Raw genomic sequence first — 57,671 nt, 5'->3', positions numbered from 1 at the left:
ATCGGCGTGTTCACAGTCCTCGACCTCCTTCCACAGCAGCGGCGTCGAGACCGTCGGCCGCTCCCTGGCCCGCAGCGAGTACGGCGCCACGGTGGTCTTGGCCGGATTGTTCTGGCTCCAGTCGATGAACACCTTGCCCGGCCTGGCCTTCCTGGCCATGACGCTGACGATCTCCTTCGGGTGCTCCTTCTCCAGAGCCTGGGCCAGCCTCTTGGCGTACGCGGAGGGCTCCTCGCGGCAGTCCCAGTCGGCGTAGAGCTGCATGCCCTTGTTCCCGCTGGTCTTGGGCCTGGCGTCGAGCCCTTCGTCCTTCAGCACCTCGCGCAGTGTGAGCGCCACCCGGCAGCACTCCACGATGGTCGCCGGCGCGCCCGGGTCCAGGTCGAACACGAGCGTGTCGGGCGGCAGCGCCGCGCCGTCGTCGTCCACGCACCACTGAGGCACGTGCAGCTCCAGCGCGGCCAGGTTGGCGTAGTAGACGAGCGTCGGCAGGTCCTCGATGACGGCGAAGTCGATGCTCTCGCGGTTCTTGGTGCTGCCGGGGGCGGGCAGGTTGACCCTCCTGACCCAGTCGGGCGTGTGCTCGGGCGCGTTCTTCTCGAAGAAGAACTGGCCGGTGACGCCGTTGGGGTACCGCTTGACGGTCAGGGGCCGGCCGGCGAGGTGCGGCAGCAGGACGGGGGCCACGCGGCTGTAGTAGTCGATCACCTCGGCCTTGGTGAAGCCGATCTCCGGGTAGAGCACCTTGTCCAGGTTGCTCAGCGTCAGCTCGCGCCCGTCCACCCTGACCGGCACCTTCTTCACAGCGTCACCTCCGAGGGGAGCGTGTCGGCGCGCAGCCCGCGCCACACCGGATGTCTCAGCCGCAGCTCGTCGGTCCACATCGTGTAGCCCACCTCCCCGACGAGATCGGGCCTAACCCACCGATTTCTCCACGGGACCGCGTTCGTGAACGGGCTGCGCGGGATCTCCAGAGGTCGGAGCGCCTGGTGGAGGTCGTCCAGGATGGCGTCGGTGAACCCGGTTCCCACGTGGCCGACGTACGTCAGCCCTTCACCGGTGAAGACGCCCATGACCAGCGAGCCGATCCCGCCGGCTCTGCGGCCCTTGCCGGGTTTCCAGCCGCCGATCACGACGTCCCGCGTGCTGAGGTGCTTGACCTTGATCCACCATGGCGAGCGCACGCCCGGCCGGTAAGGGGAGTCGAGTCGCTTGGCCACCACACCCTCCAGGCCCTGTTCGCGCGTGGCGGCCAGCAGGTCGGAGTCCCCGGGGAAGTACGGGGGCGCGCCGACGTCCAGCTCGTCGAGGAGCGCGCGGCGGTCGCGGTAGGCCAGGTCGAACAGCGGCCGGCCGTCCAGGCAGAGCAGGTCGAAGGGCATGTACGTGACGGGGTAGAGGTCCAGCACGGACGGTTCCGGGTCGGTCAGGTGCATACGGTGCTGGAGCCGGACGAAACTGGGCCTGCCGCGCCGGTCCAGCGCCACGACCTCGCCGTCGAGCACGGCGTTCTTGACCGCGAACCCCGAGATCTCGGGGTATCGCCGGGTGTACTCCACGCCGTGCCGTCCCGTCACCCTCAGGACGCCGTCGAGGTGCACGAGCGCCCGGATGCCGTCCCACTTGACCTCCAGGCCGTACCGGTCGCGATCGGAGGGTAGTTCCCCAGGTACGGCCAGCATTGGTTCAATCGGGTATGGCATTGGTTGCCCCATGACGGGTATGTGCCCATATGGTGAGCCCGCTACTGCTGAGGAGTGCCCATGCGCAGCATCTGGAAAGGTGCGATCTCCTTCGGGCTGGTCACCATCCCCGTGAAGCTCTACTCGGCGACCGAGCAGAAAGACGTCAGCTTCCACCAGGTCCACCGGGACGACGGCGGCCGGATCCGCTACAAACGCGTGTGCACGGTCGACGGCGAGGAGGTCCCGTACGCGGACATCGCCAAGGGGTACGAACTGGCCACGGGCGAGATGGTGGTGCTCACCGACGAGGACTTCGAGGACCTGCCGCTGAGCACGTCGCGCAGGATCGACGTCCTGCAGTTCACCCCGGCTGAGCAGATCGACCCCATCTACTTCGCCAAGTCGTACTACCTGGAGCCCGACGCGCAGGGCGCGAAGCCGTACGTGCTGTTGCGCGACGCCCTGGAGAGCTCGGGACAGGTGGCCGTGGTCAAGGTGGCGCTGCGGCAGCGGGAGTCGCTGGCCACCCTGCGCGTACGGGACGGGGTGTTCGTCCTGGAGACCATGTTGTGGCCGGACGAGATCCGCGCCCCCGACTTCGAGTTCCTGGAGGAGGACATCGAGGTCCGGGCCCAGGAGCTCAAGATGGCCGAGTCCCTGATCACCACCATGGAGTCGGACTTCGACCCGAGCGAGTACCACGACACGTACCGCGAGGCGTTGCAGCAGGTGATCGAGGCGAAGGTGGCGGGCAAGGAGGTCGTCGCGGCGCCGGAGGAGGAAGAGGCGGGGCCGGCGGTGGACCTCATGGCCGCCCTGCGCGCCAGCGTCGAGGCCGCGAAACGGGAGCGGACCGGGGAACCGGCCAAACCGAAGAAGGCGGCGGGCGGCGGCAAGTCCGCCAAGGCGTCGAAGGGGGCGGAGGAGGCCGAGGAGGAGGAGAAGGCCCCGCCGAAGCGCAAGGCCCGCAAGTCCGCCTGACCTCTTCCACCACGGCGGCCCGTACGACGACGCCCCCAGCACGTACGAACCGGGACGCCTTGGTGAAGACCTGTGTCCGCCGGACCCGTCTGACCACCCCTCCGCCGGTCTGGCGACAGTACGCCCTGTAGCGCGGTCGCAACCGCCGGGGATGCCGCTGACCGGAGACGGTGAGCAGACCTGGTCGCCCACGGCGGTCAGGGTGGCGATCGGCAGGCCGGTCCAAGACTGCGTACCCGGCGAGCGTCGTGTGCCGGCCGGCGAGGGCTGTCCGTCGTGATGCCGACGGCCATCCCCACGCTCAGGCCCGGCCTCACCCAGGGTGGACGCCTTCGCCCTGGCGACAGACCGACCGGCCGGCGTAGATGGGCAAGTGAGGCGAGCCGTTCTGCCGATATGGATCCCCATGGCGAAGTAGGCCACCACCACGGCCCCGGTGACGCGAAAGGGCTGGGGGCGGCGCCGAGGTGCGTGCAGGGGCCGCGAAGGCGGCCGTTGCGGTGGTGGAGAGGGCGACGAGCCGCGATCCCGGCCCGGTGATCCCGTTGCGAGGCTTGACCGCTTCCTGATCCAGGAGACCGATCAGTCCGCGTACGGCACCTGGCGGGCCAACCAGGCGCGCCGGCGTGAGGTGATCACCGCGCGGGAGTTGGCGAGGCGGTTGGTCGGGTGAGACGTCCAACGTCAGGTTCGTGCCCGACAGCCGGGCGGAGCAGGGGGCGAGTGGTGGCCGCGCGCCCGACCGGGCGGTGCAGGGGGCTGGGCGGGTGGTGACCGCGCGTCCGATTAAGCGGAGCAGCAGGCTGGGCGGGTGTGGCTGCCCGCCCGACCGGGCGGGAGGTCGGGCAGGGCGTGCTCATGGCGGTGGATGCCCTTTCCCGGGGCCGACGTGCTGGGGTGGCTGAGCGTATGCACCTGCGTGTGCGGGCCGTCGGGCGGGCTCGGTGTCGCGTGGCAGGGGGTGCGCTGCCTGCTCGGACCGAGGGGGCACAGAAGGTGTGGCTCTCGTGATGCGCCGAGGGCGGCCGTCCGCGTCCAGGCTGACATAACGACCATTAGCCATAAAGCGGATATTGTCTTCAAATCACAATAAGACGCACCAATTGCCCCGGCTAAATCGGTCGATCACCGACACCCGACGCCGGACGAGGGGCGGCGCTCAGGATTCCAAGCCCGCCCATCCTTGTCGGACACCCCCGCCCGGCGATCATGATAGATTCGGACATATCATGGCATATCAGTCAATAAATGTTTAATGCAAGCAATAAGGCTGTTAATGCATAGCAAAAAGGCGGCGGTTCTGTGTTGCCATGCCTGCGTCCAGGAAATGACATTTCACGGATGGCTCATCACTGGTCGTCCAAGGGCAGTTCCCTGACAACCGGGGAGCGTTGAGAACGGGGCAACCAATCCTTTAGGGGGAAACGCAATGCCCAAGCTCAAGAGTATTCTCGCAGGCCTCGCCGTCAGCACGGCCATGGGCGGCGGTGTCGTAGCGCTCGGTGCGGCGACCACCGCGACCAGCGCCGACGCCGCCACCAGCGCCGGTGTCGTCACGTCCACCAGCTTCCAGGCCGGCTGCTTCCGCAGGTCCCGGTGCGGTGGCTGGGGATGGGGCAACAACTGGGGCGGCTGGGGCGGCGGCTGGGGCTGGCGCCGTCACGGCAACCGCGTGGGCAAGGTGAAGGTCACCATCCACAACCGCAACTTCAACCGCAACCGGGTGACGGACAACGAAACCCTGCGCCCGACGGTCCGTGACCGCGACCACGACCGCGACCACGACCGCGACTGGCGCTGACGACGGACGGAACCGTCATCCTCATGAAGGCGGCGCCGCGCTGAATTCGACCGCCGGGTACCGGGCTCGGACAACGGCCTGAATCACGGCTCGGCGCGCCGGAGGGTTCATTCTCTCCGCGCCTTCGGAAATTCTGGTGAGGGCTTCACCGGCATCGGCCGGGGAGCCCTCACTTGCGTTTGTGCGCGAGTCGCCATACGAATCTGTGCCTACCGGCAAAAGTGGACAATTGCGGTTTGCTGGCTATTCATAGGGATATATCAAGGTCATGGATGGCAGGCATGGCAAGCCATACCGTCCACGTCGTTTCCTGGGAATCCGGAAGCGTCGAGAAACGGGGCATCCAAACCTTTAGGAGGAAACGCAATGCCCAAGCTCAAGAGTATTGTCGCAGGGCTCGCCATGAGCACGGCCCTGAGCGGCGGAGTGATCGCCCTCGGCGCGGCGACCACGACCACCAGCGCCGAAGCCGCCACCAACGTCACCACCGGGGCGACCACCACCACTCTGTCCGGCTGCTTCCGCCGCTCGTGGTGCGGCGGCGGCGGCTGGGGCTGGCGCAACAACTGGCGTCGCCACCGGCTCCCCAGGATCAAGATCATCATCGTCAACCGGAACCGGAACCGCGACGCGATCGCGCATGACGTCCGCCAGCGCCTCCGCACTGACGACGCCGATCGTGACTGGAGCTGACCGCAGGTTCTGAACCCGGGGCGCGCACCGTGATCGCGCGACCGAGTGCCCGCATCCCACCGGACCTTCGTTCTCGTCGAGAACGAACTCCTGGCAGGGAATGCGGGCACTCACTCGTTTCACCTTCTTGTCCGTACGGTCTTGGCACCGGATGACGATCCCTGTGCGGCACGGGCCGGCTCGGGAAGGACGCGGGACACGTCGAGTGCCCGCATCCGGGAGGCGATCCTCGCTCTCCGTCGAGAGAGCGGGTCGACCGGATGCGGGCACTCCTTCTACGTCGGCGTGGTCTCACTTCTCAGGTGGGCTCTCGCTGGGCGGGCCGTCCCCGGGTGAGACCGCCGCCTAGTCGTCGTCGTGGTGCTCGCGCTCGTCGTGCCGCTGCACGTTGAGGTTGTTGTGGTTGCTGTTGTGGTTGGAGTTGTGGATGACGACGCGGACCCGGGGGGCGTTGTTACGCCGCCAGCCCCAGCCGCCGCCGCGACCCCAGCCCCAGCCGGCCCCGCGGCCCCAGCCCCAGCCGCCGCCGCAGCGGCGGTGGCAGCCGCCGCCCCAGCGGTTGCCCCAGCTGCGGCCCCAGCCGCCCCAGCCGCACCGGACTTCCCGGAAGCAGCCGGCGAGGGTGGCCGCGGTGGCCGAGCCGGTGACGCTGGCGGCGCTCGCGCCGGTGACGGTGGTCGCCGCGCCCGCGCTGACCACACCGCCGGTCAGCGCGGTGCCCATGGCGAGCCCTGCGATAACACTTTTGAGCTTGGGCATTGTGTTTCCCCCTAAAAGGATTGATTGCCCCGTACTCGCCGCTCCGCTTAATCCGAGCCTTCCGGATTTCTGTGGAGCGGCGTGGATGCCCGCTAGCGAACATCCATGCCAGGGATATATCCGGCCGAATGCCTAACAAACGGACATTGTCCTCTCTTATCCGACACTATGCCGCATCATGGTGCATAATCGGACATTTCGGACTACTGGGCCGTGGGGTCGGCATCAGGGGAAGGGCATTCAAGGGAGAACGCAGTGAGGGCTCCACTGGCAGAATGCCAGTGGAGCCCTCACCGGGAATTGCCGCGGTGACAGAGGAGAATGGATTCTCAGGCAGGACAGCAAGGTCCGGGTGCGGTCACTTCCTGAGAGCCCAGTACTCGCCGGTCGGATTCACTTCGCCGTGAAGAGCGACCATCCATGGATTACGGGCACCATTCCCGCACGATCAGTCGTCGCGGTCGACGCGCGCCCGACGGTCGTCGCGCAGCTCGTTGCTGGTCCTCGTCTCGGTGTTGTCGTTCGTGTTCTCGTTGAAGATCTTGACGCAGACGCCGCCGCCGCGGTGCCGGCGCCAGCCGCCACCCCAGCCGCCGCCCCAGCCCCAGCCGCCGCCGCCCCAGCCGCCGCCCCAGCCGTGGCGGTTCCTGTTGCAGCGGTGGTGGCGACGGTGCCACCAGCCGTGACCGTCCCCATCGCCCCAGCTGAGGGTCGTCGGGCTGGTGACGTTGTTGGCGGTGCTGGCGTTGGCGGTGGTCGTCGCGCCCAGGCTGACCACGCCGCCGGTCAGCGCGGTGCTGACGGCCAGACCTGCGATAACACTTTTGAGCTTGGGCATTGCGTTTTCCCCCTAAAGGATTGGTTGCCCCGTTCTCGACGTTCCCGAGAGGCCGGGAACCAGGTCTTGAACGACTAGCTGATGAGCCATCCGTGAAATGTCATTTCCGAGACAGAGCTACAGCAAACAGGAGTGGCCCTATTTTGCTATGCATTAGCAATCTTATTGCTTGCATTACAGCTCTATCGAATGAAATGCCATGATATGTCCGATTATGCGCATATGACGGAGTGCTCATCACATCGGGTTCCGACAGCGCCGGCCGTGCTTTTCTCGTGAAATGACGGCATGGCCATACGCGCCGGAAGGCGGCGGCCATGCGGGTATTTACCGGCGCGCCGACAAATGCGCGCCGGCGCACCTGTGCGCCAGGCATGAGAAATGCTGGACGATGCTGTCGTCGGGATCGTTCGGGAAATGCCGTTACGCTTTCCCGATGGATTTCCGGTGACCACGACTTCCCGATCGCTAACCAAGAGTGTCCGGTAGGTCGCGCACCGTATCCGTTCCTGATGGTTACCCGTCTCGAACCTGGTAAACGGGGACAGACAGCTTTTGCCGCACACTTAAGCCGCCAAGAGATCGATTAGACATCTATGAGCGGAAATTTCGGGCCTATCCCATGTCCGCCCGCGGACGGCGAACGATCCAGCCCCTGCCCCGCCGCGACGCCCCCGACGCGGGCCGGCCGGCGCGACCCCTGCGCGTCCCGTATGTCCGGTGCTGCTCTGATAGGTCAGCGAAGTCGGCGTCTGTACGGAATGCAGACCCCGCCTGAGCGCGCTGGTTATCGTGGAAGAGCGACAAGGAGGACGTATGACAGCGGTGGAGCCGGTCCCTCACTGGCCGGGACGCATGATCGGCCCGGTGCACGTGCGATCCACCCCCGACGGCGGCCCGGCCGAGCAGGCCGTGTTCGTCCACGGGCTGGCGGGCTCGGCCACCAACTGGACCGACCTCATGGACGAGCTCAAGGACACCGTCACCGGCCACGCCCTCGACCTGCCCGGCGCGGGCTTCTCCCCGGCGCCGCGGGACGGCGACTACACGGTGGCCGGCCACGCCGCGGCGGTGATCGGCCTGATGGAGCACACCGGCCCGGCCCACCTGTTCGGCAACTCGCTGGGCGGCGCGGTCGCGGTGCGGGTCGCCGCGGCCAGGCCCGACCTGGTCCGCTCGCTCACGCTCGTCTCGCCCGCCCTGCCCGACCTGCTCCCCAGGTACGGCCCGGTCCGCGTGGCCGCCGCCGCCGTGCCCAGGGTGGGCGAGTGGTTCGCGGACAAGCTGCGCCTGCTCCCCGCCGAGCAGCGCATCAACGCCTCCTTCGCCATGGTCTGGGCGAACATGAACGCCGTCCACCCGGTGCGCCTGGCCGACGCGGTGGAGGAACTGCGCCGGCGCGACGACGTCCCGTACGCGGGAGAGGCCATGATCGGCTCGGCGAGGGGCATCGTGGCCGAGTACTTCCGGCGGGGCGAGGACAACCTGTGGCGCCAGGCCGCCAAGGTCGAGGCCCCGACGCTCATCGTCCACGGCCGGCACGACCGTCTGGTGCGCCCGGCCATGGCGGCGAAGGCAGCCCGTACGTTCCGGCAGGTCAGGCTCGTGCTGCTGCCGACGGCGGGGCACGTGGCGATGATGGAGATGCCCCGCGTGGTGGCGGCGGAGGCGCGCCGTCTGATCGGTGAGACGAGATTGGGGAATGCCCCACTCGCCGAGTAGGTTTCAGCTAGAGATGTGACCCCCTGAAACGGGAGCGTAGAACGTGTCGTTGCCACCGCTGGTCGAGCCGGCCACAGAGCTGACCGTAGACGAAGTGCGCCGCTACTCGCGCCACCTGATCATCCCCGATGTCGGGATGGCCGGGCAGAAGCGGCTGAAGAACGCCAAGGTGCTGTGCGTGGGCGCCGGCGGCCTGGGCTCGCCCGCCCTGATGTACCTGGCCGCGGCGGGCGTCGGCACCCTCGGCATCATCGACTTCGACGTCGTCGATGAGTCCAACCTGCAGCGCCAGATCATCCACGGCCAGTCCGACGTGGGCAGGCTGAAGGCCGAGAGCGCCGCGGCGTCGGTCCGCGAGATCAACCCGCTGGTCGAGGTCGTCGTCCACAACGCGGCCCTGACCACCGAGAACGTCATGGAGATCTTCTCCGGCTACGACCTCATCGTCGACGGCACGGACAACTTCGCCACCCGCTACATGGTGAACGACGCCGCGGTGCTGCTCGGCAAGCCGTACGTCTGGGGTTCGATCTACCGCTTCGACGGCCAGGCGAGCGTGTTCTGGGCCGAGCACGGGCCCTGCTACCGCTGCCTCTACCCCGAGCCCCCGCCTCCCGGCATGGTGCCGTCGTGCGCCGAGGGCGGCGTGCTCGGCGTGCTGTGCGCGTCGATCGGCTCGATCCAGGTCAACGAGGCCATCAAGCTGCTGACGGGCATCGGCGACCCGCTCGTCGGCCGGCTGATGATCTACGACGCCCTGGAGATGAAGTACCGGGACGTCAAGGTCCGCAAGGACCCCGAGTGCGTGCTGTGCGGCAAGAACCCGACGGTCACCGAGCTGCTGGAGGACTACGAGGCGTTCTGCGGCGCGATCTCCGACGAGGCCGCGCAGGCCGCCAGCGGCTCCACGATCACCGCGCAGGAGCTCAAGTCCATGATGGACAAGGGCGAGAACATCTACGTGGTCGACGTCCGCGAGATCAACGAGTACGAGATCGTCTCCATCCCGGGCGCCACGCTGATCCCCAAGGGCGAGTTCCTCAACGGCTCGGCCCTGGAGAAGCTGCCCCAGGACAAGCGCATCGTGCTCCACTGCAAGTCGGGCGCGCGTTCGGCCGAGGCGCTCGCGATCGTCAAGAACGCGGGCTTCGCCGACGCGGTGCACGTCGGCGGCGGCGTGCTGAGCTGGGTCAAGACGGTCGACCCCAGCCTGCCCAGCTACTGAGGCGTTTTCCGGGGAACCTCCCGCCGAGGCGCTTAAGGTCGGTGTCGTGAACCACGCCCGCCCCTGGCCCACCCTGGTGGTGTCCTCCGCGCTGACCCTGGTCTGCGCGGTGGCCGCCGGGGTGGCCGGGAGCGCGGCGGGCACCGAGCTGACCCGCGGCCCGAGCGCGTCCGAGCTGCGTGCCGCCGCCACGCGCGAGGTCGCCGAACGCTGGCGCGCCTGGCCCGCCGGGCGCGTCTTCCCCGCGGCTCTGCCGTACGCGGCCGAGCAGGGCGGGCAGGAGCGGGCCGAGCGCATCGGCATCTCGCCGCACACCGGCTGCGGCGCCGAGTCCGTCGACGCGAAGGCGGTCAGGACGTTGCGCGAGGCGGGCTGCAGGGGCGTGCTGCGGGCCACCTACATCGACGCGCTGCGCGGCGTGCTCGTCACCGTGGGCGTGGTGGCGCTGCCCGACGAGGCACGCGCGGTCCGGGCCAGGAGCGCGTTCGCCGACAACGGCAAGCCCGTGCCGGGGCTGCGGCCGCTGAGCTTCACGGGCACGGTCGCCGAACGGTTCACCCCCTCCATGCGGCAGGCCGGGACGGTGCGCCAGGCGGGGCCGTACGTCGTGCTGACCACGGCGGGCCAGGTGGACGGGCGGCCCGCGACCACGTCCGGCGAGTCGCGTCCGGCGATCTTCGCCTTCGCCGCCGAGCTGTCCGAACGCGTGCTGCTCGACCTCAGCACGCCCCGCATGCCCGACTGCGCGGCCGAGGGATGGCGGTGCTGAGCCGGCGCGCCGCGAAGGCGCTGTCCGCCGCTCCCGCGGTCCTGCTCGCGGTTCTTCCCGCGGCCCTGCCCGCCCACGCCCATGCCGACGACGTGCGCGGCGGCCAGCGGGCCGTGATCGAGACGCTCGACCTGCCCGCGGCCTGGCGCGTCACCAGGGGCTCGGGGGTCACGGTGGCCGTGCTCGACTCCGGGGTCGATCCGGACCACCGCGACCTGGCCGGCTCGGTGACCGTGGGCCGCGACTTCACCGCGGGCGCGAACCCGCCGGGCGTCGTGCCGCCGCGGCTGCACGGCACGTACATGGCCTCCCTGATCGCCGGGCACGGCCACGGGCCGGGCGGAAGGAAGGGCGTCATCGGCGTCGCGCCCGAGGCCGGCGTCCTGTCGGTACGGGTCATCCTGGAGGACGAGGAGCCGGGGTTCGGCGCGTTCAACTCGGCCGAGCGCTTCGAGGACGTCGTGGCCAGGGGCATCCGCTACGCGGTCGACCAGGGCGCGGACGTCGTCAACATGTCGATCTCCAAGGAGCTCGCGACCCGGGAGGAGCGGGCGGCCATCCGGTACGCCATCTCCAGGGGCGTCGTGCTGGTGGCCGCGGCCGGCAACGACGGCGACAGGAAGACCGCCGGCGACTTCGCGCCCTACTCCTACCCGGCGTCCTTCCCCGGCGTGGTCTCGGTGGGGGCGACCGACCGGCGGCTGCGCCGGGCCACGTTCTCCAACTGGAACTCCTCGGTGCTGGTGGCCGCGCCGGGCGTGGACATCATGGGCGCGGGCCCCGGCGACGAGTACTGGGTCGGCCGGGGCACCTCGCAGGCGACCGCGCTCGTCTCGGGGGTCGCCGCCCTCATCAAGGCAAAATATCCGCAAATGTCGCCGCCGCTGGTCGTCCAGGCGCTCGCCGACAGCGCCGACGACCGCCCGCCCGGTGGCTACGACACCGGCACCGGCTTCGGCGTCGTCGACGCCCGCAGGGCCCTGGCCGAGGCCGCCCGCCTGGCCACCCACACCGAGACCGCGACCGGCCCGCAGGCCCAGGACCCCGCCCGGCCCCTGGCGGGCGGCCCGTCCGGGCCCATCAGGGTCACCACGAGGGACCACCGGCGCGTGACGATCTACGCGGCCGTCGCCGCGGGCGCCGCGGGCGGCGCGCTCGCGTCGCTGGCGGTCATCTTCTTCCTGGTCAGACGCGTACGACGCGACCACGGCGCACACGACGCATGATCCGCCTGCTAACGGGGACGAAATAGACACCGACCAACCGCGGGAACGAGGCCAGGGTGGTGAAGGCACGTAGGTCGACCTCAGGGCTACCGCGCGCCGGCGAGGCCACATCGGGACGCAGCAACCCGCTCGGGGCGTCGACCGGCCGCCGGGCCCGCGTGCGCGCCTGGCCGGCGGCGAACTCCCGCACGCGCACCGTGGCCAGAGAACGCGCCGAGCTGGCGGCCCTCCAGCAGGGCGTGCGCTTTCGGCGCATCTTCGTCGTGCTGGTCGGCGCGATCGTAGCCGTGTCGGCCCTCGTGGTGCTGCTGGGCACGATCGGGCTGCTCAACGAGACGCGCTCGCGCCCGCTGACCCCGTCCGAGCAGAACCAGTACAAGCAGGAGGAGATCGCCCGGCGCTGGCAGGCGTGGCCGGCCACGGGCGTCTTCCCCGAGGAGGTCAAGTACCTCGGCCTCGACCGCGCCCAGCAGTACGCCAGGCGGGTCGGCATCGCCCCGGAGACCGAGTGCGGCAAGGGCGTGGACGCCTCCGTCGCCGCTGTCCTCGACAGCCACGGGTGCGTCACGCTGCTGCGCGCCACGTACGTCGACCAGACCTCCACCTTCGTCATCACCGTCGGCGTGGCCGTGCTGAAGGACGAGGAGTCCAGGGTGTCGGCGGGCGAGCAACTGGGCCAGGACGACCGGGTGGGCGTGCTGCCCGTGGCCTTCCCCGGCACCGTGACCGAACGGTTCGGCACCGAGCAGCGCCAGCGCACCGGCTGGGTGGGCGCCGGGCCGTACATCGTCTTCTCCACCGCCGGGTACGCCGACGGGCGCACCAGGGCCGCCATCCCCCCGGAGGAGATCCTGCACAGCGAGCTCTGGCCGGCGGCCAAGTCGGTCGGCAACCAGATCGCCTACTTCCTGGCGGATCCTCCCAAGGTCCCGCCGTGCACCCAGGGGAACGTGTGCTGACCGCCGTACGGGCGCTCGCGGCCACGTTGCTCGTCCTCCTCGGGCCCACCGCCGCCCCCGTCAGGGACCAGCAGCAATGGGTGCTGGACGCGCTCAACGTCGAGCAGGCGTGGAACGTGACCAAGGGCGAGGGCGTCACGGTCGCCGTCGTGGACAGCGCGGTGGACGCCGGGATCAAGGAGCTGAAGGGCCGCGTCACGACCGGGCCGGACATGAGCTCGGGCGCGGTGGCCCGCGAGGTGCAGCCGGGGCGGCACGGCACCGCCATGGCCGCGCTGATCGCCGGTTCCGGCGCCGGCGACGGGCTGATCGGCGTCGCGCCCGGGGCGCGCATCCTGTCGCTGCCGCTGGCCACCGACGACGAGCCGGCGTTCGACCTGCTGCCGCCCACGGACCTGCAGTCGCCCGAGAGCTCGCTGGCCCGCGCCCTGCGCTACGCCGCCAACCACGGCGCCCAGGTCGTCAGCATGTCGATCGGCTCCTACGGGCCGATCAGATCCGAGCGGGAGGCGGTGTCGTACGCGCTGAGCAAGGGCGTGGTGCTGGTGGCCGCCGTCGGCAACGACGGCCAGACGCCCTACGCCAAGGAGAAGGGCACCTCGTTCTGGAGTTTCCCGGCCGGCTACCCGGGCGTGATCGGCGTCGGCGCGACCGACAAGCAGGGCAGGAAGGCGACGTTCAGCAGCGACAACCTGTCGGTCCTCGTCGGCGCGCCGGGCGTGCAGGTGCCCGTGGTCAAGCGGCCCAGCGGGTACGAGCTGTCCGACGGCACCAGCTCGGCCGCCGCGCTCGTGGCCGGCGTGGCCGCGCTGGTCAAGTCGCGCTTTCCCGGCCTGCCGCCCGAGCAGGTGGCCCAGGCGCTGGCCGCCAGCGCGCGGGGCCGTCCGGCCGCGGGCTACGACGACAACACCGGGTTCGGCGTGGTGGACGCCGGGGCCGCGCTCAACGCCGCCGAGCGCCTGGCCGGTCAGCGGCGCAGCGTGACCGCGCCCGGAAAGGACCACTTCGGCCGGGGCGAGGACTCCCCGGTGCCGACCCGTCCGGGGGCCGATCCGTGGCGGTTGTGGCTGTACGGAGGGGGTGTGCTGGTCGCGCTGGTGACGTTCTGCGGGGCGATCATCGTTCTCAATCAGCGCAAGCAGTGATGAACCGCTCGTACTTCGCCCGCGTGGACGGTAAAGATCCGCTATGGTCGCGCGTCATGGGATACGAGCTGCGGGTGGTGCGCGAGTCGCCACTCGCCTTCGCGGAGCTCGCGAAGGCCATCGCGCCGGCCGGTTTCGAGCTGCGCGGATCTGAGGAGATCGTGGCCGGCCACGACGGCGGCCGGCACGCGGTGGCGCGCTGGCAGGGCCAGGTCGTGGGCGAGCCCGGCTCCGACTGGCAGGTGGCCCAGCTCCTGCGGCTGTCGGCCGCACTCGGCGCCCGCCTGGTGGGCGAGGACGGCGAGCTCTACGCGCTGCGCGACGGCGTGATCGAGGTCCTGTCCGGCGGGACGGTGATGGAGATCGGCAAGTTCGACGAGATCATCGACGCGGGCCCGGCCGCATGGACCCCCTGAACCCCTTCGCCGAGCGGGTGCTCGACCTGGTCGAACGCATCCCGCCCGGCAAGGTCATGGCCTACGGCGACATCGCCGAATACCTCGGCGAGGGCGGCCCCCGCCAGGTGGGCAAGGTGATGTCCACCTTGGGCGGCGGCGTCCCGTGGTGGCGGGTCGTGCACGCAGACGGCAGCGGCGCCGCCCCCGACCACCTGCGACGATGCCTGGCCCACTGGCGCGAGGAGGGCACCCCGCTGCGCGGCGAACGGGTGGACATGAGGAAGGCGCGCTGGGACGGGCGTTCAGCCGATTTTCAGTAAGGGTCCTGACCTGCGGTTTCGCCGTTGAGGCGATTCTGTGACATGTGACTCCCATTACCATGGGCTGAACACTGACAGGCCCGAAAGGCGGTGCCTCCACGATGGCCACCGGCGTCACAGCCCAGCGCCACAGCGGCGACACGCTCGCCGACCGCCTCAAGGCTGTCCAGGATCTCTGCGATCGTGGCGAGCCTCTTGAGGCGGTCATGCGTGCCGTCGGGCCCGGCGGCCGCGACGCGGCGTTCGACACCGAGGTGCTCAGCGGGCCTCTGGGGTCGCGCATCGACCTCGCGGTCAAACGCGGCCCGGCCCGGCGCCGCGAGCTGCTCACCCTGATCCGCCCCTACCTGGCCGGCGTCGCCGCGGAGGTCAAGCGCGACCTGCCCGTCGCCCGCCGGGTGATCTGCCACCTGATCGAGCACCGTCCCGACGAGGAGCTGGTCGACGGCGAGACGCTGGTCAAGGTCGTCACCGCGGCGGCCGAGCCGTCCAAGCGCATCCGCAAGGGCCTGAGCTGGTACGCCGACCTGCCCTTCCGCGACGAGCTGCCGCCCGGCCTCTACCGGCTGCGCCGCGCCGACATGGTGCCGGTGACCCACATCGACGACATCGTGTGGGTCGACGGCAGGCTGCGTGTCACCGGCTTCGCCTACCTCGCCGGGTTGTCGGTCCGCAGCCGCAGGTTCAACTGGGCGACCGTGGTGCTGCGCGGGCCGCGCTGGCTGCCGCCGATCCGCATGCGCACCAAGCGGGTGCTCGCCCCCGAGGCCACCCACGGCGCGCGCGAGCCCGGCTGCAACTACGACTGGTCCGGCTTCACCGCCGAGCTGAGCCCGTGGCCGCTGCGCTGGCGCGGGGCCGTGCGCGGCATGGTGCACGCCGTGCGGCGGCGGTTGCGTCACCGTCCGGGGGTGCCCGACGCGACGACGTGGCGGGCCGAGATCGTCTTCTGGAGCCGTGGCGCGCGGGCGACCGGCCTGCTGCGCGGCTCGGCCATCGGCCGGCCCGAGCGCCCGGCCGGCCTCAAGCTGAAGCCCGGCTGGTGGGTGCGTCCGGTCTGGACGTCCGACCGCGCGCTGCAGGTCGTGCTCCAGCCCAACAGGGCCGAGCTGACCGGCGTGTCCGTCCAGGACGAACGACTCGAACTCAAGATCTTCCTGCCCGGCCGCAGCGTGACCAAGGGCCACGCCAGGCTGGGCGGCCACCGCATCGCCGCCGACTTCACGCCGTCCGGCGGCGGCACCGAGGTGCTGATCGGGCTCGCCGTGCCCGCGCTGCTCCAGGAGAAGGACGGCCGGCGGCTGTGGGTCGAGCCCAAGGGCGACCCGGCGGCCTCCGTCATGCTCGGCGACCTGGTCGAGACGCGCACTCCGGTGGGCGACCGGGAGATCACCGTGCTCGGCGACCGGCGCGACCGCGTCGTGGTCTCCGCCCACCGCATCCGCCCGGTGATCACCTCCGCCGTCTGGGAGGGCTCCACGCTGGTCCTGCGCGGCGACTACCCCGACGCGCCCGGCTCCCGCGTGCTGACGTTGCGCCACCGGTCGGGGCTGTCGTACTCGCTGCCCATGGAGCGGTCGGGCGACGACTTCTCCGTCCGCGTGACGCCCTCGTCCATGGACCGCTTCGGCGAGTCCGTGCCGCTGGCCTCGGGCACCTGGAACATGTCCTTCCGGCACCCGTCGGGCGAGATCGTGCCGTTCCGGATGGACCACGCCGCCCTGCCGGGGCTCGACGAGGAGCCGCGCACGGTCGACAGCCGGGCGTACCGGATGATCTCCACCCGGTTCGACGTGCCGGTGATCACGGTCGAGGAGGGGCGTCCCAACGACGAGCGGGGCGTGGCCGGTACCCACGTGCTGCGCCGCGTCTTCTACCCGGCCCAGCGCACCGAGCCGCTGCACGACGCGACCGTCTACGTCGTCAACGACGGCCGGCTCTACGCCGACAGCGTGCGCGCCATCTACGAGGAGCGGCTGCGCAGGGGCGACGACCGCGAGCACATCTGGATCGTCAAGGACGCCGCGTTCGTGCCGCCGGGCGGCGCGCGGGCGGTGCGGGCGGGCAGCCGCGAGCACCACGCCGCGCTGGCCCGCTCCAGCCACATCGTCACCAACTCGTTCCTGCCCGCCTGGTTCCGCGCCCGCGAGGACCAGGTCGTGCTCCAGACCTGGCACGGCACCCCGGCCAAGCGCATCGGCAACGACCAGCCGCACATGGCCCGCGACCCCCGTCCGCCGATCTGGTACCGGCAGGCGGCCGAGGTGCGCGGCTGGGACCTGCTGCTGTCGCAGTCGCCGTGGGCCACCACGGTGCTGCGCCGGGCCTTCGGCTACAAGGGCGAGATCCTGGAGAGCGGCCTGCCCAGGAACGACGTGCTCAACTCGGCCGAGCGCGAGGTCAGGGCCGCCGCCGTCCGCGAGCGGCTCGGGCTGGCCGAGGGCAAGCGGGTGGTGCTCTACGCGCCGACCTGGCGCGACTACGACCGCAAGAACGCCATGGTCAAGCTCGACCTGGCCAAGGCCCGCGAGGCCCTGGGCGCCGACCACGAGATCCTGGTACGCGCCCATCCGATGCAGGCCATGCCCGCCGTCCCCGACATCGCCCACGACGTCACGACTTATCCGGACATGGCGGATCTGCTGCTGGTCACCGACGTCCTCGTGACCGACTACTCCTCGGTCATGTTCGACTTCGCCGCCACCGGCCGGCCCATCGTCTTCTACGGCTACGACCTGGCGAAGTACTCCGCCAAGCGGGGGCTCTACCTCGACCTGGCCGAGCAGGCGCCCGGCCCGGTGCTGCCGACGTCGGCCGAGGTGATCGACGCGCTGCGCTCGATCGACGAGGTGGCCGCCGCGCACGCCGACCGCTACGAGGCCTTCCGGGCCACGTACGCGCCCAAGGACGACGGCAAGGCGACGGCCCGCGTGGTCGACCACCTGTTCTCCTGAGGGCGCGGCCTCAGAGGTCGATCGGCAGGTCGGAGAGCATGAACGGCTTGCCGGGCTCGTACCCGAGTGGACGCGGCGCGGCCGGAAGGCGCTCGACGAGCAGGTAGAGCAGCGCCGACAGGGTCGTGGCGCACACGATCTCGCCGGCCTCGACCAGGCGCCGGACGCTCGACAGGGGCACCCACTCGATGCGCTCGGCCTCCCAGGGGTCGCTGGGCGGGCCGATGTGGGTGGCCCCGTCGGCCCGGTAGATGTGGTTGAGGCTGTCGGTGAAGCCGTTGGTGGGCTGGACCGACATCAGCGGACGCAGCGGCCCCGGACGCCACCCGGTCTCCTCCTCGACCTCGCGGGCGGCCGCGGCCATCGGCATCTCGCCCTCGTCGACCTGGCCGAGCGGGACCTCCCAGCCCCAGCTGTCGGTGATGAAGCGGTGGCGCCAGATCAGCAACACCCGGTCCTGGTCGTCGGTGACGACCGCGCCCGCGGCCGGCGCGGTGCGGACCAGCCGGTGATCGAGATGGCGCCCGTCGGGCAGCTCCACATCCGCGATCCGGATGTCCAGCCACTGGTCGGCGTAGAGCGACGTTTCGGAGTGGACCTGCCAGCGCATGTGACCAACCCCCTAGCAGAGGCGCGGGTATCAACCCAACGTTACAAGAGACAACGCTGCGTGTGTGGGGCAATCGTGCGGATCGTCGCATCGCCCCAGGCAGCGCGACGCTCACGGCGAAACCGCGGCCTCGGCGTGTCGCACGATATTCGGATATTTGCCTCGATACGGTAGGCGGATCGCGCGGGAGACCGGGTAAGTCGGCACGATCTGTCCGTGTGGTCTGGTGGAATCTAGTGCTGTGAGTGGTCAGACCTGGCGGTTGGTGCGGCGTGGCAGCGGAGGCCCTGTTGAGCCTCCTGTGCTGGATGAACACCAGCGTGCCGTGGTCGAGCACCGGAGCGGCCCGCTCCTCGTCCTCGCGGGGCCCGGCACGGGCAAGACGACGACGATCGTCGAGAGCGTGGTCGAGCGTATCGAACGGCGCGGGGCCGACCCCGAACGGGTGCTCATCCTCACCTTCAGCCGCAAGGCCGCCGAGGAGCTGCGTCAGCGCGTCACCGGGCGGCTGCGGCGCACCACCCGCTCGCCCCTGGCGCTGACCTTCCACTCCTACGCCTACGCGCTCCTGCGCCGCGAGTCCGTGCTGGAGGGCAAGGCGCCGCCGCGCCTGCTGACCGGCCCCGAGCAGCTTCTGGAGATCCGCCGGCTGCTCCACGGCGAGCTGGAGAACGGCGCGCTCGACTGGCCGCCGTCGCTGCGCGAGGCGCTCAAGACCCGCGGCTTCGCCGAGGAGGTGCGCGACTTCCTGTCCAGGGCCGCCGAGCGCGGCCTCGACGGCGAGCGGCTGGTCGCGCTCGGCCGGCTGCACGGCAGGAGCGACTGGATCGCCACCGGCCGGTTCTACGAGCGCTACCAGGACCGCTTCGACCTCGACCCCGAGGAGACCTACGACTACGCCGAGCTGATCGGGGCCGCCTCGGCGCTGCTGACCAGGCCCGAGGTGCGCGAGCGCGAGCGGGCCGCCCACGACGTGGTGTTCGTCGACGAGTACCAGGACACCGACCCGGCCCAGGAGTACCTGCTCGACCAGCTCGCCGGCGACGGGCGCGACCTCGTCGCGGTGGGCGACCCCGACCAGTCGATCTACGGGTTCCGGGGCGCCGACGTCCAGGGGATCATGAAGTTCCCCGAGCGGTTCAGGACGCTCGACGGGCGCGAGGCGCCGGTGGTGGCGCTGCGCGTGTGCCGCAGGAGCGGGGCCGACCTGCTGGAGGCCTCGCGCCGGGTCGCCGCCCGCCTGCCGATCGCCCCGGCCCCCGACCACGACCAGCGGCAGGGCCACCGCGACCTGGTCCCGGCGGCCGGCGTCGAGCCCGGCGACGCGCGCGTCCTGCTGGCCGACAGCACCAGCCAGGAGGCCGCGATCGTCGCCGACACGCTGCGGCGGGCGCACCTGATCGAGGGGGTGCCCTGGCATCGCATGGCGGTGCTGGTGCGCTCGGCCAAGCGTCAGGTGCCGCTGCTGCGGCGGGCGCTGGTCAACGCCGGGGTGCCGACGATGATCGCCGGCGACGAGGTGCCGATCGCCCAGGAGCCGGGCGTGCGGCCGCTGCTCACGATGCTGCGGGTGGCGCTCGATCCGGCGCAGCTCGACGAGGGGGTGGCCGAGGAGCTGCTGACCGGCCCGCTCGGCGGCACGGACATGATCGGCGTACGCCGCCTGCGCCGGGCGCTCAAGATAGCCGAGAACGAGGCCCTGGCCGCCGAGGAGCAGCCGGCCGCGGAGGAACCGGCCGCCGAGAAGGTGCCAGCCGCCGAGGAGGGCCCGGTCGCGGAGGAGGGCCCGGTCGCGGAGGAGGGCCCGGCCGCCGAGGAGGAGCCGGTCGCCGGGAGGGCCGGGGCGCGGTCGTCCGGCGAGCTGCTGGTGGCGGCGATCCAGGACGCCCGCGAGCTCACCCGCGTCGAGCCGCACGTCGCCCTCCCCGCCGAACGCGTCGCCAAGCTGCTCGCCGCCGCCCGCGAGGCCGCCGCGCAGGAGGGCACCGCAGAAGACCTCCTCTGGGCCGTGTGGCACGCCAGCGGCCTGGGCGCGCGCTGGACCGAGCAGAGCCTGTCCGGCGGCTCCCGCGGCGCGCAGGCCGACCGCGACCTCGACGCGGTGGTGGCGCTGTTCGACCACGCCGCCAAGTTCGTCGACCGCATGCCCAAGGCGGGCCCCGAGGTGTTCCTCGACAACCTGGCCGCCCAGGAGATCCCGGGCGACACGCTGGCCGACCGCGCGCCCGACGGCGACGCCGTGCGGGTGCTGACGGCCCACCGCTCTAAGGGCCTGGAATGGGACATCGTGGTCGTGGCGGGCGTCCAGGAGGGGGTCTGGCCCGACCTGCGGCTGCGCGGGTCGTTGCTGGGCGCCGACGACCTGGTGGAGGTGGTCGAGGGCGCCGAGCCGAGCGCCGCGTCGCTGGCCTCCAAGCTGCTGGCCGAGGAGCGGCGGCTGTTCTACGTCGCGGCCACGCGGGCCAGGCGGCGGCTGGTGGTCACGGCGGTCGGCGGCGAGGACACCGACGAGCGGCCCTCCCGGTTCCTGTCGGAGCTGATGCCGGGCGCGGTCGAGTCGGCCACGGTCGACGACCGGGCGCGCTGGCTGACCATGTCGGCGCTGGTGGCCGACCTCCGCAGCGCGGTGACCGACCCCACCAAACCGGCCAAGGTCCGGCAGCGCGCCGCGCGGCAGCTCGCCCGCCTGGCCGCCGCCGGGGTCCAGGGCGCCCACCCCAACGACTGGTACGCCCTCACCCCCATCACCGACGACCGCCCGCTGAGCTGGCCGGACAACATCGTCAACATCTCCCCGTCCGCGGTCGAGAGCTTCACCAAGTGCGGCCTGCGCTGGCTCCTGGAGACGGCGGTCGGCGCCGCGGGCACCAGCACCGCCCAGGGCCTCGGCAACGTCATCCACGCGCTGGCCATGCTGGCCGCCACCGACCTGCCCGGCGAGGACGCCCTGGGCGAGCGGCTCGACCAGGTCTGGAACGAGCTCGACTTCGGCGGCGTCTGGTACAACCGCAAGCAGCGCCAGGTCGCCGAGCAGATGATCGGCAAGTTCCTGCGCTGGCAGAAGGACAACCCGCGCGAGCTGGTCGCCATCGAGGAGTCGTTCGTCGCCACGGTCTCCGAGGGCGTGCAGATCAAGGGCCGGGTCGACCGGGTCGAGCGCGACGACGACGGCCGCGCGGTGATCATCGACCTGAAGACCGGCGGCTCCAAGCCCAAGGCGGGCGAGCTCGACCGGCATCCGCAGCTCGGCGTCTACCAGCTCGCCGCGCTGCTCGGCGCGTTCGCCCGGCACGGCATGACCGAGCCCGGCGGCGCCGCGCTGGTCCAGCTCGGCAAGGCGGCCGGCAAGAACGCCGCCACCGAGCAGCGGCAGGGCGCGCTGGCCGACGACAAGAACCCCGGCTGGGCCGGCGACCTGGTCGACACCGTCGCCACCGGCATGTCGGGCCCGTTCTTCCAGGCCAAGGTGAACGACGGCTGCCGCACGTGCGCGGCGCGGGCGAGCTGCCCGGTCAACGACAACGGGGGCCAGGTGTGCTGAACCCGGTCGAACTGGCCGACAAGCTCGGCATCCTGCCGCCGACGAGCGAGCAGGCCGCGGTCATCGAGGCGCCGCTCGAACCGATGGTCGTCATGGCGGGCGCGGGCTCGGGCAAGAGCGAGACGATGGCCGGGCGGGTGGTCTGGCTGGTGGCCAACGGCCTGGTCAAACCGGAGAACGTGCTGGGGCTGACGTTCACCCGCAAGGCCGCGGCCGAGCTGGCCGTCCGGGTCAGGGAGCGCCTGACCGGGCTCGCCGAGGCGGGCCTGGTCGCGCCCGGCGCGCTCGACAACGAGCCGACCGTCTCCACCTACCACGCCTACGCCGCCCGCCTGGTCACCGACCACGCCCTGCGCGAGGCGCTCGAACCCACCATGCGCCTGGTCACCCCGGCGGTGTCGTGGCAGCTCGCCTCGCGCGTGGTGGCCCTGTACGACGGGCCGATGGACAAGATCGAGCTGGGCCCGCCCTCGGTCACCGCCGCCCTGCTCGAACTCGCCGGCGAGCTGTCGGAGCACCTGCGCGGGCCCGCCGACGTACGGTGGGTGGGGGAGTGGCTGGAGGCCCGGCTGGCCGCGCTGCCCGGCCGCACGACCGTGGCGCAGCGCAAGCCGGTCGGCGTGCACGCGGCCAGGGAGCAGCTGCTGCCGCTGGTGGAGGCGTACGAACGGCTCAAGCGCCGCCGCGAGGTCATCGACTACGGCGACCAGATGTCACTGGCCGCCCGGATCGCCGCCAACCACAAGGAAGTGGGCGAGATCGAACGGTCCCGCTACTCCGTCGTCCTGCTCGACGAATACCAGGACACCAGCCACGCCCAGCTCGTCCTGCTGCGCTCGCTCTACGGCGGCGGCCATCCGGTCACCGCCGTCGGCGACCCCTGCCAGTCCATCTACGGCTGGCGCGGCGCCTCGGCGGGCAACCTGCGCCGCTTCCCCCGCGACTTCCGCACCGGCGCGGGTGAGGAGGCGCCGGTCCGCCAGCTCAGCGTCAGCTTCCGCAACGGCGACCGGGTGCTCGACGTCGCCGCCCGCGTCCAGCTTCCGCTGCGCATGGAGGCCCGCGAGGTGCCCGTGCTGGTGCCGGGCCCCAACCGGGTCGACCGGGGCCGCGTCACCTGCGCCTTCCACGAGACCGCCGAGGACGAGGCGAAGTGGATCGCCGACGGCGTGGCCCGCATCCTCGGCCAGGAGACCGCCCCCGACGGCCTGCCCTGGGGCGAGAAGGAGCGCAAGAAGACGCTCGCCCTCCAGCCCCAGGACGTCGCGATCCTGGCCCGCAAGCGCTCGCAGTTCCCCGCGTTGCGCAAGGCGCTGGAGGACCGCGACATCCCGGTCGAGGTGGTCGGGCTGGGCGGCCTGCTGACCGTGCCCGAGGTCAGCGACATCGTGGCGACCCTGCGCGTGCTCTACGACGCCACCGCCGGCGACGCGCTGGCCAGGCTGCTGGCCGGGCCGCGCTGGCGGGTCGGGCCGGCCGACCTGCGGGTGCTGGGGGAGCACGCCAGGGAGCTGGCCCGCGAGCTGAGCGAGAGCCACCGCGCCGACGACCCGCTCGACCAGGTGGTCGCCGACCTGGCCGAGGAGCGCGGCAGCCTGGTCGACGCGCTCGACGAGCTGCCCGACCGGCCCGAGTGGCTGGAGTCGTTCTCGCCGCTGGCCCGCACCCGGCTGGTCGCGCTCGCCCAGGAGCTGCGCAGCCTGCGCGGCCACACCGCCCAGCCGCTGCCCGACCTGGTCACCGAGATCGAACGCCGGCTCGGCCTGGACATCGAGGTGGCCGCCCGCAGCGGCACGGTCGGGGCGTTCGCCGCGCGGGCCGACCTCGACGCCTTCATCGACGCGGCCGCCTGGTTCGCCGGCGACGCCGAGGACCCGACGCTGGGCGCGTTCCTCGCCTACCTCCAGGCGGCCGAGAGCGAGGAGTTCGGGCTGGAGGCGGGCCGGGTCGGCGAGAGCAACAGCGTCAAGCTGATGACCGTGCACGCGTCCAAGGGGCTGGAGTGGCCGGTCGTGGTCGTGCCCGGCCTGTCGCAGCTCCTCAGCTCGAAGGGCACGATCGCGACGGGCAGCGTGTTCCCGGCCACGCCGGTGATGAACAGCCGCTGGACCGACAACCCGCGCAAGCTGCCCTACCCGCTGCGCGGCGACGCCGCCGACCTGCCCCGGCTGGGCGGGCTGAGCAAGGAGGAGCTGGCCGCCTTCGACGAGCAGTGCCGGGAGCGCGACCTGATGGAGGAGCGGCGGCTGGCGTACGTCGCCGTCACCCGGGCCCACTACCACCTCATCGCCTCCGGCTACCGCTGGGGCAGCGCCACCAAGCCGCTGGAGCCGTCGGAGTTCCTGCTGGAGATCCGCGACACGGCCGACCGGGTGTCCTACTGGGCCGGCGACCTCGCCGAGGGCGCGACGAACCCGCTGCTCGCCGAGCCGGCCGAGGCCGTCTGGCCGGTCACGCCCGAGGGCCTGCGCTACGAGTCGGTGCTCGACGGCGCCCGGCTGGTCGAGGACGCCCTGGCCGGCAACCTGGCCGACGAGGACGACGAGCCGCTGCGCCCGTTCGAGGAGGAACGCCTGCGCGCCTGGGAGCGCGACACCGACCTGCTGCTGCGCGAGCGGGAGCTGAACCGGCGCAGGCCGGCGACCGTCGTCGAGCTGCCGGCCAAGCTGACCGTGTCGTCGCTGGTCACGCTTGCCACCGACCCGGCCGAGCTGGCCCGCAGGATCCGCCGTCCGGTGCCGCGCAAGCCCGCGCCGCTCGCCCGCCGGGGCACGTCGTTCCACAAGTGGCTGGAGAGCCGGTGGGACCAGCAGCGGCTGATCGACGACTTCGACCTCGACCCGCTGGAGGAGCTGGAGGAGGCCGACGTGCGGCTGGCCGAGCTGCAGGAGCGGTTCGAGGAGAGCGAGTGGGCCGACCGGCGGCCGGTCGACCTGGAGGTGCCGTTCGAGACCATGATCGCCGACCGGCTCGTGCGCGGGCGGATGGACGCCGTCTTCGAGCTGCCCGACGGCGGCTACGAGGTGGTCGACTGGAAGACCGGCGTCCCGCCCAGGGGGAAGGCGGCCCGCACGGCCTCGGTGCAGCTCGCCGCGTACCGGCTGGCGTGGTCGCACCTGGCCGGGGTGCCGCTGGAGAAGGTGAGCGCGGCCTTCCACTACGTCCGGGCCAACCGGACCGTGCGGCCGGTCGACCTGCTCGACGCCGACGGGCTGGTCGCGCTCGTCGAGGCGGTCCCGGCGTCGGAGTCCCAGGCGTCAGAGTCCTAGGTAGTGGAAGGCGGGGCGGGGGTGCATGAGGAAGTCGTGGTGGGAGATGTTCCAGGCGTAGGCCCCGGCCATGCCGAACACCACCCGGTCCCCTGCCCGCACCGAGGTCACCACGTTCCGGGCGAAGACGTCCTTGGGGGTGCACAGCTGGCCCGTGAACGTCACGGGCTCCCCGGCGACCCCGGGCCCGCCGCCTGTGGGCAGGACCGTGAACGGCTGGTCGTGGCCCTTGGTCACCGGCGTGCGCAGGTGGTGCGTCCCGCCCAGGACGATCGCGTACGCCTGGCCGCGCACCCGTTTCACGTCCACGACCTCGGTGACGTAGTGGCCGCAGTAGGCGGTGAGCGACCTGCCCGGCTCGACCCGCAGCCGCCGTCCGGCCCGCAGCGCGGCCAGGCCCGCGCCGTAGGCCGCCCAGTCGAAGCGTTCACCCGACGTGTACGACACCGCCATGCCCCCGCCCAGGTTGACCTCCCGGTGCCCGGTCTCCAGCAGGGCCCCGGCCAGCCGGAGGAGCTGGGCGGCGGTCAGGCCGCTGGCCAGGTGGGCGTGCAGGCCGCGCAGCCGTACGCGGCCGGTGAACAGCGGCAGGCACTTGGCCAGCCCGGCCTCGTCCATGCCGAAGGGGCCGTCCATCGTGAGCGCGGCCCCCTCGACGGGCAGGTCGGGGTTGGCCCGCAGCAGCACGTCGGCCTCCAGCCCGGTCGCGAGCAGGCGGCGCAGCTCGTAGGGCGACTCGACGTGCAGGCGGTGGTGCGGCAGCCGCAGCTCGGCGTCGGTCTTGCCGGGCCCGCCGAGCGCCAGCCGCGCGCCCGGGAACAGCGCGGAGACGTGCGCGTGCTCGCCCGCCGACGACACCTCGAACCCGTCCACGTGCCGGGCCAGCACCCGCAGCAGCTCGGCGTCGGGGTTGGCCTTGACCGCGTAGTACAGCTCGACCTCGCCCAGCGCCGCGCGCACCGACGCGGCGTGCTCGTCGAGCGCGGGCAGGTCGTAGAGGTAGGCGGGCAGCGCGGGCAGCCGGGCCGCCGCCTCCAGCACACGGTTCGCGCGAGCGGGTTCGGGCTCCGGCACGCGGTTCGGGCGAGCGGGTTCCCGCTGCTGGACGCCGCTCACGCGAGCGGGTTCGCGATCGGGACGTAACCGGCGCTGCGGTCGGCCGCCCTGGCCCACCGCACACGCAGGTTCGCCTTGGCGGGCAGCGGCGCCCCGGCCAGCAGGTCGCGCAGCGGGAGCGGCTGCCCGAGCTCGGCGGCCTGGCGGGCGAGCAGGTCGCGGGCGGCCCGCCACAACGCGCGCAGCAGCTCGTCGTCGGGGCCCGCCAGGGTGGCGGCGATCTCGGTGAGGTGGTTGACGAACAGGCAGTAGACGACGCGGGCCCAGCCCCGCGCCGGGTCGTGGGTGAGCGCGGCGGCCACGGCCGGGTGCAGCCCGCTCAGGTCGTGGCGGCCCGCGACGAGCTTGACGCCCTCCAGGTCGCGGAAGATCGCCTGGACGGGCCGGCCGGCGGCGTCCAGGCCGACGAGCACGTTCTGCAGGTGGGGCTCCAGGACGACGCCGTGGCTGACGTACAGGTCCACGACCGGCAGCGCGACCGCCGACACGTACGCCGTCCACCAGGCCAGGGGGTCGGCCGGGGCGGCGTCCAGGGCGAGGGCGGCGGCGAGGACCGGGGTGACGCCGGGGTCGCAGGCCGTCCACGGGCTCGCCCGGACGATCACGCCCAGGCCCTCGCGCTGCCCGAGCGCCGTGCGGTAGCCGGGTTCGGGGAGCCAGCGGACGGCCGGGTGCCGCGCCGCGACCTCGGCGATCACGGGAGCCAGCCGGGAGGTGAGCTCGACGGCCCCGGCCAGCTCGTACCAGGCGTTCTTGCGCACGCAGTTCGTGATCCGCACGTCCAGGGAGAACTTCAGGCACACCTCGGCGTCCGGCACGTACACGGTCCGCACCGACGAGGTCGGCACCGCGAGCGGCCCCGGCCCGAGATCGACCAGCTTGGAGCCGAGAGCGGGACGCAGCAGGGCGAGCTGCCACGGATGGGCGGGCAGCAGCCGGTGTCCGGCGGGCGCCGGGCCGAGCGCGTCCAGGGCCGTCAGGTCGCCCTCCTCGGCCAGCGCGTCGTCGCGTACCGCGAGCAGCCGCAGCGGGAAGGCGGCGTGGGCCTCGGGGGCGTAGCGCAGCCAGTCAGCGCCGTCGCGGGCCTTGGGGGTGGGGTGGAACGGGTGCCCGTACACGAGCGCCTGCTCCGAGGCCAGCCAGGGATCGGCGGGCGGCTCGGCCCGCGCCCTGGCCGCCAGGATCGCCGCGATGGCGTCCCTGCTGGCGGCCACCTGGCCGGCGAACTCGCCGTTGGGTCCGACGGGGAGGCGCGCCGCTCCCCTGCCCGGGTGCGCCTGCTCGTCCTGCCGGTCGGCCAGGTCGGCCTCGGTCAGCCGGACCAGTTCGGCGACCGTCAGCGGCTGCCAGGAGCCGCCCTCCAGGCGTTCGGGAGGCCCGTCGAGGCGCAGCGCGGCCCCGCCGTGCGTACGGGCGCGCAGCAGCGTCCCCGCCACCCGCAGCAGCACGTACGGCGGCGCCGGCCAGACCAGCCCCCTGGGCCCGGCCACCTCGCGCACGCAGCACCGCAGCAGGGCCGCCAGCGTCGCCTCCTCGGCCGGCGCCCCGATGGCCAGGACGTCCATTCACGCTCTCCTCAGGTAGTTGGGCCCGCTGATGCCGTAGAACTTGTTCACGTCCCGCGCCCCGGACCGTTCCTTGGCCACGAGCGTCCCGGCGGTGACCATGGACTTGCCGGTGAGCCTGGCCGCGTCGAGCGTCCTGGCGCGCAGGAGCCGGGCCATGGGGTGGTCGCCGTGCTCGTCGAGCGCCTCGGCGAGCGTGCCGCGCACCAGGGCCGCCGCCCGCGCCGGCGGCAGCACCGCGAACGCCACCGCCGCGGCGGCCAGGTGCAGCGTGATCGTGACGAACACGTCGGCCAGCGCGTGCGGGTCGTCGGTGAGCATGCGCCCGTCGGAGAAGGCCGGCACGTCGATCCCGGCCGCGGCCAGCCTCGACGGCGAGGCCAGCAGGCCGTCGTTGTCCTTGACCAGCAGCCGCAGGTCGCCGTCGCGCAGGACGAGGGCCAGGTTCTGCTGGTGGGCCTCCAGCGCGACGCCGTACCGGACGAACAGCCGCACGTTCCAGCGCAGCAGCAGGCGCAGGTAGCGGGGCAGCACGTCGGGGCCGAGGCCGTCCAGCACGCCGGGCACCGCCAGCGCCGCGACCGGGACGATCCGCCCCTCCGGCAGCCGCCGGACCATCCACGCCAGGTACTCGTGGCCCGCGTGCGCGTAGGTCTGCTCGTCGGCCAGCAGCACGCCGGGATCGGCGAGCCGGCGCAGCAGCAGCTCGGCCCGCGCGCCGTCGTCCAGGGTGCCCGCCCTGATCGAGCGCCGGTTGCGCACGCCGAGCGTGCTCACCGGCAGCGGCAGCTTGAGGTGCGTACGCGGCCCCACCTCGACGGTCCGCATGGACAGGGTGGGCCGTACGGTGACCGCCTCCTCCGCCAGCACCCGGACCCCGTCGATCTTCCGCACCTCGCCGACGGACATCGGGTGCACCGGGAACAGCACGCCCCCGCCCGCCGGCCGCGGCACGTCCGCGGGAAGTCCCGCGGTGGCGTGGGGGACGACCGCCCACCGCAGCGCGAACGAGGGCGCGAACTCCGGCGCGTACGCCAGCAGGTCGCGGTCCGAGGCGCCGATCCTGGCCCGCGAGGTGGGGTAGACGGGATGGTCGGCGAAGGCCGCCAGCGACTCGTACGACGGCCCGCGCCGCAGCACCTCCTCGGCGTGCGCGTCGTGCAGTTCCAGCGCGGACAGGGCGGTCAGGCACTCGTCGAAGAAGGCCGCCACCCCTTCGGCGTCGGCCGCGTCGGACACCTCCACGAGCGTCTCCAGCACCTGCTCCAGCCCCAGCCGCTCGTCCGGCGCCACCACGAAGTCCTGGAACGGCGACCCGGGGACCATCCGGACCCACCGCCCGTCGGCCAGCAGCAGCCCGGCCCCGGATTTGGTCCGGTCGAGCCGGGCGGCCAGCCCGCCGTAGTCCTCGCGGACCAGCGCGTCCAGCACCCGGGCGGCCAGGTACGCCTCCCGCGACCTCACCCGACCACCCACGGCCGGGCCGCCCGGTACCGCTCGACGGCGGCGTCCACGCGGGCCCGGTCCGGTCCCACGGCCCGGATGACGCCCAGGTAGTCCCGGTTCGTGTGGGTCAGCTCAATGACGTCACCGACGGCCCGCAGCGGCCGGTGCCACAGCCGTACGCCGCCGTCCTCGACGTCCTCCTCCGGCGGCCCCTCCTTGACGACGCCCGGCCGGTCGGCGACCACGCTGACCGCGCAGCCGTGCCGGGACGCGGGCGGCGGCTCGGGCGCCGACTCCCCGAGGCAGGGGCGCAGGATCCACTCGAACAGCGGCACGCCCAGTACGTCGGCCAGCAGGAAGTCGCAGTGGTCGCCGATCGCCCGGTAGTTCACCTCGACGATCCGCGGCCCGGCGGGCGTCAGGACGTACTCGGTGTGGCAGGCGCCGAAGCCCACCCCGAGGGCCCGCAGCGCGGCCAGGACGTGGGCGTCGGCGGCGGGCGCCCAGTCGAGCCGCTCCTCCACGAAGTGCGGCAGCGGGCCCAGCGTCGTCGCGAAGCCGCCCAGCACCCGCGTCGCCGAGCCGTCCCCGAGGGTCTCCAGGGTGCGCAGCGGTCCTTCGAGGTACTCCTCCACGACCAGCGTCTCGCCCGGACGCCGCCGCCTGGCCGCGGCCACGGCGCGCGGGAGGTCGTCCTCGACCAGGACGACGTCCTCGCTGGCCACCCCCTCGCGGGGTTTCAGCACCACGGGCATGGGCAGGCGCCCGGGCACCGGATCGGCGGGCGCGAGCCGCAGCGAACGCACCGTCTCGACGCCGGCCTCCGCGAGCCGGCGTCGCATCAGGAGCTTGTTCTTGGCGGCCAGGCAGGCCCGCCAGTCCTTGCCCGGAAGTCCGAAGTACGACGCCGCGAGGGCGGTCTCCGCCTGAAGGTGGTCGGAGTTGGAGAAGATCGCGTCGGGCCTGCCCAGATGCTCGACCGCGTCGATCAGGGCGCGCGGGTCGCGTACGTCGCAACGCACCGAGCCGGGGTGCCGCTCAGGCCGGTCGGTCAGGACGGTCACCTCGCACCCGAGGGCCCGCGCCGCGGGCAGGAAGCCGTACGTCACCGAGTCCGTCGGCTTGAGCGCGGTCAGGTAGAGCCGCAACGCGAAGGCACCCCCGAGATCAGGTAAGGCTAACCTAACTCGATGATCCTAACCTGAGAATGATCGCTCCGGGGCCCGCACACCCTAATCGGCGGCTAACTGCGAGGTCATAGGATGACAAGGGACTTGGGGAGGGGGCGGCCAGTGGAAAAGACCGCGGAAGAGCAACTCATCGGCCCACTGCTCCTGGCACGGGGGACCATCGACAGATCGTCGGCGCTGCGTGCCGACGACAGATGGCTGGAGAAGGCGTGGGCCGACCCCGGGACCAGGGTGCTGGTGATCGACGACGGCCACACTCTGGTGCGGCGGGCCGGCGACGAGGTGCACGCGGTGCTCTACACCTCCGCCGAGGCGCCGCCGGGTGAGCGTTACCTGCTCGGCGTCGAGGGCGGCACCGCCTACTTCGCGGTGGCCGCGCCGCTGCCCGGCACGCCGGTCGGCGACCTCAACGGCCGGGTGACGATGCCGATGAGCCTGAACGACACGCCTGAAGGCCGCCCGGTGCCGGCGGGCCTGCGCCAGGTGGGCGGGCTGCTCGGCGACCGCGACGCGGGCCTGCTGGTCCACGCGGTGGCGCTGGAGGCCTGGCACGCCACCCACCAGTTCTGCCCCCGCTGCGGCGCCCGTACGGCGGTGCAGGCCGGCGGCCACGTCCGGGTGTGCCCGAAGGACGCCAGTCAGCACTTCCCGCGCGTCGACCCGGCGGTCATCATGCTGATCAGGGACGAGGACGACCGCTGCCTGCTGGCCCGCGGCCCCCAGTGGCCCGAGGGGCGCCTGTCGATCCTGGCGGGCTTCGTGGAGCCGGGCGAGTCCCTGGAGTACGCGGTGGTCCGCGAGGTCGCCGAAGAGGTCGGCGTCCACGTCGTCAACCCGCGCTACCTGGGCAGCCAGCCCTGGCCGTTCCCGCGCAGCCTCATGCTCGGCTTCTTCGCCGACGCCACCACGACCGCGCTGACCCCCGACGCCGACGAGATCGCCGAGGCGCGCTGGTTCACCCGCGACGAGCTGGTGGCCGCGCTCCGGTCGGGCGAGGTGCGCCTGCCGCCCCCGGTGTCGATAGCCCGCCGCCTGATCGAGACGTGGTACGGCGGCGAGCTCATCGGCGACTGGTGATCAGCCCGCGCCGAGCAGGTCCTTGACCTCCCGGGCAGAGGGGTTGGTCCGGACGATCCGGCCGTGGGCGGTCTCGATCACCACGGTCGGAACGGTCTGGTTGCCGTTGTTGACGCTCATGACGAATTCGGCGGCGGCCGGGTCGCGCTCGATGTCGACCTCCTTGAACGCGATGCCTTCGCGGGCGAGCTGGGACTTCAGCCGCTTACAGGGGCCGCACCAGGTAGTGCTGTAGACCGTGAGCGCCATGTCGGGTTGTCCCTCCAAGGTCAGGAAATCAGGCGCTCGGTGCAACAACGCGGAGGCGCCCGCTTAATCCCTACCCGGGGCCCTCTAACCGATGCGCTCGGCGATCCAGGCCTGCACCCGCTCGGCCACGCCCGGCTCCCGGTACAGGGGAGCGCTGTGGTTGGTGCCCGGCGCCGTCATGATCGTCATCGGCACGCCCACCTGGCCGAGCATCTGCTTGAGCAGCTGGCTCTGCGTCGGCGGCACGAACTCGTCCTCGGAGTGCACCGTGAGCATCGGGGCGTCCTTGGCGCTGGCGTGCCAGGCCACCTCCATGCTCGCCCACACGCGCGAGCACTTGCCCTTGGGCTCGCAGCCGCCGGCCAGCCGGATCGCCGCCTCGCGCAGCTTGCGCTTGTCGGGGTTCGTGGTCTTCTCGCCGTCGGCGTACGCGCGCAGCGGCGAGATGATCGGCGACAGCCCGACCACGCCCTTCAGCCCGGCGATGCCGTTGCCGTACGTGCCGACCGAGGCGGCGATGTGCCCGCCCGCCGAGAAGCCGACGACGACGTACTTGCTCGCGTCGAAGGCCCAGCGGTCGGCGTGCTTGCGCGCCAGGGCGATGGCGGCCAGCGCGTCGGTGCGCTGCGCCGGCCAGGCGGCCTCGCCGGAGAGGCGGTAGTTCAGGTTGAAGACCGTGTACCCGAGGTCGGCGTAGCTACGGGTGATCTCCTTCATGTACTTCTTGTCGCCGCCGGACCACCAGCCGCCGTGGATCAGGAAGACGCCGGGACGCTTCTGGCCGTCGGGCGTCCACCACACGTCCATGTCCTGGTTGCGCAGGCGGCCGTAGGAAAGGGTCTCCGTGGCCAGCCCGCCGAGGCCGTCGGGGTCTGTGGGATTGGTCACCACGGGGACGGGCGGCTCGGCCGCGAACGCGACGGCAGGTGTGAGCGCCACGGCAGCGAGCACCAGCGCGCCCGCGAAAACCGCTGTTCGCACGGCCTTCCTTTCCCCCATGCGGCATGGTCGGCCCCATTGCGGGGGAAGAGACCATTCCTTTGCATCTCGGTGACTATGAACATACGTCGGGCCGCATGTTGCCAGAATAAAGTGCTTCGGCGCCACTTGCGGGGAGGAAGATCGGGTGAACAGCGTGGATGACGTCCTCAGCGGCCTCGACCCGGAACAGCGGGAGGTCGCCGAGGCGGTGCGCGGCCCGGTGTGCGTGCTCGCCGGCGCCGGCACGGGCAAGACCAGGGCGATCACCCATCGCATCGCCCACGCCGTGCGCAGCGGGGTGGTCGACGCGTCCAGCGTGCTGGCGGTGACGTTCACCACCCGGGCGGCGGGGGAGTTGCGGCAGCGGCTGCGGGCGCTGGGGGCGCCGGGCGTCCAGGCCCGTACGTTCCACGCGGCCGCCCTGCGCCAGCTCACCTACTTCTGGCCGCGGGTGATCGGCGGCGAGGCCCCTTCGGTCATCGAGTCGAAGTTGCCGGTGCTGGTCGAAGCCTGCCGCCAGATCCGGAAAAATCCCGACCGGTCCGAGTTGCGGGACATCGCGGCCGAGGTCGAATGGGCCAAGGTCTCCCAGATCGGCCCCGAAGACTACGTGGCCGCCGCCGCCAAGCACCACCGCACGCCGCCCGGCTCGCCGGAGGAGGTGGCCCGGCTCTACGACTCGTACGAGCGCATCCGCCGCGAACGCCACCTGGTCGACTTCGAGACCATCCTCGAACTGACCGCGGCCGTGATGACCGAGCACCAGGAGGTCGCGGCCCAGATCCGCCAGCAGTACCGCTACTTCGTCGTGGACGAGTTCCAGGACGTCAACCCGCTCCAGAAGCTCCTGCTCGACACCTGGCTCGGCGGCCGGGACGACATCTGCGTGGTCGGCGACCCCAACCAGACCATCTATTCGTTCACCGGCGCCAGCCCCCGCTACCTCACCAACTTCGCCGTCGAGCACCCGAAGGCCGCCGTCATCAGGCTGGTGCGCGACTACCGTTCCACCCCGCAGGTCGTGAACCTGGCCAACCTGGTCATCGCCAAGTCCAAGACCCCCAACCGCCTCGAACTCATCGCCCAGCGCCCCGACGGCCCCAAACCGGTCTTCTCCGACTACGACGACGAGCCCGCCGAGGCCGCCGGCGTCGCGCGGGCCATCAGGAAGCTGCTGGACAAGGGGGTGCCCTCGCGCGAGATCGCGGTGCTGTTCCGGGTCAACTCCCAGTCGGAGTCCTACGAGGAGGCCCTGTCCAAGGCCGAGATCCCGTACGTGCTGCGCGGCGCCGAGCGGTTCTTCGAGCGTCCGGAGGTGCGGCAGGCGGTCGTGCTGCTGCGCGGCGCCGCGCGGTCGGCCGCGGGCGAGCCGCTGGCCTCGGAGGTGCACCACATCCTGACCGGGGTCGGCCTGACCCCCTCCGCGCCCGGCGGCGGCAAGGCCAGGGAGAAGTGGGAGTCGCTGAAGGCGCTGGCCGACCTGGCCGAGGACATGGCCGCCGAGGGCGCCGACCTGCCCGCGTTCGTCGCCGAGCTGGAACGCCGCGCCTCCGAGCAGCACGCGCCGCCGGTGGAGGGCGTCACGCTCGCCTCGCTGCACGCCGCCAAGGGCCTGGAGTGGGACGCGGTCTTCCTGGTCGGCGTCACCGACGGCATGCTGCCGATCATCTACGCCGAGACCCCCGAGCAGATCGAGGAGGAGCGGCGGCTGCTCTACGTCGGCGTCACCCGCGCCCGCGAACACCTGTCGATCTCCTGGGCGCTGGCCCGCGCGCCCGGCGGGCGCAAGAGCCGCCGTCCCTCTCGCTTCCTCGACGGGCTCACCGGCCGCGCCTCGACGCCGCCCCGCATGACGACTCCGGCCGGCGAACGCCGCACGGTCGCCGCGCCGGTGAGCTGCCGGGTGTGCGCCAAGACGCTGGTGGCCGCCGCCGAGCAGAAGCTCGGCCGCTGCGCGACCTGTCCCGCCGACTACGACGAGGCCCTGCTCGAACGCCTCAAGGTCTGGCGCACGGCCACCGCCAAGGAGGCCAAGATCCCGCCGTACGTCGTCTTCACCGACGTCACCCTCCAGGCCATCGCCGAACGCGCGCCGGCCACCGAGCAGGAGCTGCTGTCGATCGCCGGCATCGGCCGGGTCAAGGTCGACCGCTACGGCGAGGCCGTCCTCGGCCTGTGCCGCGGGTGAGATCCCTCACGTACGTCCGGCCCCCTCGCGCGTGAGCCCCTTCCCCACCGGGCGAAACGGCGGGACGGGGGCATTCCGGCAAGGCAGGGCGGGTTTGGGGGAACAGGCGTGGCACGTCAGACTTGTCCATGGAAGATTCGTCTGTGAGGGGGCCCTGTGAACGAGGCGCTGAAGGAGCTGCTCGACCTGCTCGACCTTGAGCAGATCGAGCTCGACATCTTCCGGGGCAGAAGCCCGGAGGAGCGCATCCAGCGCGTCTTCGGCGGCCAGGTGGCCGCGCAGGCCCTCGTGGCGGCCGGTCGCACCGTCCCCAAGGACCGGCACGTCCACTCGTTGCACGCCTACTTCATCAGGCCGGGCGACCCGTCCATCCCCATCGTCTACAACGTCGAGCGCCTGCGCGACGGCCGGTCGTTCACCACCCGCCGGATCGTCGCCGTCCAGCACGGCAAGGCGATCTTCACGATGTCGGCCTCGTTCCACATCTTCGAGGAGGGCGTGGAGCACCAGGCGTCGGTGGCGCCGGTCGTGCCCGCCCCCGAGACGCTGCCGACGTTCCAGGACAGGATGTCGGAGGTGCTGGGCGACCACCCCGAGCTGCGGGAGTGGCTCTCGCGCCCGCGCCCCGTGGACGCCCGCTACGTCTCGCCCCTGACGTGGGAGGCGCACCTCAACCCCGAGCTGCGCAGCGCCCAGACCAACGTGTGGTTCCGCTACGACGCCGACCTGCCCGACGACCCCCTGCTGCACGTCGTGCTGGCCGCGTACGCCTCGGACTTCACGCTCGTGGACACGATCCTGCTGGCCCACGGGATGGCCTGGGGAGCCTCGAACGTGATCGGCGCGTCCCTGGACCACGCGATGTGGTTCCACCGCCCGTTCCGCGCCGACGACTGGCTCCTGTACGCCCAGGAGGCCCCCTGGTCGGCGGGGGCTCGGGGGCTCGCGCGCGGCGAGATGTTCACCGCGTCGGGCGAGCTCGTGGTCTCCGTCGTCCAGGAGGCGATGATCCGCGTGGCGAAGTAGTCGGTTCGCAGCACGTTGTGACACCGTGGTTGTGTCACAAAATCGCAGGTAGAAAATATGTTGCCCCTTCCCGGCTTCCCGGTTTAGGGTCATGGACAAGCGAGTCGGACACTCCTGTTTCCGACGATCTGATGAGTGGAGGTGAGCCCCGGTGATGAGCATCCAGATGTCGGCCACGCAGTGGCTCGCTTCCGCGTGCCGTGACTCGGTGAGGCTCGCCGATGGGCCGGCCAAGCTGCGGCAGGAGAAGTCTGCCCGTATCCAGGCCCCCGCCGTCCGTGCGAGGGCTCACGCGGGTGTCGCCGCTCCGCAAGGCGTTCCTGTCTATGGCGCAGGTATCGCTGCCCCGACCAACCAGCTCACCAAGGGTGGACTGTGCGGTCCGCAACCCTGGAGGGATGCTCCGGTCATAACCTGACCGGCACATAGCAGCCCCCAGGCCGCGGATCCGCACACAGGATCCGCGGCCTCTTTGTTTTTCCGCGATCCCCGACCACCTCCGAGGTGCCCGACCAAGATCAAAAAGCTCGATCAAAAGGAGAAGCAGATGGGGGCCAAGACGATCATGGACCTGATCGACGAAGCCAAGATCCCCTGTCGTACCGACCCTGACCTGTGGTTCGCAGAGTCACCCGAGGACGTCGAGTTCGCCAAGGCTCTCTGCGGCGGCTGCCCGATCCAGCAGGCCTGCCTGGCCCGCGCGCTGGAGCGCGAGGAGCCCTGGGGCGTCTGGGGCGGCGAACTGATCCTCAGGGGAACCGTTGTTCCCCGCAAGCGTCCGCGCGGGCGTCCCCGCAAGCACCCGGTCGCTGCCTGACCACCCACCAGCCCGACGAGCGAGAGAGAACAAGAACACCGATGAGCACTTCTTCCACCAGGAGCCTGGCCGTGCCGTATCTGTTTCATGACTTGGTCAACGACCGAATACAAACTCTCCACCGCGAAGCGGAGGAGCAGCGTCTCATCCTTCGCGTAAGCCGCGTACAGCGGGCGCGACGCGAGGTCAAGCGGGCCAACGACCGCTTGCGGAAGGCGCTGAGCCAGCAGGTGTGATCGAGGAGGTCCTGCCGCCGGCGCAGGATCTCCTGATCCCCACCTGCCTCCGAAGAGCCGGGCGCACCCAGCGCCCGGCTCTTTCCATGCCCGGACGTCTCCGTTCTGCCGGGTGTGCTGCGGGATCTGTGCGCTCAGTGCGATGTGCTGGGGTTGTCGGCAATCTGTGGGGTGAGTCGCGGGACCTCTGCGGCCGACCAGGTGAGGTGCGGGACCTCTGCGCTCCGCCCGGTGAGCCCGCGAGTTGTCTGCGCTCAGCGCGGTGAGCTGCGGAGTGTCTGCGTCCTGTCGGGTGAGCTGCGGGATCCTTGTGCTCCGGCCGGTGAGCCCGCGGGTTGTCTGCGTTCAGCGCGGTGAGCTGCGGAGTGTCTGCGTCCTGTCGCGTGAGCTGCGGGATCCTTGTGCTCCGGCCGGTGAGCCCGCGGGTTGTCTGTGCTCAGCGCGGTGAGCTGCGGAGTCTCTGCGTGATGTCGGGTGTGTCGCGGGACCCACGCGCTCTATCGGGTGAGCTGCGGGATCTTTGTGCTACGTCCGGTGAGCTGCGGGACGCCTGTGCTCTGTCGGGTGTCGCGGGATCCACGCGCTCTGTCGGTGAGCTGCGGTCCGGGCGCCTCGGAGTACGGCGCAGCCTGCAATTGAGGGCCTTGGCCCGTCTGTCTCTTTCCGTGATTCGCGATCCGGATCTCGGGCGGTCTTGCGGTTGGGAACCTGACCTTCGATGTCTGGCTCTTTCCGGCACATCGGACTCGTGCCGGAGAGGGCTCGTGAGGGCGGAGAGTGTGTTGTGAGCTGGGTGGCCGGCGGTCCCGGCCGAGCTCGGGCCGACGTACGATGGCGCATGTGACCAGCAGACCCGCCGAAGCGCAGCACCTGCGTGACCTCGCCCTGCTGCGCCGCGTCCGCGACCGCATCGACCGCGACTACGCCCAGCCGCTCGACGTCGAGGCGCTGGCCCGCGGCGTGAACATGTCAGCCGGCCACCTCAGCCGCGAGTTCCGCCGCGCGTACGGCGAGGCCCCGTACGGCTACCTGATGACCCGCCGCATCGAACGCGCGATGGCGCTCCTGCGCCGCGGCGACATGAGCGTCACCGAGGTCTGCTTCGCGGTCGGCTGTTCCTCGCTCGGCAGCTTCAGCACCCGCTTCGCCGAGTTGGTCGGCGTGCCACCCAGCGTCTACCGTCGCCGCGCGGCGAGCGCGACCGCGGGGATGCCGTCGTGCGTGGCGAAACAGGTGACCAGACCCATCAGGAACCGAGAGACCGCGCTTACCTGACCCCAATTAGCGTGACTTCCATGGACATCACCATCCACTCCAGCTTCCTCCCCCATACCGACCCGGAAGCCTCCCTGGCCTTCTACCGTGACGCCCTCGGCTTCGAGGTACGCAACGACGTCGGCTACAAGGGGATGCGCTGGCTCACGGTGGGCCCCGCCGGCCAGCCGGACACCTCCATCGTCCTGCAACCACCGGTCGCGAACGGCTACGGCATCACCGACGACGAACGCCGCACCATCACCGAAATGATGGCCAAGGGCACCTACGCCGGCGTGAACCTCGCCACCACCGACCTCGACGCCACCTTCGAACGCCTGAAGGCCAGCGGCGCCGAGATCGTCCAGGAGCCGATGGACCAGCCGTACGGCGTCCGCGACTGCGCCGTCCGCGACCCTTCCGGCAACCTCATCCGCATCCAGGAACGCCACCCCTGACCGCCCCCCGGCACCATCACCCTGGACGTGTCCTTTGTGCCGTCCCCTGACCCGCGTCCCGCCTGATCACCCGATCGCCAGTGCCTCGCCGTTCGGGTCGTCGGCGAAGCCCGGAACCCAGCGGATCACCTCGTCACGGAAACGCGCCGTGGTGCCGAGCTGGCAGAGAACCCCGACACCGGCCGCATGCACCCGATGGATGAGCACGTACGACGGCGGCAGGTTGAGCTGGCGAACCACGTTCGTCGGGCGGAGATCGGTGACACTGGCCGCCTGGGCCTGCAGCCACTCCCGGCTGAAGGTGAACTCCTCCACGGCCGTCGGCTCCACGTACGGCGCCAGGAAAGCGCGCAGGGCGTCGGGGTCGATGTCGATGTCCTGACGGATGAAGCCCTCGTCACGGAGGCCCGTCATCACGGTGTCCATGTCGCCCTGGTTGAAGATGCGCGTGAGCTGCCCGAAGACCTTCGGATAGCCGCCGGGCAGGCGGTTGACCGCGCCGAAGTCGAGGACGCCGAGCTTGCCGTTGGCCAGCACGCGGAAGTTGCCCGGATGGGGATCGGCGTGCAGCATGCCGACCCGGGCAGGCGAGCAGAACAGGAACCGGACGAACAGCAGCCCCGCGTGATCACGCTCCTCCTTGCTGCCCTCGGTGATCACCCGCGACAGGGGAGTGCCGTCCATCCACTCGCTGACCAGCACCATCTCGTTGGCCGCCACCACATCCGGGACGTGGAAGTCGGGATCGCCGTTGTACTCCAGCGCGAAGGCGTGCTGGGCCTCGGCCTCACGCAGGTAGTCGAGCTCCTCGGCGATCCGCTCGCGCAGCTCGGCCAGCAGCGCCTTCATGTCGAGGCCGGGCAGCAGCGCCCCGAACATCTTTCCCAGCCGGGCCAGCTGCGTGAAGTCGCCGAGCAGCGCCTTGCCCGCCCCCGGGTACTGGATCTTGACGGCCACCTCGCGCCCGTCGTTCCAGACGGCCTTGTGCACCTGGCCGATCGAGGCGGCGGCCGTGGGCCGGTCGTCGAACGAGAGGAAGTGCTTGCGCCAATCGTCCCCCAGCTGCTCGGCGAGCACCTTGTGGACGGTGGCGACCGGCAGCGGAGGAGCGGCGTCCTGGAGTTTCGTCAAGGTCGCCCGGTAGGGGCCGACGATCTCCGGCGGAAGCGCCGCCTCGAAGATCGACAGTGCCTGGCCGAGCTTCATCGCCCCGCCCTTGAGCTCACCGAGCACCTTGAAGATCTGCTCGGCGGTGCGCTGCTGAACCTCCTGGGCCACGATTTCTGCTGATTTGCCGCCGATGCGCTTGCCGAGGCCGAGGGCGGCCCGCCCGGCGAACCCGAGTGGAAGGGTGGCCAACTTGGCTGAACGGGTGACTGCCCGGCGCGGAAGATCGCTCACACTCATGCGCGGAACCTCGCCCGAGATGCCGCTTCCCCCCTTCGTGGTCGTCCCCTGAGCACGTCAGTCGCTGGTAGGTGACACGTCCATTGTTAGCGAATAAGGATTGTTTCGCATACAACGACATTGCGGATGACCACTCCACGACCGTCTTTTCCAGCACCAATCAGGCATTACGTCCATTGTGCCGTTCGTCACAGAGGACGCCCGGCCTTCGAGATGAGCAAGCGCCTGGCCGGTCGCCGCGGCCGCGACGAGCGTGGCGAGAGTCGTGTCGCAGGCGATCTCGCCGGGCGGATAGCCGCCCAGCCTGGCAGTGACGATCGGCCAGGCGGGATCGTGGTCGCGGCGCGTCAGGTCGAGACAGTGCAGGCACGTCGTCTCACCGGGAAACACCAGCGGGCCGACGGACCCGTGCCCCTCGAAGGCCGACACCAGCAGATGCGGGATGCCGAAGTCGGCCAGCTCGTTGACCAGCACCCCGTCCAAAGGCCCCACGGGCGCGAGGACGGCGAGGTCGGGACGCGCCGTGCCGTCCCCCAGATGCGGAGCTCCGGCCAGGACATTGGACGACGGAACGACGTCCGGGCTCACCTCCCCAGGAGTAGGCGGCACAGCGGGAGAGACCCGCGCGGCGGCGGTGCCGGACGGCGTGCCCCCCGGCCGCCTGGGCCGTGCGGTCGTGCCGCCGGACGGCGACGGCGCCCCGCGGGCGGGCCGGCCGATGGCGTCACCAGCAGGTGTCACGCTCCGGCCGGTGGGGCGAGGGGATGAGGTGCGATCGCGCGGAGGCGGAACGACCGGCGCGTTCTTCGGCGGGGGAGCGAGCAGCCGCCGGGCGACCGCCGCCGCGCCCTCCTCCCGGGACAGCCCCACCTCGGCCCACGTCAGCCCGCCCGGCGTGATGTCCCCAGGCCGGACCGGCCCGGGATCGACCACCCGGATGTCGCCGACCCCACCGGCCGCGAGCAGGGCGACGATCTGCGCCCCCACGCGCCCGGCCCCGTAGACCCTGACCTTCGCCTCCCGCCGACGCCGAAGCAGCTCGACACCGCCCTCGGGGCTGTTGGAGGCCAGGTCGAGCGCGTCGAGGTCGGGTTTCAGCCGATCCCGCTCGGCGAGGGACAGCTCCCGCAGCGGCGCCGGGAACGGCCCGGCGTCGTGCAGGGCGCCCCGCGTGGCGAGGTAGTCGAGCAGAGCCTGGGCGCACGGCTCGTCGAGGCCGGCCGCCGCCGCGTCGCGCATCACCCGGCGCAGGTCGCGGGTGCCGTCGAGCCCCTCGATCCACTGACGCACCGATCTCGTCAGGCCGGTCAGCGTGATGGCCCGGAGGGGATGCACGCCGTACTGCAGGGTGTGCTCGTCGCGGAGGATTCGCCGGAGGGCCGGCTTCACACGTGGCCTCATGGCCGGAAGGTTCGCACGTCCGACCAAGATCCCGAGCCGGTTCAGCGCCGCCTGTGGACAACCTCCGACCGCGACGCCAACCCTGTGGACAACGCCCCTGCAAGCTCACCCGAGGCAAGCCCGGGGACCGCATCCGTGCCCCGCGGAGCGTTACGCTTCGCCGCATGAGCGAGATCTTGGTCGACCGCACAGACGACGGAGTAGTCGTCCTCACCCTCAACCGCCCCGAACTGCGCAACGCCATGACCGACACCATGACGGCCGAATGGCGCGAAACCATGACCACCCTGGCCGCCGACCGCGACCTGCGCTGCGTCGTCGTCACCGGAGCGGGCAGCGCGTTCTCCTCGGGCGGTGACCTGTCATGGATCGGCGAGCGGGGCGCCGAGGCCGTGCCGCCGCTGCGCGACCGCATGCTCGCCTTCTACCGCACCTGGCTGATGATCGCCGACCTGGAGGTGCCCACCGTCGCCGCGGTCAACGGCCCCGCCGTCGGCGCGGGCCTGTGCGTGGCCCTGGCCTGCGACCTCGTCTACGCCGCCGACGACGCCAAACTCCTGGCCCCCTTCACCCGGCTCGGGCTGCACCCGGGCATGGCCGCCACCTATCTGCTGCCCAGAAGAGCCGGTACGGCACTGGCCCGGGAGATGCTCCTGACCGGCCGCCTTCTTACCGGTACGGAAGCGGCAGATAAAGGCTTGGTAAATCAATCTTTCCCGAAGAATGACCTTCTCTCCGAGGTTTCGGTCATCGCCAAGAAGATCGCGGAGATGGCTCCAGTCGCCACCCGCCTCACAAAGGTCGCCCTGAACCAAGAGCATCAAGACCTGGAAGCCGCTCTGAGGTGGGAATCCTTGGCCCAGCCCGTGACCATGGCATCATCCGACCTGCTGGAGGGCCTGGCGGCGCATCGGGAAAGGCGCATGCCCAAATTCACCGGCTCTTAATCATCTGACCAGCGAAAACAACGTCCACCCTCTGTGGAATTTCGCCAGTCTCGGCTAACGTGCTTATGTGCCCCCCGAGACAGTCGAGGTCCGTCGCAGTTCTCGTCGCCGGCGTACGGTCTCCGCCTACCGCGACGGCGACAAGACGATCGTGCTCCTGCCCGCCTGGCTGAGCGGCGAAGACGCGGATGAATGGGTGAGCCGGATGCTCGACCGGCTGGCCGCCAAGGAAGAACGACGAAGGCCGACCGACGAGGCCCTGCTCGAACGGGCGAGGGAGCTGTCGGTGAAGTACCTCGACGGCCGGCCCGACCCCGTGAGCGTTCGATGGGTCGACAACCAGCAGCATCGCTGGGGCTCCTGCACCCCGGAGAACGGCACCATAAGGATCTCGACCCGGCTCAAGGGCCTGCCCGAGTGGGTCATCAACTACGTCATCATCCACGAGCTCGCGCACCTGATCGTGCCGAGCCATGGCCCGGGGTTCTGGGCGCTGGTAGAACAGTATCCGAAGGCGGAGCGGGCGCGCGGGTTCCTCGAAGGATTCTCCGCGGCGGCCCACACGGCACCGGAGGAGTGTTGACGCGCATCGTCGCCGTCCTGGTACGCGGCCGCATGGCCGAAGCGGCGCCCCCCGGCGTCGATCCACGGCAGTTCCTGGCGGCCGTGGCCGAGGACACCTACGAGATGGTCGCCGGCCTGGAGTTCGTCACCCCGGTCCTGATCACGGCCGTCCCCGGCCTCGACGACATCGTCTGGCCCGGCACGGAGATCATCACCATCGGCGAGGACGAGCCGCTGCGAGCCGTCCTCGGCCGCCTGTCCGGCGACCAGGCCGCGGTGATCAGCGCTGACGCGCCCGACCTGCCCTCGCTGCTGGTCGGCAAGCTGTTCAGGGAACTGGGCCGGGCCGAGATCACGATCTGCCCCGCGGCGGACGGCGGCGCGGTGGCGCTGGCCTGCTCGCTGCCGCTGCCGACCTGGGCCGACCCCGACCTCGACGACCCCGACGTCGTCGCCGCCCTCCGGGCTCAGGCCCCGGGCCCGCGCAGGGTCGCCACCATCTCCGGATGGCACCGCCTGCGCACGCTCGACGACGTCGGACGCCTCGACCCGGGTCTCGAAGGCTGGGACAACACCCGCGCCCTGATCGCCGGCCGCTGACCCCGCGTCAGGGCACCGTGAGCTCGGCCAGCACGGCCCGGTGGTCGGTACCCGGAACGTCGCGCACGCTGACCTCCCTGACGCCCACCCGCTCGTCCACCAGCACGTGGTCGATGGTGATGATCGGCGGCACCCGCTTGTTGGCCGGCCACGTGGGGATCAGCCCCGCGCCGACCTGGTCGGCCGCGTCCTTGTACCCCCGGGCCAGCAGCCTGCGCAGCGAGGCGTGGTCGAGCGAGGCGTTGAAGTCGCCGGCGAGGATCCGCACGGTTTCGCCGCCGGCGGAAGGAAGGCTGGAGAGCGCCTCGTTCCAGTTGACCACGTTGGGGCCGAGCGGCGGGTAGGGGTGGACGTCGACGAACTCGATCGGCTTCCCGCCGGGCAGCGCCACCATGGCGGCGGGCATCTTGTGCCCCACCGGGGGCACCACGTCGTCGAGCGGCTGGAGCGGGTGCCTGGAGTAGAGGCCGCTTCCGCCGGCGTCCCATTCGTCCTCAAGGACGCGGTGGGGCATGAGCTCCTTCAGGCCGGCCGCGTCCATGTCGGCCACGGCGCCGGGGGTCAGCTCCTGGGTGCTCAGCACGTCGGGCCGGAACTCGCGCACCAGGTTCACGATCACCTGCGGGTCGGCCTTGCCGAACAACATGTTGATGGTCATGACCTTGAACGGCCTGCCGGTCGTGGCCTCGGCCGTGCCCAGCGCGCGCGGCAGGACGCTGAACCCGAGCGCGGTCGTGGTGAGCAGCGCGACGGCCGTCGCGGCCCGCCTGCGCCCGAGCGCGGCGATCAGGAGGGGGACCAGGGACCCGGCCGCCGCGTACGGCGTGGCCGTCATCAGCTGCGTGGGCAGCGAGCCTCGTTCCAGCCCGGCCACCCTGGCCACGGCCCAGGCCGCGAAGGGTGTCACGGCCAGCCAGGTCAGGACGTTGCCGGGCAACTTCCGCGGCTTGCGGGCAGGCGTCACGATCGTGCCGCCAACGGCAGAAGTCTCCACGCGGCCCCCCTTGGAACGATGCGAAGGACTCTAGCCGAGCGAACGCGGGCGCGAGCTGAGCGCGGCGCGTCCGCGTGCGGCCAGCCGGCGCGTGGCCTCGTCGGACAGCTCGGGGATCTCGTCGACGGGGAACCAGCGCAGGTCGAGCGACTCGTCGCTCATGACGGCCTCGGCGCCGGGCGGGGCCACGGCCGCGTACTCGACGTCGAGGTGCCAGCTGCGCGGCGGATGGCACCAGACCTCGTGCTTGTCCACGGCCAGCGGGCCGGGCAGCAGCTCAAGTCCGGAGATTCCCGACTCCTCGGTGGCCTCGCGCAGCGCCACCGCCTCCAGCGTGGCGTCCAAGTCCTCGCAGTGGCCGCCCATGGGCAACCACTTCCCGGCCTTCGGATGCAGCGTGAGCAGCACCCGGGCGCCGTCGTGGCTGAGCACGGCGGTGGTGGCCGTCAGGTGGCCGGGTGCGCACGCGCGCCACATGGCGTCGTCGTACGTCCGCAGATGGCCGAGGAACTCGGCGCGCAGCGCCTCCTCCGCGGGCGTCGGCGCGGTCCAGGAGGACAGCACCGCCACCGCGTCGTCGTGCAGGGTCACCGGCCGCCGTCCTGGCCGCCGTCCTGGCCGCCGTCCTCGCCGTTCTCGTCGCCGGGCCTGGCCTCCAGCTGGGAGATGTCCCAGGCGGCCTCGCCGCGGACGAACGCGTCGGGGTCGTCGAGGTCCTCGGCCGTCGGCATGAGGTCGGGGTGACCCCACAGGGCGTCGCGCCCGTCGACGCCGCGCTCGGCCTCCAGCGCGCGCCACAGCGCCGCGGCCTCGCGCAGCCGCCGGGGCCGCAGCTCCAGCCCGACCAGCGTGCCGAACGTCAGCTCCGCGGGCCCACCGGTCGCCCGGCGCCTGCGTACGGTCTCGGCCAGCGCGACCGCCGAGGGCAGCTTGCCGTCGGCGGCCCGGTCGACCACCGTGGCCACCCACCCCTCGACCAGGGCGAGCATCGTCTCCAGACGGGCCAGGGCGGCCTTCTGCCGCTCGGTCTCCTCGGGCTTGAGCAGCGCGCCGCCGCTCAGCGCCTCCTGGATCGCCTCGGGGTTGTTGATGTCGAGCCCGCGGATCTGCTCCTCCAGCGCGGAGGTGTCCACGGTGATGCCCCTGGCGTATTCCTCGACCGCCCCGAGCAGGTGCGAGCGCAGCCACGGGACGTGCTGGAACAGCCGGTGATGCGCGGCCTCGCGCAGCGCCAGATAGAGCCGGATCTCGTCGGCGGGGATCTCAAGGCCCTCGCTGAAGGACGCGATGCCGCCGGGCAGCAGCGCCGCGGTGCCGGACAGCGGCAGGCCGATGTCGGTCGTGCCGATGACCTCGCGCGCCAGCGAGCCGAGCGCCTGGCCGATCTGCTGACCGACCATCATGCCGCCCATCTGCTTGAGCACGCCCATCAGCGGCCCGGCCATCTGCTGGGCCTCGGGCGGCAGCCCGGAGCCGCCGAGCGCGCCGCCCATGGTCTCGACCATGCGTTCGGCAACGGGCTCGCAAAGCTTGCGCCAGACCGGGACGGTGTTCTCGATCCACTCCGACCGGCTCCAGGCCTGCGGGTTGGACACGCCGCTCGGCAGCGTCGTCGCCTCGTTCAGCCACAGGTCGGCCAGGCTCAGCGCCTCGACGATCTGGCGGCGCTCGCCTTCCATGACGCTCGGATCGCCCTGGGCGACCACGGCGTGTCGTGCGATGTTCTTGGCCATGTCCCAGTTGACAGGGCCGGAACCCTGAGGCGCCGACAACATGTCGGCGAACTGGCGCATCGCCTGAGCCATCTGCTCAGGGTTGCCGAACATGGCGAACGGGTTCTCGTTAGGGTCGTTTTCGCGACCTGGCAGGTCAGTCACCGCTCTACCTCGTGCAGGATGGAGGAGTCCACATCCGCCACGTTAGTCGTCCTACGGCGGATCAGTGCAAAGTGAGGACCTGGTGCCTACCTCGAAACGCCCGCGTCAACCCGTCGTCGCCGTCACCGGCGCGGCCTCCGGCATCGGCCGCGAGTTGCTCGTGAGGCTCGCATCCGCCGCGGATTTCCGCAGAGTGGTGGCCATCGACGAGGAGCGCGGCGACGTTCAGGAAGCCACGTGGAGAGTGATCGACGTACGGGATCCGCTCTTGGCGAACCGGATCTCCGACATCGACGTCCTGGTCCATCTGGCCGGTGACTACGCCGTCGACTCCGACCCGGGGGAGCGGCGCGCGTACAACCTCAGAGCCGCGCAGACGGTGCTCACCGCCTGCGCCGCCGCCCGCGTGCGGCGGGTGATCCTGGTCACCAGCGCCATGGTGTACGGCGCCGCGCCCGACAACGAGGTCCCCCTGCCGGAGGACTCCCCGGTGGCCGCCGAGCCCGACACCGGCGTCGTAGGCGACTACCTGGAGATCGAGTCCCTGGTCCGCAGGTCGCTGCGCAGCCACCCGGGCCTGGACGTCACGGTGCTGCGCCCGGCGGCGGTCGTCGGTCCGGGCGTCGACACGGTCATCACCCGGCACTTCGAGTCGCCGAGGCTGCTCACGGTCAAGGGCTGCAACCCCAACTGGCAGTTCTGCCACATCGACGACCTCGTCTCGGCTCTGGAGCTGGCCGCCAAGGGGGCCGTCACCGGTGTGGTGGCCGTGGGCTCCGACGGCTGGCTGGAGCAGGAGCAGGTCGAGGAGCTGTCCGGGATCCGGCGGTTCGAGCTGCCGGCCGGGCTCACGTTCGGCACCGCTCAGCGCCTGCACCGGCTCGGCATCACCCCGGCCCCCGCCACCGACCTGCACTATGTCGTCTACCCGTGGGTGGTCGACTGCTCGGCGCTGCGCGAGGCCGGCTGGAAGCCCACGTGGACCAACGAGGCCGCCTTCCGGCAGCTCCTCGAACTCCGCGAGAACCGGACCACCGTGGTCGGCAGGCGGCTGCCGGTCAAGGAGGCCACGCTCACCGCGGCCGGCGCGACGGTGGCCGTCATCGGCACCGCGGCGATCGTCCGGCAGGTCCGCAAAAAGCGTCGCCAGTAGGAACGTGAGGTTAGGCTCTTTCCGTGGACGTCATCCGGTTGCTCGGCATTCGTGACACCCCGTTGTCCGTTGACGAGGTGCTGGCCGCGGTGGGAGACCACGCGGCGGGCGGCACCGCGATCTTCGTCGGCACCGTGCGCGAGCAGGACCACGGCAAACCCGTGACCCGGCTCTCCTACTCCGCCCATCCCTCGGCGCCCGACGAGCTGCGCCGGGTCGCCGAGAAGGTCGCGGCCGACTTCCCCGTCACCGCGATGGCCGCCGTCCACCGGGTCGGCGACCTGGGGCTCGGCGACACGGCGGTGATCGTCGCCGTGGCCGCGCCACACCGCGACGAGGCGTTCAGGGCCTCGCGCCGGCTCATCGACGACCTCAAGGCCGAGGTCCCCATCTGGAAACACCAGGTGTTCGCCGATGGCGAGACCGAGTGGGTCGGCGCCTGCGAATAAGCTCATCACCATGTCACGACGCGTCCTCACCCTGCTGCTCGCGGGGTTCTTCGTGCTCGCGCTGGGCGTCCTGGGCGCGTTCCGGCCGGTCCCGTACGTCGTGCTGAGCCCCGGCCCCACCGAGAACACCATCGGCGAGATCGACAAGAAGCCGGTGATCTCGATCAGCGGCCGGCAGACCTATCCCACCAGCGGCGCGCTGAGCCTGGTCACGGTGGCCTACCAGGGCGGCCCGGCCGCCCAGATCGACCTGCTGACGGCGTTGCGCGGCTGGCTCGACCCGACCGTCGCGGTGGTCCCGCAGGAGACGATCTTCCCGCCCGGCCGCGACGCGAAGAAGGTCGACGAGGAGAACGCGGTCGAGATGACCAACTCCCAGGACTCCGCCAAGGCCGCCGCGCTCAACGAGCTCAAGATCCACTACGACCGGGTCGTCACGGTGCTGTCCACCGAGAAGGGCAAGCCCGCCGACGGCAAGCTGCAGAAGGGCGACCAGATCAACGCGGTCGACGGCAAACCGGCCACCGACTCGCAGTTCGTCGGGGACACCGTCAAGGCGCACAAGCCAGGCGAGACCGTGACCTTCAACGTGACCAGGGGCGGCCAGAAGCTCGACGTGTCGCTGCAGCCGATCGCCAGCAAAGACGGCAAGCCCCTCGTCGGCGTGCTCATGCAGGAGAAGTTCAAGTTCCCCTTCGACGTCGAGATCAACGTGGGCGACGTCGGCGGGCCGAGCGCCGGGCTGATGTTCTCGCTCGGCATACTCGACAAGCTGACCCCCGGCGAGATCACCGGCGGCAAGCGCATCGCCGGCACCGGCACCATCGACACCGAGGGCCAGGTCGGGCCCATCGGCGGCATCGCCCAGAAGATGGTGGGGGCCCGCGACTCCGGCGCGACCATCTTCCTCACCCCCGCCGACAACTGTGCGGAGGCCATGAAGGCCGTGCCCGACGGCTTGCGGCTGGTCAAGGCCGACACGTTGCACGACGCGGTGCTCGCGCTCGACGCGCTGCGCACCGGAAAGGGCAATGTGCCCGCTTGTGAGGCCGGATGAAACTTCCGGCGAGCGCCGTGCGTTAGCCGTACGGCTGGCGCTGCGGTGTAAGTTGCCAGACACGGACCGTTTCTTCATCACGACGAGGGGTTGGCCTTGAGCTTCCGGACCCCAGGGGCCGGCAGGGCGATGCGCTTGCCACGCCGGCCGCGGCTGCTTCTGCCTGTGGCCATCGCGCTGGTCGCGATCGTGGCCCTGTTTTTTCTCTTTTCTGGGATTTATACCGACTACCTGTGGTTTGACACGACCAACTACACGTCGGTCTTCTCCGGGGTGCTGCTGACCGAGATCGTGCTGTTCCTCGTCGGAGCGGTGCTCATGGTCGGCATCACGGGCGGCAACATGCTGCTGGCCTTCCGCACCCGGCCGATGTTCGGTCCCGCCGTGTTCGGCGGCGGCAGTGGGGCCGACCGCTATCGCATGGCGCTCGACCCCCACCGCAAGCTGATCTTCATCGTCGGCATGGGCCTGCTCGCGCTCTTCTCCGGCTCCTCGTTCGCGGGGCAGTGGAAGACGTGGCTGCAGTTCGTGAACGGAGCCTCCTTCGACAAGAAGGACGAGCTGTTCGGCATGGACATCTCGTTCTTCATGTTCGACTACCCGTTCATCAGGATGGTGCTGAACTTCCTGTTCACCGCCGTGATCATCTCGATCGTCCTGGCCACGATCACCCACTACCTCTACGGCGGTTTCCGGTTGCAGTCGCCGGGCGTGCACGCCTCCAGGGCCGCGCGGATCCACCTTTCCGTGCTGCTCGGCGTGTTCGTCCTGCTCAAGGCCATCGCCTACTACATCGACCGGTTCGGTCTGGTGTTCTCCGACCGCGGCTACGTGCACGGCGCGTCCTACACCGACGTCAACGCGGTGCTCCCGGCCAAGAACATCCTCGCGATCATCGCGCTGATCTGCGCCGTGCTGTTCTTCGCCGGCGTCGTGCGCCCCGGCGGCATGCTGCCCGGCGTCTCGTTCGGGCTGCTCGTGCTCTCGGCCATCCTGATCGGCGGCGTCTACCCGGCGCTGGTCGAGCAGTTCCAGGTCAAGCCCAACCAGCAGGGCAAGGAAGCCCTCTACATCGACCGGAACATCCAAGCCACCAGATCAGCCTACGACGTGCAGAACGCCGAAGTGATCGACTACAACGCCCAGGCCGACCCGACCAAGGTCAGCGCCGGCGGCGACGAGTCGGTGACGGGTGTACGACTGCTCGACCCGGCGCTGGTGTCGTCCACGTTCGAGCAGACCCAGCGCATCCGCGGCTTCTACGGCTTCCCCGACCAGCTCGACGTCGACCGCTACCCCGGCAAGGACGGCAAGCTGGTCGACCACGTGGTCGGCGTCCGCGAGCTGCTCGGCCCGCCCGCGCCCCAGAACAACTGGATCAACCGCGCGCTGGTCTACACCCACGGCTACGGCTTCGTCGCCGCGCCCGGCAACGAGGTCGACGCGGGCGGCCTGCCCGCCTACGACAGCAAGGACATGCCGGTCACCGGCGACCTCGCGGCCTCGACCGGGCTCAAGGAGTCGCGCGTCTACTTCGGCGAGAACCCCGGCTCCACCGAGTACGTCATCGCCGGCGGCAACCCCAAGACCCCGCAGGAGCTCGACTACCCGGTCTCCGGCGGCCAGACGGGCCAGCAGAACACCACCTACACCGGCAAGGGCGGCGTGCCGATCGGCTCGGCCCTCAACCGGCTGGTCTACGCCGCCAAGTACGGCGAGATGAACATCCTGCTGTCGGGCGACATCAACGACAACTCCAAGATCCTCTACGTGCGCAACCCGCGGGAGCGGGTGGAGAAGGTCGCGCCGTTCCTGACCCTCGACGGCAACGCCTACCCGGCGATCGTCGACGGCCGGATCACCTGGATCATCGACGGGTACACCACGTCCAACGCGTACCCGTACTCGCAGAGCGAGAGCCTCGGCGACATGACCCGCGACCTGGCCACCGACCGCCGCGTGGTCGCCCAGCAGCCGCAGGACGAGATCAACTACATCCGCAACTCGGTCAAGGCCACGGTCGACGCCTACGACGGCACGGTCACGCTCTACGCCTGGGACGGCAACGACCCGGTGCTGAAGACGTGGTCCAACGCCTTCCCCGGCACGATCAAGCCCGCCTCGCAGATGAGCCCCGACCTCCAGGCGCACATCCGCTACCCGGAAGACCTGTTCAAGGTGCAGCGCTACATGCTGTCGCGCTACCACGTCACCAACGCGGCGGCCTTCTACAGCGCCCAGGACTTCTGGAACATCCCCAGCGACCCCTCGCAGGGCAACCAGTCGGTCAAGCAGCCGCCGTACTACCTGACCGCGACGATGCCCGACGAGTCCGAGCCGTCGTTCTCGCTGACCACGACCTTCGTCCCGCGGGAGGGCCCCAACCTGGCGGCCTTCATGGCGGCGGGCTCCACGGTGGGCAAGGACTACGGCAAGCTGCGCATCCTGCGCATGCCGTCCAACACCACGGTCCCCGGCCCCGGCCAGGCCCAGAACAACTTCCAGAACAAGTTCTCTGGCGAGCTGGGCCCCCTCGGCCTCGGCCAGGCCAACGTCAGGTACGGCAACCTGCTGACCCTGCCCTACGCGAACGGCCTGATCTACATCGAGCCGGTCTACGTGCAGACCAAGGCCGGCACCGGCCAGGAGCCGTACCCGATCCTGCGGCGAGTGCTGGTGGCGTTCGGCAACAAGGTCGGCTCGGGTGACACCCTCGACCAGGCGCTGGAGCAGGTCTTCGGCGGCGAGCAGCAACAGCCGAACACCCAGCCCCAGCAGACCACGCCCAACCAGACGAACACGTCGGCGATGAACACCGCCATCTCCAACGCCCAGAAGGCCTACGAGGACGCCCAGAAGGCCCTCCAGGCCAGCCCCCCGAACTGGGACGAGTACGGCAAGGCGCAGAAGCGGCTGGAGGAGGCGCTGAAGCAGATCGAGAGCGCCAACGCCAAGCCGGCGGCCACCCCGTCGCCCTCGGCCTCTCCCTCCGCCTCCCCGTCGGCGACGCCGTCCGCCTCGCCGCCGGCCACGTCCACACCGACGCCGACACCCTCGGGCACACAGGCGGGAGGCACCACCTAGCCCATTCGGTTTGCGCCCGCCCCACTTCGCCGATAGTCTTGAAAAGCAAGACAGCGACGCGGGGTGGAGCAGTTCGGTAGCTCGCTGGGCTCATAACCCAGAGGTCGCAGGTTCAAATCCTGCCCCCGCTACCAAGATTCGAGGTCCTGGCCGACGGCCAGGGCCTCGTTGCTTTTCAGCGGCACCGCAGGTCCCATCCGGCATCGTCGGTCTCCAGGACCTCGACCACCGCGGACGCGGGATCACCGTCCTGGAAGTACACCCTGCCGTCGATCCGGTCGTAGTAGCTCGTGAGCTCGGCCTCGGAGAGCCTGGTGAGCAGCGAGAACCTGACCAGGAAGTCACAGTGGTCGCCGTTGCCCTCCTGCACGCCCACCGACCCCTGGGCGCCGGCGGCGCCGAACGAGGTCTCGGGTGGCAGCGGATGAGCCAGAAGCCGATCCTTCATGTCCGCCAAGCGCAGGTCATCGGCCCATATGGGCACCATGACCAGCAGGGTCAGTGCGACGGGCGACGCCAGGAGGAGGATCCGCCGCCAGGGAAGCCGGCGCCGTGGTGGCAGGGGTTCGAGCAGCATGAGGACCATGGTCACGTCGCCGACGCGCCCGGACAAGCCCGGCCGGGTCGGAGGAGTCCAGAAGGGCGGTATAGTTGATAACAACACACCGACGCGGGGTGGAGCAGTTCGGTAGCTCGCTGGGCTCATAACCCAGAGGTCGCAGGTTCAAATCCTGTCCCCGCTACCAATCCGAAGTCCCCGGTCGCCACACGGCGACCGGGGACTTCGTCGTTTCCGGGCCCTGTCATGCCGGGTCTTGTTCAATGGCTCACGTGCTGATTACATGATTACATGACGGAAAAAGACGTCCCGACGATCTACGAGTGGGCGGGCGGGACCGAGGCGTTCGAACGGCTGACCGTGGCGTTCTACCGGACCGTCCTCAAGGACGACCTCATCGGGCCGCTGTTCGCCCACATGGACCCCGACCATCCCAGATACGTCGCCATGTGGCTCAGCGAGGTCTTCGGCGGCCCCGACCGGTACACCCACGAACGCGGCGGATATCCCCACATGCTCGCCCACCACCTGGGCCGGGCCATCACCGAACCGCAGCGCCGCCGCTGGGTGAACCTCCTCATGGACGCCGCCGACGAGGTCGGCCTGCCCGACGACCCCGAGTTCAGGGCCGCGTTCGCCGGCTACATCGAATGGGGCACCCGGCTGGCCGTGCACAACTCCCAGCCCGGCGCGACTCCGCCCCCGAAGGCGCCGGTTCCGCACTGGGGTTGGGGAGTCGCTCCGCCATACCAGCCGTAACCTGGAGAAATGGGAAGCACGTCGCGCGGGCGGCTGCGGGTCTACCTGGGCGCGGCGCCCGGCGTCGGCAAGACGTACGCCATGCTCAGCGAGGCGCGACGGGCCAAGGAGCGCGGACGTGACGTGGTCGTGGGCCATGTCGAGACCCACGGCCGCGACCAGGTCGCCCGCCTGCTCGACGGGCTGGAGACCGTGCCCGGCCGCACCGTCGTCCATCGCGGCGCCACGTTCACCGAGCTCGACGCCGACGCGGTCATCGCCCGCCGCCCCACGGCCGTGCTGGTCGACGAGCTCGCCCACACCAACGCGCCCGGCTCCCGGCACGCCAAACGCTGGCAGGACGTCCAGGACATCCTGGACGCCGGCATCGACGTCGTCTCCACGCTCAACATCCAGCACCTGGAGTCCCTGCGCGACGTGGCCGAGCAGATCACCGGCCTGCCGCAGCGCGAGACCGTCCCCGACGACCTCGTCCGGCGGGCCGACCGGCTCGAACTCGTCGACATGTCACCCGAGGCCCTGCGCCGCCGCCTCGCCCACGGCAACGTCTATCCGCCGGAACGCGTCGACGCCGCCCTCGCCAACTACTTCCGCGTCGGCAATCTGTCCGCTCTGCGGGAGCTCGCCCTGCTCTGGGTGGCGGACCGGGTCGACCGGCAGCTCATCGCGTACCGGGCCGACCACGACATCGCGGGCACCTGGGAGGCCCGCGAACGCGTCGTCGTCGCCCTCACCGGCGGCCCCGAGGGCGACACCCTCGTCCGCCGCGCCGCCCGCATCGCGGCCAGGACCAAGGGCGCCGACCTGCTCGCCGTGCACGTCACCCGGGCCGACGCCCTGTCCACCGCGAGCGACCCGGCCAACCTGGCACGCCAGCGCAAACTCGTCGAGGACCTCGGCGGCACCTACCACCAGGTCGTGGGCGACGACATCCCGCGCGCGCTGATCGCGTTCGCCGACGGCGTGAACGCCTCGCAACTCGTCCTCGGCGCCTCCCGGCGGGGACGGCTCGCACAACTGCTCACCCGCGGCGTGGGCATGACGACGGCTGCGCTGGCCGGCTCGATCGACGTGCACATGGTCCCGCACGAGGCCGTCAGCGGAGGCTCCGGCCGGCCGCAGCCCGGGGGAGCGCTGACGCGTCGGCGCAAGTCGGCCGGATGGGCGCTGACCCTGGCCGCCATGCCGGCGCTCACCGCCGTGATCGCGCCGCTCGACCTGAGCCTGCCCAGCGAGATCCTGCTCTTCCTGCTGCTGGTCGTCGGCGTCGCGCTGGTGGGCGGGATGTGGCCGGCGCTCACGGCGGCGGTGCTCGCGTTCGGGCTGCTCAACTGGTTCTTCACGCCACCGGTGCACACCCTGACCATCGCCGAGCCGGAGAACGTGCTCTCGCTGGCCATCTTCGTCCTGGTCGCAGCCATGGTGAGCACGGTCGTGGACCTGGCCGCCCGGCGCAGCAGGGAAGCGGCCCGGTCCAGGGCGGACGCCGAGGTCCTCTCCACACTGGCCGGACACGTGCTGCGCGGCGAGTCCGCGGTTGCCTCGCTGCTCGGACGGTTGCGCGAGACGTTCGGGCTGACCGCGGTGACCCTGCTCGAAAGGGACGATCCGTCAGGTGACTGGCGCATCGTCGCCACGTCCGGCGGCCCCCCGATCACCACCCCGCCCGCCACCACCCCGAACCACGCCGGACCGGACGGCGGGAGCGACGTGGTCACCATCGACGACCGGCTGGTGCTCGCCACCCGCGGCCGGCTGCTCGACGCCAGCGACCGCCGCGTCCTGGAGGCGTTCGCCGCCGAGGCCGCCGTCGCCCTGCGCCAGGAACGCCTGCGCGAGGCGGCCGAGCGCGCCGAGCCGCTGGCCGAGGCCGACCGCATGCGCACCGCGCTGCTCGCCGCCGTCGGCCACGACCTGCGCACCCCCCTCGCCTCGGCCATGGCCTCCGTGGAGAGCCTGCGCAACACCGACATCATCTGGTCCGACGACGACCGCGCCGAACTGCTGGCCACCGCCGATGAGTCCCTGGTCAAACTGAACCGTCTCGTGTCGAACCTGCTTGACATGAGCCGCCTTCAGGCCGGGGTCCTCGGCGTCACCTTGCGGCCCGTCGCCGTCGAGGACGTGCTGCCGCGCGCCATCGACGACCTCGGCCCGCTGCGCGACCGGGTCAGAAGTGACGTTCCGGCCGACCTGCCGGAGTTCCAGGCCGACCCGGCGCTGCTCGAACGTGTCCTGGTGAACCTGATGGCCAACGCCGTCCGCTACAGCCCCGAAGCCGAGCCCGTGCTCGTCACCGCGAGCTGGCACGGCGAACGGGTCGAACTGCGCGTCATCGACAGGGGGCCAGGAATCCCCACGGAAGCGCATGAAAGGGTGTTCATGCCCTTCCAACGACTCGGCGACCGCGACAACCACACCGGTGTGGGCCTCGGCCTCGCACTCTCCCGCGGCCTCACCGAGGCGATGGGCGGCACGCTGCTCCTTGAGGACACCCCCGGAGGAGGGCTCACCATGACGGTCTCACTGAGGAGGGCCCTGTGACCCGCGTGCTCGTCGTCGACGATGAGCCCCAGATCCTGCGTGCTCTGCGCATCAACCTGGCGGCCAGGCACTACGAGGTCGCGGTCGCCCCCGACGGCGCATCGGCGCTGCGCCAGGCCGCCGACTGGCACCCCGACCTGGTCGTCCTCGACCTCGGCCTGCCCGATCTCGACGGCGTCGAGGTGATCCAGGGGCTACGCGGCTGGACGAAGGTTCCGATCATCGTGCTGTCGGGACGTACCGACAGCACGGACAAGGTGGACGCCCTCGACGCCGGAGCCGACGACTACGTCACCAAGCCGTTCGGCATCGACGAGCTGCTGGCCCGCATCCGCGCGGTGACCCGCCGCACGAACCAGCACGAAGAGGAACCCGCGACGGTGCGGCTGGGCGATCACGTGATCGACCTCGCAGGCAAGACGATCTCAGGCGGCGTACGGCTGACCCCGACGGAGTGGCACTTCCTGGAGATCCTGCTTCGCAATCCCGGCAAACTGATCAGCCAGCGGCAGCTGCTGACGGAGGTGTGGGGCGTCGGCTACCTGAAGGAGACGCACTACCTGCGCCAGTACATGGCCCAACTGCGCCGCAAGCTCGAACGCGACCCGGCCCACCCCGTGCACCTGCTGACCGAGCCCGGAATGGGATACCGGTTTCAGCCCTCCTGATTCCTGACCAGGACGACCGCCTTGAGCACGGCCCACCCGAGCAGCAACGCCCCGAAGAGCACCTGAGCGGCACGCACCCACAGGGAAGACGTCTGATCCGCATAGATCACAACACCGATCCACATCAGACCAAATATCCCGACCAGGATGATTGCCGACCAGTTCAGCCCACGTTGCCACATACGCGCAGTCTTACAGCCGGGTGGCCAAGACCGGGTATGGCCACAGTCCTCATCCGGTCCAAGCCTGAGCCCCTGGCGGATCAGCCCTGAGCGATCCGCGGCTGGGCCGGCCGGCTCAACGGGGGAGCGTCCGGTGGGCACCGACGCACCGCCGCAGGCGCATCCCGCGCACTCGCACGACCGGCGGCGGTTGCTGCGGCTGCTCCTCCTGCATGCAGGCGAGCAGTGCCTCAGCCGTACGGGCGTCGGACAGGATCTGCTGCACGGCGTCCTCGTCCTCGGGCAGCTGGTCGCGCTCGGCCAGCTCGCGGGTGAGGAAGGCGAGCGGGTCGGGCGCGCCGACCATGTCCGCGGCCACGGTCGTCCGCGCCGCCGTGAGCAGCCGCAGGTAATGGGTACGCAGGACGGCCTCGCGCACCCGTGCCTGTTCGAGGTCGTCGATCAGCGTCCGGGCGATGCGCAGGAGGTCTCCCGCATGGGTCGCCGGGTCGGCGAGGAAGGCACGGATGTCGTCGAACTCCGAGCGGGTCATGGCGGGCACCTCCGAGAGCGCAGTCTGCTCGTGGCTACCTTCGTACCGAGGGACGATTGCGGATGACTTGCTGACCGCTTGACTTCGGGTGTCGTACGGGCGGCGATGACCAAGGTTTGACGATCTTGTGGCGAGGGAAGGACTCTGCGATTACCTGTGTGGCGCGAAGTACGTGCGGATGACTGCTAGAGTTGCTTCGCGCAGGGCGGCCGAGGGGCTCGCAAGAGCCTCAACAGAAGCCCGGCAAATCCCACTTCCTTCTGGTTCATTCAAGACGGTTCAGAGCGGTCTGAATGAGCTGGTAAGTTAGAGGGGTTGTCCCGGAAGCGGGGCGCGACTTAATTCCAGCAGGTCGAGCAAGTCCGGTCAATTTGACAGAGACTTGAACGGCTGAAA

General features: G+C 71.0%; 49 protein-coding genes and 2 tRNA genes (1 of these 51 running past the window's edge). 32 read left to right on the top strand and 19 right to left on the bottom strand.

Translation table 11 applies throughout. The features are described 5' to 3' along the window. Positions 1-804: the 5' portion of a non-homologous end-joining DNA ligase gene (gene ligD, locus ABT158_RS12375; protein WP_352352846.1), read on the bottom strand. 72 nt of this gene lie to the left of the window's left edge; only the first 804 of its 876 coding nucleotides appear in the window; its start codon is at positions 802-804; the stop codon falls past the left edge of the window. Then, the gene (ligD, locus tag ABT158_RS12370; protein WP_352352845.1) at positions 801-1,682 is read right to left on the bottom strand and encodes a non-homologous end-joining DNA ligase; all 882 of its coding nucleotides are present in this window, start codon (positions 1,680-1,682) and stop codon (positions 801-803) included. Before ligD (ABT158_RS12370) ends, ligD (ABT158_RS12375) begins: the two co-directional genes overlap by 4 nt. Before the next feature lie 81 nt (positions 1,683-1,763). Between ligD (ABT158_RS12370) and ku the strand changes: the two genes are divergently transcribed. The 3 genes from ku to ABT158_RS12355 all read left to right on the top strand — a co-directional run bounded on the left by ku (position 1,764) and on the right by ABT158_RS12355 (position 5,160). After that, a complete protein-coding gene (ku, locus tag ABT158_RS12365; protein WP_352352844.1) occupies positions 1,764-2,666 on the top strand; it encodes a non-homologous end joining protein Ku in 903 nt (300 codons plus the stop codon). Between the two features lie 1,429 nt (positions 2,667-4,095). After that, a complete protein-coding gene (locus ABT158_RS12360) occupies positions 4,096-4,467 on the top strand; it encodes a hypothetical protein (protein WP_352352843.1) in 372 nt (123 codons plus the stop codon). A 366-nt stretch (positions 4,468-4,833) separates the two neighbouring features. After that, positions 4,834-5,160: a hypothetical protein gene (locus ABT158_RS12355; RefSeq protein WP_352352842.1), complete on the top strand. Its 327-nt coding sequence runs from the start codon at positions 4,834-4,836 to the stop codon at positions 5,158-5,160. Positions 5,161-5,505: 345 nt separating this feature from the next. Here the strand turns inward: ABT158_RS12355 and ABT158_RS12350 are convergent, their stop codons facing one another. After that, positions 5,506-5,919: a hypothetical protein gene (locus ABT158_RS12350; RefSeq protein ID WP_352352841.1), complete on the bottom strand. Its 414-nt coding sequence runs from the start codon at positions 5,917-5,919 to the stop codon at positions 5,506-5,508. Positions 5,920-6,367: 448 nt separating this feature from the next. Beyond that, positions 6,368-6,757, bottom strand: a complete 390-nt coding sequence (locus ABT158_RS12345) for a hypothetical protein (protein ID WP_352352840.1) — start codon at positions 6,755-6,757, stop codon at positions 6,368-6,370. 816 nt (positions 6,758-7,573) lie between these two features. Here ABT158_RS12345 and ABT158_RS12340 point away from each other — a divergent pair. The 9 genes from ABT158_RS12340 (at position 7,574) to ABT158_RS12300 (ending at position 17,475) form a co-directional block, all read left to right on the top strand. Further along, on the top strand, positions 7,574-8,479 hold the full coding sequence (locus tag ABT158_RS12340; RefSeq protein ID WP_352352839.1) for an alpha/beta fold hydrolase: 906 nt from the start codon (positions 7,574-7,576) through the stop codon (positions 8,477-8,479). Positions 8,480-8,522: 43 nt separating this feature from the next. Continuing rightward, positions 8,523-9,704, top strand: coding sequence for an adenylyltransferase/sulfurtransferase MoeZ (moeZ, locus tag ABT158_RS12335; protein WP_352352838.1), 1,182 nt, complete (start codon positions 8,523-8,525; stop codon positions 9,702-9,704). A 46-nt stretch (positions 9,705-9,750) separates the two neighbouring features. Then, positions 9,751-10,473, top strand: a complete 723-nt coding sequence (locus ABT158_RS12330; RefSeq protein WP_352352837.1) for a hypothetical protein — start codon at positions 9,751-9,753, stop codon at positions 10,471-10,473. Then, positions 10,467-11,699, top strand: a complete 1,233-nt coding sequence (locus ABT158_RS12325; protein ID WP_352352836.1) for a S8 family serine peptidase — start codon at positions 10,467-10,469, stop codon at positions 11,697-11,699. The genes ABT158_RS12330 and ABT158_RS12325 overlap by 7 nt, the downstream gene beginning before the upstream one ends. A gap of 59 nt (positions 11,700-11,758) precedes the next feature. Continuing rightward, a complete protein-coding gene (locus ABT158_RS12320; RefSeq protein WP_352352835.1) occupies positions 11,759-12,658 on the top strand; it encodes a hypothetical protein in 900 nt (299 codons plus the stop codon). Next, the gene (locus ABT158_RS12315; protein WP_352352834.1) at positions 12,634-13,803 is read left to right on the top strand and encodes a S8 family serine peptidase; all 1,170 of its coding nucleotides are present in this window, start codon (positions 12,634-12,636) and stop codon (positions 13,801-13,803) included. Before ABT158_RS12320 ends, ABT158_RS12315 begins: the two co-directional genes overlap by 25 nt. A gap of 56 nt (positions 13,804-13,859) precedes the next feature. Next, the gene (locus tag ABT158_RS12310) at positions 13,860-14,219 is read left to right on the top strand and encodes a hypothetical protein (protein WP_352319288.1); all 360 of its coding nucleotides are present in this window, start codon (positions 13,860-13,862) and stop codon (positions 14,217-14,219) included. After that, complete coding sequence (locus tag ABT158_RS12305; protein ID WP_352352833.1) at positions 14,207-14,521, top strand: MGMT family protein; 315 nt, start codon at positions 14,207-14,209, stop codon at positions 14,519-14,521. Before ABT158_RS12310 ends, ABT158_RS12305 begins: the two co-directional genes overlap by 13 nt. 101 nt (positions 14,522-14,622) lie before the next feature. Continuing rightward, positions 14,623-17,475 carry a CDP-glycerol glycerophosphotransferase family protein gene (locus ABT158_RS12300; protein WP_352352832.1) on the top strand — a complete coding sequence of 951 codons (2,853 nt, stop codon included), beginning with the start codon at positions 14,623-14,625 and terminating at the stop codon, positions 17,473-17,475. A 10-nt stretch (positions 17,476-17,485) separates the two neighbouring features. Here the strand turns inward: ABT158_RS12300 and ABT158_RS12295 are convergent, their stop codons facing one another. Beyond that, positions 17,486-18,085 (bottom strand): NUDIX domain-containing protein, encoded by a 600-nt coding sequence (locus ABT158_RS12295; protein WP_352352831.1) that lies wholly within the window; start codon positions 18,083-18,085, stop codon positions 17,486-17,488. Positions 18,086-18,386: 301 nt separating this feature from the next. Here ABT158_RS12295 and ABT158_RS12290 point away from each other — a divergent pair, with 301 nt between their 5' ends. Further along, a complete protein-coding gene (locus tag ABT158_RS12290; RefSeq protein ID WP_352352830.1) occupies positions 18,387-21,626 on the top strand; it encodes an ATP-dependent helicase in 3,240 nt (1,079 codons plus the stop codon). Beyond that, positions 21,620-24,895 carry an ATP-dependent helicase gene (locus ABT158_RS12285; RefSeq protein ID WP_352352829.1) on the top strand — a complete coding sequence of 1,092 codons (3,276 nt, stop codon included), beginning with the start codon at positions 21,620-21,622 and terminating at the stop codon, positions 24,893-24,895. Before ABT158_RS12290 ends, ABT158_RS12285 begins: the two co-directional genes overlap by 7 nt. On the opposite strand, the gene ABT158_RS12280 is transcribed toward ABT158_RS12285, so the two are convergent. From ABT158_RS12280 to ABT158_RS12265, 4 genes are read right to left on the bottom strand one after another with little or no spacing between them, the layout of a single operon-like run. Further along, the gene (locus ABT158_RS12280) at positions 24,884-25,969 is read right to left on the bottom strand and encodes a type III PLP-dependent enzyme domain-containing protein (protein ID WP_352352828.1); all 1,086 of its coding nucleotides are present in this window, start codon (positions 25,967-25,969) and stop codon (positions 24,884-24,886) included. The two genes, ABT158_RS12285 and ABT158_RS12280, sit on opposite strands and share 12 nt — an antisense overlap. Positions 25,970-26,007: 38 nt before the next feature. Beyond that, a complete protein-coding gene (locus ABT158_RS12275) occupies positions 26,008-27,576 on the bottom strand; it encodes an IucA/IucC family protein (protein WP_352352827.1) in 1,569 nt (522 codons plus the stop codon). Then, the gene (locus tag ABT158_RS12270; RefSeq protein WP_352352826.1) at positions 27,577-29,040 is read right to left on the bottom strand and encodes an IucA/IucC family protein; all 1,464 of its coding nucleotides are present in this window, start codon (positions 29,038-29,040) and stop codon (positions 27,577-27,579) included. Next, entirely contained in the window at positions 29,037-30,170 is a 1,134-nt protein-coding gene (locus tag ABT158_RS12265; protein WP_352352825.1) for a siderophore biosynthesis protein, read from the bottom strand. The genes ABT158_RS12270 and ABT158_RS12265 overlap by 4 nt, the downstream gene beginning before the upstream one ends. 144 nt (positions 30,171-30,314) lie before the next feature. Between ABT158_RS12265 and nudC the strand changes: the two genes are divergently transcribed. Beyond that, entirely contained in the window at positions 30,315-31,289 is a 975-nt protein-coding gene (gene nudC / locus ABT158_RS12260) for an NAD(+) diphosphatase (protein WP_352352824.1), read from the top strand. Here the strand turns inward: nudC and ABT158_RS12255 are convergent, their stop codons facing one another. Beyond that, entirely contained in the window at positions 31,290-31,538 is a 249-nt protein-coding gene (locus ABT158_RS12255) for a mycoredoxin (protein WP_352352823.1), read from the bottom strand. A gap of 84 nt (positions 31,539-31,622) precedes the next feature. Then, positions 31,623-32,519, bottom strand: coding sequence for an alpha/beta hydrolase (locus ABT158_RS12250; protein ID WP_352352822.1), 897 nt, complete (start codon positions 32,517-32,519; stop codon positions 31,623-31,625). Positions 32,520-32,673: 154 nt separating this feature from the next. Between ABT158_RS12250 and ABT158_RS12245 the strand changes: the two genes are divergently transcribed. From ABT158_RS12245 to ABT158_RS12225, 5 genes are all read left to right on the top strand, one after another. Next, positions 32,674-34,707, top strand: coding sequence for an ATP-dependent DNA helicase UvrD2 (locus tag ABT158_RS12245; RefSeq protein WP_352353136.1), 2,034 nt, complete (start codon positions 32,674-32,676; stop codon positions 34,705-34,707). A 156-nt stretch (positions 34,708-34,863) separates the two neighbouring features. Beyond that, positions 34,864-35,733 carry an acyl-CoA thioesterase gene (locus tag ABT158_RS12240; protein ID WP_352352821.1) on the top strand — a complete coding sequence of 290 codons (870 nt, stop codon included), beginning with the start codon at positions 34,864-34,866 and terminating at the stop codon, positions 35,731-35,733. Between the two features lie 547 nt (positions 35,734-36,280). Beyond that, entirely contained in the window at positions 36,281-36,550 is a 270-nt protein-coding gene (locus ABT158_RS12235) for a WhiB family transcriptional regulator (RefSeq protein ID WP_125636897.1), read from the top strand. Positions 36,551-37,617: 1,067 nt separating this feature from the next. Further along, entirely contained in the window at positions 37,618-38,061 is a 444-nt protein-coding gene (locus ABT158_RS12230; protein ID WP_352352820.1) for a helix-turn-helix transcriptional regulator, read from the top strand. Positions 38,062-38,081: 20 nt separating this feature from the next. Next, entirely contained in the window at positions 38,082-38,498 is a 417-nt protein-coding gene (locus ABT158_RS12225; protein ID WP_352352819.1) for a VOC family protein, read from the top strand. A gap of 66 nt (positions 38,499-38,564) precedes the next feature. On the opposite strand, the gene ABT158_RS12220 is transcribed toward ABT158_RS12225, so the two are convergent. Then, positions 38,565-39,857 carry an ABC1 kinase family protein gene (locus ABT158_RS12220; RefSeq protein ID WP_502911516.1) on the bottom strand — a complete coding sequence of 431 codons (1,293 nt, stop codon included), beginning with the start codon at positions 39,855-39,857 and terminating at the stop codon, positions 38,565-38,567. A 105-nt stretch (positions 39,858-39,962) separates the two neighbouring features. Further along, entirely contained in the window at positions 39,963-41,306 is a 1,344-nt protein-coding gene (locus ABT158_RS12215; protein WP_352352818.1) for a ThiF family adenylyltransferase, read from the bottom strand. Positions 41,307-41,470: 164 nt separating this feature from the next. Here ABT158_RS12215 and ABT158_RS12210 point away from each other — a divergent pair, with 164 nt between their 5' ends. The 3 genes from ABT158_RS12210 to ABT158_RS12200 all read left to right on the top strand — a co-directional run bounded on the left by ABT158_RS12210 (position 41,471) and on the right by ABT158_RS12200 (position 43,417). Next, positions 41,471-42,253, top strand: a complete 783-nt coding sequence (locus ABT158_RS12210) for an enoyl-CoA hydratase/isomerase family protein (protein WP_352352817.1) — start codon at positions 41,471-41,473, stop codon at positions 42,251-42,253. A gap of 67 nt (positions 42,254-42,320) precedes the next feature. Then, positions 42,321-42,836: a M48 metallopeptidase family protein gene (locus ABT158_RS12205; RefSeq protein ID WP_352319320.1), complete on the top strand. Its 516-nt coding sequence runs from the start codon at positions 42,321-42,323 to the stop codon at positions 42,834-42,836. Further along, positions 42,833-43,417, top strand: coding sequence for a DUF2064 domain-containing protein (locus ABT158_RS12200; protein WP_352352816.1), 585 nt, complete (start codon positions 42,833-42,835; stop codon positions 43,415-43,417). Before ABT158_RS12205 ends, ABT158_RS12200 begins: the two co-directional genes overlap by 4 nt. A gap of 7 nt (positions 43,418-43,424) precedes the next feature. Here the strand turns inward: ABT158_RS12200 and ABT158_RS12195 are convergent, their stop codons facing one another. The 3 genes from ABT158_RS12195 to ABT158_RS12185 are packed head-to-tail and all read right to left on the bottom strand — an operon-like array spanning position 43,425 to position 46,237. Then, the gene (locus tag ABT158_RS12195) at positions 43,425-44,411 is read right to left on the bottom strand and encodes an endonuclease/exonuclease/phosphatase family protein (protein ID WP_352352815.1); all 987 of its coding nucleotides are present in this window, start codon (positions 44,409-44,411) and stop codon (positions 43,425-43,427) included. A 30-nt stretch (positions 44,412-44,441) separates the two neighbouring features. After that, positions 44,442-45,002: an NUDIX hydrolase gene (locus ABT158_RS12190; protein ID WP_352352814.1), complete on the bottom strand. Its 561-nt coding sequence runs from the start codon at positions 45,000-45,002 to the stop codon at positions 44,442-44,444. After that, positions 44,999-46,237 (bottom strand): zinc-dependent metalloprotease, encoded by a 1,239-nt coding sequence (locus ABT158_RS12185; RefSeq protein WP_352352813.1) that lies wholly within the window; start codon positions 46,235-46,237, stop codon positions 44,999-45,001. The genes ABT158_RS12190 and ABT158_RS12185 overlap by 4 nt, the downstream gene beginning before the upstream one ends. Positions 46,238-46,367: 130 nt before the next feature. On the opposite strand from ABT158_RS12185, the gene ABT158_RS12180 reads away from it, so the two are divergent. The 5 genes from ABT158_RS12180 (at position 46,368) to ABT158_RS12160 (ending at position 52,165) form a co-directional block, all read left to right on the top strand. Then, on the top strand, positions 46,368-47,441 hold the full coding sequence (locus ABT158_RS12180) for an NAD-dependent epimerase/dehydratase family protein (RefSeq protein WP_352353134.1): 1,074 nt from the start codon (positions 46,368-46,370) through the stop codon (positions 47,439-47,441). Positions 47,442-47,464: 23 nt separating this feature from the next. Continuing rightward, positions 47,465-47,890, top strand: coding sequence for a molybdenum cofactor biosynthesis protein MoaE (locus ABT158_RS12175; protein WP_352352812.1), 426 nt, complete (start codon positions 47,465-47,467; stop codon positions 47,888-47,890). A 10-nt stretch (positions 47,891-47,900) separates the two neighbouring features. Next, complete coding sequence (locus ABT158_RS12170) at positions 47,901-48,947, top strand: YlbL family protein (protein WP_352352811.1); 1,047 nt, start codon at positions 47,901-47,903, stop codon at positions 48,945-48,947. Positions 48,948-49,112: 165 nt separating this feature from the next. Continuing rightward, positions 49,113-52,031: a UPF0182 family membrane protein gene (locus ABT158_RS12165; RefSeq protein WP_502911514.1), complete on the top strand. Its 2,919-nt coding sequence runs from the start codon at positions 49,113-49,115 to the stop codon at positions 52,029-52,031. A gap of 57 nt (positions 52,032-52,088) precedes the next feature. Beyond that, positions 52,089-52,165, top strand: a tRNA-Met gene (locus tag ABT158_RS12160). Between the two features lie 41 nt (positions 52,166-52,206). Here the strand turns inward: ABT158_RS12160 and ABT158_RS12155 are convergent. After that, entirely contained in the window at positions 52,207-52,608 is a 402-nt protein-coding gene (locus tag ABT158_RS12155) for a hypothetical protein (RefSeq protein WP_352352809.1), read from the bottom strand. Positions 52,609-52,700: 92 nt separating this feature from the next. On the opposite strand from ABT158_RS12155, the gene ABT158_RS12150 reads away from it, so the two are divergent. The 4 genes from ABT158_RS12150 (at position 52,701) to ABT158_RS12135 (ending at position 56,561) form a co-directional block, all read left to right on the top strand. Further along, positions 52,701-52,777: transfer RNA gene (locus ABT158_RS12150), tRNA-Met, on the top strand. 104 nt (positions 52,778-52,881) lie between these two features. Next, positions 52,882-53,349, top strand: a complete 468-nt coding sequence (locus ABT158_RS12145; protein WP_352352808.1) for a group II truncated hemoglobin — start codon at positions 52,882-52,884, stop codon at positions 53,347-53,349. 9 nt (positions 53,350-53,358) lie between these two features. After that, the gene (locus ABT158_RS12140; RefSeq protein ID WP_352352807.1) at positions 53,359-55,893 is read left to right on the top strand and encodes a sensor histidine kinase; all 2,535 of its coding nucleotides are present in this window, start codon (positions 53,359-53,361) and stop codon (positions 55,891-55,893) included. Continuing rightward, positions 55,890-56,561 (top strand): response regulator, encoded by a 672-nt coding sequence (locus ABT158_RS12135; RefSeq protein ID WP_352352806.1) that lies wholly within the window; start codon positions 55,890-55,892, stop codon positions 56,559-56,561. The genes ABT158_RS12140 and ABT158_RS12135 overlap by 4 nt, the downstream gene beginning before the upstream one ends. On the opposite strand, the gene ABT158_RS12130 is transcribed toward ABT158_RS12135, so the two are convergent. Further along, positions 56,549-56,671, bottom strand: a complete 123-nt coding sequence (locus ABT158_RS12130) for a hypothetical protein (protein WP_352352805.1) — start codon at positions 56,669-56,671, stop codon at positions 56,549-56,551. The two genes, ABT158_RS12135 and ABT158_RS12130, sit on opposite strands and share 13 nt — an antisense overlap. Positions 56,672-56,858: 187 nt before the next feature. After that, entirely contained in the window at positions 56,859-57,275 is a 417-nt protein-coding gene (locus tag ABT158_RS12125) for a hypothetical protein (protein ID WP_352352804.1), read from the bottom strand. Positions 57,276-57,671: the final 396 nt, after the last annotated feature.

This window comes from Nonomuraea sp. NPDC001636 (assembly GCF_040298265.1).
Taxonomy (GTDB): domain Bacteria; phylum Actinomycetota; class Actinomycetes; order Streptosporangiales; family Streptosporangiaceae; genus Nonomuraea.
Note: the sequence above shows the minus strand (reverse complement) of the source record. Positions and strands in the feature narration are given on the sequence as shown.

Excerpts from the sequence above, each read along its gene's own strand:
- ligD (WP_352352845.1), bottom strand. The coding sequence starts at position 1,682 with ATGCTGGCCGTACCTGGGGAACTACCCTCCGATCGCGACCGGTACGGC.
- ku (WP_352352844.1), top strand. The coding sequence starts at position 1,764 with ATGCGCAGCATCTGGAAAGGTGCGATCTCCTTCGGGCTGGTCACCATC.
- ABT158_RS12360 (WP_352352843.1), top strand. The coding sequence starts at position 4,096 with ATGCCCAAGCTCAAGAGTATTCTCGCAGGCCTCGCCGTCAGCACGGCC.
- ABT158_RS12355 (WP_352352842.1), top strand. The coding sequence starts at position 4,834 with ATGCCCAAGCTCAAGAGTATTGTCGCAGGGCTCGCCATGAGCACGGCC.
- ABT158_RS12350 (WP_352352841.1), bottom strand. The coding sequence starts at position 5,919 with ATGCCCAAGCTCAAAAGTGTTATCGCAGGGCTCGCCATGGGCACCGCG.
- ABT158_RS12345 (WP_352352840.1), bottom strand. The coding sequence starts at position 6,757 with ATGCCCAAGCTCAAAAGTGTTATCGCAGGTCTGGCCGTCAGCACCGCG.
- ABT158_RS12340 (WP_352352839.1), top strand. The coding sequence starts at position 7,574 with ATGACAGCGGTGGAGCCGGTCCCTCACTGGCCGGGACGCATGATCGGC.
- ABT158_RS12310 (WP_352319288.1), top strand. The coding sequence starts at position 13,860 with ATGGGATACGAGCTGCGGGTGGTGCGCGAGTCGCCACTCGCCTTCGCG.
- ABT158_RS12305 (WP_352352833.1), top strand. The coding sequence starts at position 14,207 with ATGGACCCCCTGAACCCCTTCGCCGAGCGGGTGCTCGACCTGGTCGAA.
- ABT158_RS12300 (WP_352352832.1), top strand. The coding sequence starts at position 14,623 with ATGGCCACCGGCGTCACAGCCCAGCGCCACAGCGGCGACACGCTCGCC.
- ABT158_RS12295 (WP_352352831.1), bottom strand. The coding sequence starts at position 18,085 with ATGCGCTGGCAGGTCCACTCCGAAACGTCGCTCTACGCCGACCAGTGG.
- ABT158_RS12275 (WP_352352827.1), bottom strand. The coding sequence starts at position 27,576 with ATGGACGTCCTGGCCATCGGGGCGCCGGCCGAGGAGGCGACGCTGGCG.
- ABT158_RS12255 (WP_352352823.1), bottom strand. The coding sequence starts at position 31,538 with ATGGCGCTCACGGTCTACAGCACTACCTGGTGCGGCCCCTGTAAGCGG.
- ABT158_RS12235 (WP_125636897.1), top strand. The coding sequence starts at position 36,281 with ATGGGGGCCAAGACGATCATGGACCTGATCGACGAAGCCAAGATCCCC.
- ABT158_RS12230 (WP_352352820.1), top strand. The coding sequence starts at position 37,618 with ATGGCGCATGTGACCAGCAGACCCGCCGAAGCGCAGCACCTGCGTGAC.
- ABT158_RS12225 (WP_352352819.1), top strand. The coding sequence starts at position 38,082 with ATGGACATCACCATCCACTCCAGCTTCCTCCCCCATACCGACCCGGAA.
- ABT158_RS12215 (WP_352352818.1), bottom strand. The coding sequence starts at position 41,306 with ATGAGGCCACGTGTGAAGCCGGCCCTCCGGCGAATCCTCCGCGACGAG.
- ABT158_RS12210 (WP_352352817.1), top strand. The coding sequence starts at position 41,471 with ATGAGCGAGATCTTGGTCGACCGCACAGACGACGGAGTAGTCGTCCTC.
- ABT158_RS12185 (WP_352352813.1), bottom strand. The coding sequence starts at position 46,237 with ATGTTCGGCAACCCTGAGCAGATGGCTCAGGCGATGCGCCAGTTCGCC.
- ABT158_RS12170 (WP_352352811.1), top strand. The coding sequence starts at position 47,901 with ATGTCACGACGCGTCCTCACCCTGCTGCTCGCGGGGTTCTTCGTGCTC.
- ABT158_RS12155 (WP_352352809.1), bottom strand. The coding sequence starts at position 52,608 with ATGCTGCTCGAACCCCTGCCACCACGGCGCCGGCTTCCCTGGCGGCGG.
- ABT158_RS12145 (WP_352352808.1), top strand. The coding sequence starts at position 52,882 with ATGACGGAAAAAGACGTCCCGACGATCTACGAGTGGGCGGGCGGGACC.
- ABT158_RS12140 (WP_352352807.1), top strand. The coding sequence starts at position 53,359 with ATGGGAAGCACGTCGCGCGGGCGGCTGCGGGTCTACCTGGGCGCGGCG.
- ABT158_RS12125 (WP_352352804.1), bottom strand. The coding sequence starts at position 57,275 with ATGACCCGCTCGGAGTTCGACGACATCCGTGCCTTCCTCGCCGACCCG.